This window comes from Geodermatophilus sp. URMC 64, assembly GCF_053502555.1.
Map to the genome: position 1 here is coordinate 1,520,552 of NZ_CP199955.1, position 55,222 is coordinate 1,575,773.

At 74.2% G+C, this 55,222-nt stretch carries 57 protein-coding genes and 1 pseudogene (2 of these 58 cut by a window edge); 41 read left to right on the forward strand and 17 right to left on the reverse strand.

Going from position 1 to position 55,222, the window contains the following annotated elements; genetic code table 11:
* Window positions 1–564, reverse strand: partial view of a branched-chain amino acid ABC transporter permease gene (locus ACWIYF_RS07550; protein WP_448627497.1) — the 5' portion only. Its footprint begins 459 nt before the window's first position; 564 of the gene's 1,023 nt are visible here — the first part of the coding sequence; its start codon is at window positions 562–564; its stop codon lies beyond the left edge, outside the window.
* A gap of 92 nt (window positions 565–656) precedes the next feature.
* Here ACWIYF_RS07550 and ACWIYF_RS07555 point away from each other — a divergent pair, with 92 nt between their 5' ends.
* From ACWIYF_RS07555 to ACWIYF_RS07605, 11 genes and pseudogenes are all read left to right on the forward strand, one after another.
* Window positions 657–1,880, forward strand: a complete 1,224-nt coding sequence (locus ACWIYF_RS07555; protein WP_448627498.1) for a Tm-1-like ATP-binding domain-containing protein — start codon at window positions 657–659, stop codon at window positions 1,878–1,880.
* A complete protein-coding gene (locus ACWIYF_RS07560; protein ID WP_448627499.1) occupies window positions 1,877–2,725 on the forward strand; it encodes a phosphoenolpyruvate hydrolase family protein in 849 nt (282 codons plus the stop codon). The genes ACWIYF_RS07555 and ACWIYF_RS07560 overlap by 4 nt, the downstream gene beginning before the upstream one ends.
* 162 nt (window positions 2,726–2,887) lie before the next feature.
* Window positions 2,888–3,589, forward strand: a complete 702-nt coding sequence (locus ACWIYF_RS07565) for a GntR family transcriptional regulator (RefSeq protein ID WP_448627500.1) — start codon at window positions 2,888–2,890, stop codon at window positions 3,587–3,589.
* Window positions 3,586–4,464: an FAD binding domain-containing protein gene (locus tag ACWIYF_RS07570; protein WP_448627501.1), complete on the forward strand. Its 879-nt coding sequence runs from the start codon at window positions 3,586–3,588 to the stop codon at window positions 4,462–4,464. Before ACWIYF_RS07565 ends, ACWIYF_RS07570 begins: the two co-directional genes overlap by 4 nt.
* A 4-nt stretch (window positions 4,465–4,468) precedes the next feature.
* Window positions 4,469–4,957, forward strand: coding sequence for a (2Fe-2S)-binding protein (locus ACWIYF_RS07575; RefSeq protein WP_448627502.1), 489 nt, complete (start codon window positions 4,469–4,471; stop codon window positions 4,955–4,957).
* Window positions 4,954–7,212 carry a xanthine dehydrogenase family protein molybdopterin-binding subunit gene (locus ACWIYF_RS07580; RefSeq protein ID WP_448627503.1) on the forward strand — a complete coding sequence of 753 codons (2,259 nt, stop codon included), beginning with the start codon at window positions 4,954–4,956 and terminating at the stop codon, window positions 7,210–7,212. Before ACWIYF_RS07575 ends, ACWIYF_RS07580 begins: the two co-directional genes overlap by 4 nt.
* Window positions 7,209–8,699 (forward strand): CoA-acylating methylmalonate-semialdehyde dehydrogenase, encoded by a 1,491-nt coding sequence (locus ACWIYF_RS07585; RefSeq protein ID WP_448627504.1) that lies wholly within the window; start codon window positions 7,209–7,211, stop codon window positions 8,697–8,699. Before ACWIYF_RS07580 ends, ACWIYF_RS07585 begins: the two co-directional genes overlap by 4 nt.
* Window positions 8,700–8,921: 222 nt before the next feature.
* Window positions 8,922–10,298, forward strand: coding sequence for an ABC transporter substrate-binding protein (locus tag ACWIYF_RS07590; protein ID WP_448627505.1), 1,377 nt, complete (start codon window positions 8,922–8,924; stop codon window positions 10,296–10,298).
* Window positions 10,299–10,369: 71 nt separating this feature from the next.
* The gene (locus ACWIYF_RS07595; protein WP_448627506.1) at window positions 10,370–11,470 is read left to right on the forward strand and encodes a transaldolase family protein; all 1,101 of its coding nucleotides are present in this window, start codon (window positions 10,370–10,372) and stop codon (window positions 11,468–11,470) included.
* Window positions 11,467–12,147: a histidine phosphatase family protein gene (locus ACWIYF_RS07600; RefSeq protein WP_448627507.1), complete on the forward strand. Its 681-nt coding sequence runs from the start codon at window positions 11,467–11,469 to the stop codon at window positions 12,145–12,147. Before ACWIYF_RS07595 ends, ACWIYF_RS07600 begins: the two co-directional genes overlap by 4 nt.
* A 42-nt stretch (window positions 12,148–12,189) precedes the next feature.
* Window positions 12,190–12,537: pseudogene (locus ACWIYF_RS07605) on the forward strand (class I SAM-dependent methyltransferase); the annotation flags it as partial.
* On the opposite strand, the gene ACWIYF_RS07610 reads toward ACWIYF_RS07605, so the two are convergent.
* From ACWIYF_RS07610 to ACWIYF_RS07620, 3 genes are read right to left on the reverse strand one after another with little or no spacing between them, the layout of a single operon-like run.
* Complete coding sequence (locus tag ACWIYF_RS07610; RefSeq protein WP_448627508.1) at window positions 12,512–13,636, reverse strand: NAD(P)-dependent alcohol dehydrogenase; 1,125 nt, start codon at window positions 13,634–13,636, stop codon at window positions 12,512–12,514. The pseudogene ACWIYF_RS07605 and the gene ACWIYF_RS07610 overlap by 26 nt on opposite strands.
* Window positions 13,633–14,418 (reverse strand): SDR family NAD(P)-dependent oxidoreductase, encoded by a 786-nt coding sequence (locus ACWIYF_RS07615; RefSeq protein WP_448627509.1) that lies wholly within the window; start codon window positions 14,416–14,418, stop codon window positions 13,633–13,635. Before ACWIYF_RS07615 ends, ACWIYF_RS07610 begins: the two co-directional genes overlap by 4 nt.
* A 21-nt stretch (window positions 14,419–14,439) precedes the next feature.
* Entirely contained in the window at window positions 14,440–15,312 is an 873-nt protein-coding gene (locus tag ACWIYF_RS07620) for an MBL fold metallo-hydrolase (RefSeq protein ID WP_448627510.1), read from the reverse strand.
* A gap of 189 nt (window positions 15,313–15,501) precedes the next feature.
* Between ACWIYF_RS07620 and mgrA the strand changes: the two genes are divergently transcribed.
* Together mgrA and ACWIYF_RS07630 are read left to right on the forward strand one after the other, a co-directional pair.
* Window positions 15,502–16,542: an L-glyceraldehyde 3-phosphate reductase gene (gene mgrA / locus ACWIYF_RS07625; RefSeq protein ID WP_448627511.1), complete on the forward strand. Its 1,041-nt coding sequence runs from the start codon at window positions 15,502–15,504 to the stop codon at window positions 16,540–16,542.
* Between the two features lie 45 nt (window positions 16,543–16,587).
* Entirely contained in the window at window positions 16,588–17,469 is an 882-nt protein-coding gene (locus ACWIYF_RS07630) for a bifunctional helix-turn-helix transcriptional regulator/GNAT family N-acetyltransferase (protein ID WP_448627512.1), read from the forward strand.
* 484 nt (window positions 17,470–17,953) lie between these two features.
* On the opposite strand, the gene ACWIYF_RS07635 is transcribed toward ACWIYF_RS07630, so the two are convergent.
* From ACWIYF_RS07635 to ACWIYF_RS07645, 3 genes are all read right to left on the reverse strand, one after another.
* Window positions 17,954–18,739 (reverse strand): MBL fold metallo-hydrolase, encoded by a 786-nt coding sequence (locus tag ACWIYF_RS07635; protein WP_448627513.1) that lies wholly within the window; start codon window positions 18,737–18,739, stop codon window positions 17,954–17,956.
* 78 nt (window positions 18,740–18,817) lie between these two features.
* Window positions 18,818–19,735, reverse strand: coding sequence for an NADP-dependent oxidoreductase (locus ACWIYF_RS07640; RefSeq protein ID WP_448627514.1), 918 nt, complete (start codon window positions 19,733–19,735; stop codon window positions 18,818–18,820).
* A 193-nt stretch (window positions 19,736–19,928) separates the two neighbouring features.
* Entirely contained in the window at window positions 19,929–21,365 is a 1,437-nt protein-coding gene (locus ACWIYF_RS07645; RefSeq protein WP_448627515.1) for a DUF222 domain-containing protein, read from the reverse strand.
* Between the two features lie 133 nt (window positions 21,366–21,498).
* Here ACWIYF_RS07645 and ACWIYF_RS07650 point away from each other — a divergent pair, with 133 nt between their 5' ends.
* The 3 genes from ACWIYF_RS07650 (at window position 21,499) to ACWIYF_RS07660 (ending at window position 24,025) form a co-directional block, all read left to right on the forward strand.
* The gene (locus ACWIYF_RS07650) at window positions 21,499–23,082 is read left to right on the forward strand and encodes an HD domain-containing phosphohydrolase (protein ID WP_448627516.1); all 1,584 of its coding nucleotides are present in this window, start codon (window positions 21,499–21,501) and stop codon (window positions 23,080–23,082) included.
* A gap of 77 nt (window positions 23,083–23,159) precedes the next feature.
* Window positions 23,160–23,594, forward strand: a complete 435-nt coding sequence (locus ACWIYF_RS07655) for an ester cyclase (RefSeq protein ID WP_448627517.1) — start codon at window positions 23,160–23,162, stop codon at window positions 23,592–23,594.
* A gap of 14 nt (window positions 23,595–23,608) precedes the next feature.
* Window positions 23,609–24,025, forward strand: coding sequence for an ester cyclase (locus ACWIYF_RS07660; protein ID WP_448627518.1), 417 nt, complete (start codon window positions 23,609–23,611; stop codon window positions 24,023–24,025).
* A gap of 3 nt (window positions 24,026–24,028) precedes the next feature.
* Here ACWIYF_RS07660 and ACWIYF_RS07665 read toward each other — a convergent pair whose 3' ends face one another.
* On the reverse strand, window positions 24,029–24,742 hold the full coding sequence (locus ACWIYF_RS07665) for a DUF1275 family protein (RefSeq protein ID WP_448627519.1): 714 nt from the start codon (window positions 24,740–24,742) through the stop codon (window positions 24,029–24,031).
* A 154-nt stretch (window positions 24,743–24,896) separates the two neighbouring features.
* Here ACWIYF_RS07665 and ACWIYF_RS07670 point away from each other — a divergent pair, with 154 nt between their 5' ends.
* The 7 genes from ACWIYF_RS07670 (at window position 24,897) to ACWIYF_RS07700 (ending at window position 31,360) form a co-directional block, all read left to right on the forward strand.
* Window positions 24,897–25,634 (forward strand): TenA family transcriptional regulator, encoded by a 738-nt coding sequence (locus tag ACWIYF_RS07670; RefSeq protein WP_448627520.1) that lies wholly within the window; start codon window positions 24,897–24,899, stop codon window positions 25,632–25,634.
* A 99-nt stretch (window positions 25,635–25,733) separates the two neighbouring features.
* The gene (locus ACWIYF_RS07675; protein ID WP_448627521.1) at window positions 25,734–26,144 is read left to right on the forward strand and encodes a Rieske (2Fe-2S) protein; all 411 of its coding nucleotides are present in this window, start codon (window positions 25,734–25,736) and stop codon (window positions 26,142–26,144) included.
* Window positions 26,141–27,370: an NAD(P)/FAD-dependent oxidoreductase gene (locus ACWIYF_RS07680; RefSeq protein WP_448627522.1), complete on the forward strand. Its 1,230-nt coding sequence runs from the start codon at window positions 26,141–26,143 to the stop codon at window positions 27,368–27,370. The genes ACWIYF_RS07675 and ACWIYF_RS07680 overlap by 4 nt, the downstream gene beginning before the upstream one ends.
* Entirely contained in the window at window positions 27,370–28,833 is a 1,464-nt protein-coding gene (locus ACWIYF_RS07685; protein WP_448627523.1) for an aldehyde dehydrogenase family protein, read from the forward strand. Before ACWIYF_RS07680 ends, ACWIYF_RS07685 begins: the two co-directional genes overlap by 1 nt.
* A complete protein-coding gene (locus tag ACWIYF_RS07690; RefSeq protein WP_448627524.1) occupies window positions 28,830–29,258 on the forward strand; it encodes a Rieske (2Fe-2S) protein in 429 nt (142 codons plus the stop codon). Before ACWIYF_RS07685 ends, ACWIYF_RS07690 begins: the two co-directional genes overlap by 4 nt.
* Complete coding sequence (locus ACWIYF_RS07695) at window positions 29,255–30,856, forward strand: gamma-glutamyltransferase family protein (protein ID WP_448627525.1); 1,602 nt, start codon at window positions 29,255–29,257, stop codon at window positions 30,854–30,856. Before ACWIYF_RS07690 ends, ACWIYF_RS07695 begins: the two co-directional genes overlap by 4 nt.
* Window positions 30,857–30,928: 72 nt before the next feature.
* Window positions 30,929–31,360 (forward strand): RidA family protein, encoded by a 432-nt coding sequence (locus ACWIYF_RS07700; RefSeq protein ID WP_448627526.1) that lies wholly within the window; start codon window positions 30,929–30,931, stop codon window positions 31,358–31,360.
* 49 nt (window positions 31,361–31,409) lie between these two features.
* Here ACWIYF_RS07700 and ACWIYF_RS07705 read toward each other — a convergent pair whose 3' ends face one another.
* On the reverse strand, window positions 31,410–31,865 hold the full coding sequence (locus ACWIYF_RS07705; RefSeq protein ID WP_448627527.1) for a GlcG/HbpS family heme-binding protein: 456 nt from the start codon (window positions 31,863–31,865) through the stop codon (window positions 31,410–31,412).
* Between the two features lie 158 nt (window positions 31,866–32,023).
* Between ACWIYF_RS07705 and ACWIYF_RS07710 the strand changes: the two genes are divergently transcribed.
* A complete protein-coding gene (locus tag ACWIYF_RS07710; RefSeq protein ID WP_448627528.1) occupies window positions 32,024–33,727 on the forward strand; it encodes a PucR family transcriptional regulator in 1,704 nt (567 codons plus the stop codon).
* Here ACWIYF_RS07710 and ACWIYF_RS07715 read toward each other — a convergent pair.
* A complete protein-coding gene (locus ACWIYF_RS07715) occupies window positions 33,724–35,112 on the reverse strand; it encodes an MFS transporter (RefSeq protein WP_448627529.1) in 1,389 nt (462 codons plus the stop codon). The genes ACWIYF_RS07710 and ACWIYF_RS07715 overlap by 4 nt on opposite strands.
* A gap of 173 nt (window positions 35,113–35,285) precedes the next feature.
* Between ACWIYF_RS07715 and ACWIYF_RS07720 the strand changes: the two genes are divergently transcribed.
* Window positions 35,286–36,989 carry a hypothetical protein gene (locus tag ACWIYF_RS07720; protein WP_448627530.1) on the forward strand — a complete coding sequence of 568 codons (1,704 nt, stop codon included), beginning with the start codon at window positions 35,286–35,288 and terminating at the stop codon, window positions 36,987–36,989.
* A 64-nt stretch (window positions 36,990–37,053) separates the two neighbouring features.
* On the opposite strand, the gene ACWIYF_RS07725 is transcribed toward ACWIYF_RS07720, so the two are convergent.
* From ACWIYF_RS07725 to ACWIYF_RS07735, 3 genes are read right to left on the reverse strand one after another with little or no spacing between them, the layout of a single operon-like run.
* Complete coding sequence (locus ACWIYF_RS07725) at window positions 37,054–37,284, reverse strand: hypothetical protein (RefSeq protein ID WP_448627531.1); 231 nt, start codon at window positions 37,282–37,284, stop codon at window positions 37,054–37,056.
* Between the two features lie 52 nt (window positions 37,285–37,336).
* Complete coding sequence (locus ACWIYF_RS07730) at window positions 37,337–38,911, reverse strand: Na+/H+ antiporter (protein WP_448627532.1); 1,575 nt, start codon at window positions 38,909–38,911, stop codon at window positions 37,337–37,339.
* Window positions 38,912–38,923: 12 nt separating this feature from the next.
* Window positions 38,924–39,187, reverse strand: a complete 264-nt coding sequence (locus ACWIYF_RS07735) for a UBP-type zinc finger domain-containing protein (RefSeq protein ID WP_448627533.1) — start codon at window positions 39,185–39,187, stop codon at window positions 38,924–38,926.
* A 116-nt stretch (window positions 39,188–39,303) separates the two neighbouring features.
* Here ACWIYF_RS07735 and ACWIYF_RS07740 point away from each other — a divergent pair, with 116 nt between their 5' ends.
* Together ACWIYF_RS07740 and ACWIYF_RS07745 are read left to right on the forward strand one after the other, a co-directional pair.
* The gene (locus tag ACWIYF_RS07740) at window positions 39,304–40,257 is read left to right on the forward strand and encodes a hypothetical protein (RefSeq protein WP_448627534.1); all 954 of its coding nucleotides are present in this window, start codon (window positions 39,304–39,306) and stop codon (window positions 40,255–40,257) included.
* A gap of 77 nt (window positions 40,258–40,334) precedes the next feature.
* Window positions 40,335–40,667: a hypothetical protein gene (locus ACWIYF_RS07745; protein ID WP_448627535.1), complete on the forward strand. Its 333-nt coding sequence runs from the start codon at window positions 40,335–40,337 to the stop codon at window positions 40,665–40,667.
* Window positions 40,668–40,674: 7 nt separating this feature from the next.
* On the opposite strand, the gene ACWIYF_RS07750 is transcribed toward ACWIYF_RS07745, so the two are convergent.
* Window positions 40,675–41,556, reverse strand: a complete 882-nt coding sequence (locus ACWIYF_RS07750) for a class II glutamine amidotransferase (RefSeq protein WP_448627536.1) — start codon at window positions 41,554–41,556, stop codon at window positions 40,675–40,677.
* Window positions 41,557–41,611: 55 nt separating this feature from the next.
* Window positions 41,612–42,133 (reverse strand): pyridoxamine 5'-phosphate oxidase family protein, encoded by a 522-nt coding sequence (locus ACWIYF_RS07755; protein ID WP_448627537.1) that lies wholly within the window; start codon window positions 42,131–42,133, stop codon window positions 41,612–41,614.
* Between the two features lie 67 nt (window positions 42,134–42,200).
* Here ACWIYF_RS07755 and ACWIYF_RS07760 point away from each other — a divergent pair, with 67 nt between their 5' ends.
* Window positions 42,201–42,779, forward strand: coding sequence for an N-acetyltransferase family protein (locus ACWIYF_RS07760; RefSeq protein ID WP_448627538.1), 579 nt, complete (start codon window positions 42,201–42,203; stop codon window positions 42,777–42,779).
* A gap of 16 nt (window positions 42,780–42,795) precedes the next feature.
* On the opposite strand, the gene ACWIYF_RS07765 is transcribed toward ACWIYF_RS07760, so the two are convergent.
* Window positions 42,796–43,746, reverse strand: coding sequence for a LysR family transcriptional regulator (locus ACWIYF_RS07765; RefSeq protein ID WP_448627539.1), 951 nt, complete (start codon window positions 43,744–43,746; stop codon window positions 42,796–42,798).
* A 112-nt stretch (window positions 43,747–43,858) separates the two neighbouring features.
* Here ACWIYF_RS07765 and ACWIYF_RS07770 point away from each other — a divergent pair, with 112 nt between their 5' ends.
* From ACWIYF_RS07770 to ACWIYF_RS07810, 9 genes are all read left to right on the forward strand, one after another.
* The gene (locus tag ACWIYF_RS07770; protein WP_448627540.1) at window positions 43,859–44,737 is read left to right on the forward strand and encodes an FAD binding domain-containing protein; all 879 of its coding nucleotides are present in this window, start codon (window positions 43,859–43,861) and stop codon (window positions 44,735–44,737) included.
* A 27-nt stretch (window positions 44,738–44,764) separates the two neighbouring features.
* Window positions 44,765–45,256 carry a (2Fe-2S)-binding protein gene (locus ACWIYF_RS07775; RefSeq protein ID WP_448627541.1) on the forward strand — a complete coding sequence of 164 codons (492 nt, stop codon included), beginning with the start codon at window positions 44,765–44,767 and terminating at the stop codon, window positions 45,254–45,256.
* Window positions 45,253–47,667 carry an aerobic carbon-monoxide dehydrogenase large subunit gene (locus ACWIYF_RS07780; protein ID WP_448627542.1) on the forward strand — a complete coding sequence of 805 codons (2,415 nt, stop codon included), beginning with the start codon at window positions 45,253–45,255 and terminating at the stop codon, window positions 47,665–47,667. Before ACWIYF_RS07775 ends, ACWIYF_RS07780 begins: the two co-directional genes overlap by 4 nt.
* A gap of 84 nt (window positions 47,668–47,751) precedes the next feature.
* Complete coding sequence (locus tag ACWIYF_RS07785; protein ID WP_448627543.1) at window positions 47,752–48,639, forward strand: XdhC family protein; 888 nt, start codon at window positions 47,752–47,754, stop codon at window positions 48,637–48,639.
* Between the two features lie 100 nt (window positions 48,640–48,739).
* A complete protein-coding gene (locus tag ACWIYF_RS07790) occupies window positions 48,740–49,609 on the forward strand; it encodes an AAA family ATPase (protein ID WP_448627544.1) in 870 nt (289 codons plus the stop codon).
* Window positions 49,602–50,765: a vWA domain-containing protein gene (locus ACWIYF_RS07795; protein ID WP_448627545.1), complete on the forward strand. Its 1,164-nt coding sequence runs from the start codon at window positions 49,602–49,604 to the stop codon at window positions 50,763–50,765. Before ACWIYF_RS07790 ends, ACWIYF_RS07795 begins: the two co-directional genes overlap by 8 nt.
* Before the next feature lie 128 nt (window positions 50,766–50,893).
* Window positions 50,894–51,091 carry a hypothetical protein gene (locus ACWIYF_RS07800; RefSeq protein WP_448627546.1) on the forward strand — a complete coding sequence of 66 codons (198 nt, stop codon included), beginning with the start codon at window positions 50,894–50,896 and terminating at the stop codon, window positions 51,089–51,091.
* Window positions 51,092–51,168: 77 nt separating this feature from the next.
* Window positions 51,169–51,885, forward strand: a complete 717-nt coding sequence (locus ACWIYF_RS07805; protein ID WP_448627547.1) for a hypothetical protein — start codon at window positions 51,169–51,171, stop codon at window positions 51,883–51,885.
* On the forward strand, window positions 51,882–52,211 hold the full coding sequence (locus ACWIYF_RS07810; protein WP_448627548.1) for a winged helix-turn-helix domain-containing protein: 330 nt from the start codon (window positions 51,882–51,884) through the stop codon (window positions 52,209–52,211). Before ACWIYF_RS07805 ends, ACWIYF_RS07810 begins: the two co-directional genes overlap by 4 nt.
* Before the next feature lie 67 nt (window positions 52,212–52,278).
* Here ACWIYF_RS07810 and ACWIYF_RS07815 read toward each other — a convergent pair whose 3' ends face one another.
* On the reverse strand, window positions 52,279–52,794 hold the full coding sequence (locus tag ACWIYF_RS07815; RefSeq protein ID WP_448627549.1) for a DinB family protein: 516 nt from the start codon (window positions 52,792–52,794) through the stop codon (window positions 52,279–52,281).
* Window positions 52,795–52,884: 90 nt separating this feature from the next.
* On the opposite strand from ACWIYF_RS07815, the gene ACWIYF_RS07820 reads away from it, so the two are divergent.
* The 4 genes from ACWIYF_RS07820 to ACWIYF_RS07835 all read left to right on the forward strand — a co-directional run.
* A complete protein-coding gene (locus ACWIYF_RS07820; protein WP_448627550.1) occupies window positions 52,885–53,862 on the forward strand; it encodes a helix-turn-helix transcriptional regulator in 978 nt (325 codons plus the stop codon).
* Window positions 53,863–53,987: 125 nt separating this feature from the next.
* Window positions 53,988–54,167 carry a hypothetical protein gene (locus ACWIYF_RS07825; protein WP_448627551.1) on the forward strand — a complete coding sequence of 60 codons (180 nt, stop codon included), beginning with the start codon at window positions 53,988–53,990 and terminating at the stop codon, window positions 54,165–54,167.
* Between the two features lie 104 nt (window positions 54,168–54,271).
* Window positions 54,272–54,457 carry a hypothetical protein gene (locus ACWIYF_RS07830; protein WP_448627552.1) on the forward strand — a complete coding sequence of 62 codons (186 nt, stop codon included), beginning with the start codon at window positions 54,272–54,274 and terminating at the stop codon, window positions 54,455–54,457.
* A gap of 43 nt (window positions 54,458–54,500) precedes the next feature.
* Window positions 54,501–55,222, forward strand: the 5' portion of a protein-coding gene (locus ACWIYF_RS07835; RefSeq protein ID WP_448627553.1) for an SDR family oxidoreductase. Its footprint extends 85 nt past the window's final position; 722 of the gene's 807 nt are visible here — the first part of the coding sequence; the start codon lies at window positions 54,501–54,503; the stop codon falls past the right edge of the window.

Consider the following 55,222-nt stretch of genomic DNA (forward strand, 5'->3'; position numbering starts at 1 on the left):
CGGGTAGGCGAGGTCGTAGACGCCCAGCGGCAACGGCTGGGCCAGCCACTCCGGCGGGAGGATCGCCGTCGGCGTCGCCCCGAAGTACCCGAGCATCTGGTCGGCGAGGATCAGGGAGAACGCGATGGTGATCAGCGCCTGCCGGAGGTCCTGGCCCTGGTTCCAGCGCAGGAACAGCTGGTGCATCACCACGCCGACCACGCCGCTGCCGAGCATGGCCAGCAGCGCGGCGAGGGCCCAGGACACGCCGTTCTGCACGAGGGTCAGCGCGAGGTAGCCGCCCAGCAGGAACAGCGCGCCGTGCGCCAGGTTCGTGACCCGCAGCAGGCCGAAGATGAGTGTCAGCCCGCTGGCGCTGATGAAGTAGAGGCCGGCCAGGGTCAGGCCGTTGAGCGTGATGAGGATGAACGTCGGCACGTTCCCCTCGCTGCCGAACCCGGCCTCGAACGCCTGCCAGAGCACCCCGAGCAGGCCGAGCGCCCCCACGAGGACGGCGATCGCCGGGGCGACCGGCACCCGGAAACGGGGAGCGGAGCGGCGGGCCGCTGCAGTCTGTGTGGCCATCCAACGCACCGAGCCCTTCGCACCCTTGCGGGGCAACCGATAATCGATTAGGGATACGACCATATGACCTGGGACACGTCAAGGAGCCGCCGGTGAGGAAGCCGACCGTCGTCCTCGTCGGCACCCTCGACACCAAGGGCGACGAGTACGCCTTCCTGCGGGACCGGCTCCGCGCCTCCGGGGTCGACACCGTCCTCGTCGACGTCGGCACCCAGGGTCCGCCGCGCACCCCGCCGGACATCGGGCGGGCGGAGGTGGCCGCGGCCGGCGGGCTCGACCTCGCCGCGCTCACCGACCGCGGCGCCGCCGTCCGGGCCATGTGCGCCGCCGCGCCGGTCGTCGTCCGCCGGCTGTTCGACGAGGGCCGCTGCCAGGGGGTGCTGGCCGCCGGGGGCTCGGGCGGCACGGCGATCGCCACGGCCGCGATGCGGGCGCTGCCGGTGGGCCTGCCGAAGGTGGTCGTGTCGACCATGGCCTCGGGGGACACCAGCCCCTACGTCGATGTCAGCGACGTGGTCCTCGTGCCGGCCGTCACCGACGTGGCCGGCCTGAACTCGGTGTCCGCCCGGATCCTCGCCAATGCTGCCGCCGCGGTCGCCGGCATGGTGACCGCGCCACCGGTCGACCCGGGGGAGCGGCGGCCGGTGGTGGCCGCCACGATGTTCGGTGTCACGACGCCTGCGGTGACCGCGGCCCGCGGGGAGCTGGAGCGGCGCGGCTACGAGGTGCTCGTGTTCCACGCGACCGGCACCGGCGGGCGGGCCATGGAGGCCCTCGTGGAGGCCGGCTTCGTCGCGGGCGTGCTCGACCTGACGACGACGGAACTGGCCGACGACCTGGTCGGCGGCGTGCTGTCGGCGGGTCCGCACCGGCTGGAGGTGGCAGGCCGGCTGGGCGTACCGCAGGTCGTCTCGCTCGGCGCCCTCGACATGGTGAACTTCGGCCCGCGGGAGACGGTCCCGGAGCGGTTCGCCGGCCGGACCTTCTACGTGCACAACCCCAGCGTCACGCTGATGCGGACCACGTCCGAGGAGTGCGCCGAGCTCGGCCGCCGGATCGGCGCGAAGCTCTCCGCGGCGCGCGGCCCGGTCGCGCTGTTCGTGCCGCTGCGGGGCGTCTCCGCGATCTCCGGGGCGGGCGGCCCGTTCGCCGACCCCGACGCCGACGCCGCGCTGCTGGCCGGGCTGCGGGCGACGCTGGCGCCGTCGGTCGAGGTGCACGAGGTGGACGCGCACATCAACGACGAGGCCTTCGCCGTCGCCATGGCGGCACGGCTCGACGAGTTCCTGATCGGTCAGCGAGAGGACGACGCGTGAACGGCGATCGGGCGCGGCAGCGGCTGCGCGAGACCCTGGCGGGCGGCGGCACGATCGTCGGCGCCGGAGCCGGCACCGGCCTGTCCGCGAAATGCGCGGAGGCCGGCGGCGCGGACCTGATCATCGTCTACAACTCCGGCCGCTACCGGATGGCCGGGCGCGGCTCGCTGGCCGGGCTGATGCCGTACGGCGACGCCAACGCGATCGTCCTGGAGATGGCCGGCGAGGTGCTGCCGGTCGTGCGGGAGACGCCGGTGCTCGCGGGCGTGTGCGGCACCGACCCCTTCCGGCTGATGGACCGCTTCCTCGGGCAGGTTGCGGACGCCGGCTTCGCGGGGGTGCAGAACTTCCCGACGGTCGGGCTCATCGACGGGGTCTTCCGCGCCAACCTCGAGGAGACCGGGATGAGCTACGCGCAGGAGGTGGAGATGATCGGGCTCGCCGCCGAGCGGGGCCTGCTCACCGCCCCCTACGTGTTCGACGTCGCCTCCGCCGAGGCGATGACGCGCGCCGGCGCGGACCTGCTCGTGCCGCACATGGGGCTGACCACCAAGGGCAGCATCGGCGCCCGCACCGCACGGACCCTCGACGACTGCGTCGCGCTGATCCAGGAGATGCGCGACGCGGCGGTCGCGATCAATCCCGACGTGATCGTCCTCTGCCACGGCGGGCCGATCGCCGAGCCCGACGACGCGCAGTACGTGCTGTCGCGGACGACGGGCGTGGTCGGCTTCTTCGGTGCCTCGAGCATGGAGCGGCTCCCGACCGAGGCCGCCCTCACCGAGAACATGGCGCGCTTCAAGGCCCTCACCGCCGGTCGGGACGCCGGGCGGCCCGCTCCTTGACGGTCCCCGGCGGCCCACGTAGCGTCATCATCGATTATCGAGGGCAGCATCCGAGGGGCCTCCATCGTGGGGTCCCCGGGTTCGCTGGGATTGTCGAGATCATGGGGCGCAGCGGAGCCGGCGCGATCGCGCTCCCCCTCGACGGAGAACTTGGAGGTGGCCATGTCTGGCCCCGACGCCCTCACGCGCAGCGTCCTCGCCGACCAGGTGAAGGAGCGGCTGCTCGAGTCCATCCTGGACGGCTCCTACCCGCCCGACTCCCGGATCGTCGAGACGGCGGTCGCCAAGGAGCTCGGCACCAGCCAGGCGCCGGTGCGGGAGGCGCTGCGCGGGCTGGAGGCGCTCGGCATCGTCGAGATCACCCCGTTCCGCGGGGCCCGCGTGCGCCGGCTCGACACCGCGGAGCTGCTCGAGGCCTACGTCGTCCGCTCGACCATCGAGGTGCTCGGCGCCCGGCTGGCGATGGCCCGGCTGACCGACGAGGACGTCGCCGGGCTGCTGGCGATCGGCGAGGAGATGCAGCGCGCCGCGGACGCCGGCGACGGCCGGGCGCTGGCCATCGTGGACGCCAGCCTGCACGAGCGGATCATGCAGCTGTCCGGCAACGGCACCCTGCTGCGCGTGTGGCGCTCGCTGGAGCCGATGTCGCGCACCTACATCACCCTCGTGGGCCCCGGCTCGGACCCGCAGTGGAGCGCGGCGCTGCACGACCCGATCCTCGACGCGATCCGCGCCCGCGACACCGACGGCGTCGTCCGCGCGATCGAGAGCCACTTCGACGAGGTCCGGGACCGGCTCGCCGGCCACCTGGCCGAGGTGGCCGAGCAGCAGGCCGCCGCGCCGTCGGCCGCCCGGACGTCATGAGACCGTTCGCCTACGCGCGGCCGGGCTCGCTCGCCGAGGCCTACGACGTCCTGGAGTCCGCGGCCCCCGAGGACGTCCGCATGATCGTCGGCGGCACCGATCTCATCGTCGGGCTGCAGAGCGGCCGGATCACGCCCCGCGTCGTCCTCGACCTCAAGCACCTGGCCGACCTGCCGGCGCGGATCGACGAGGCCGACGGGCGGATCTCGGTCTCCGCGGTCACCACGCTCTCGGAGCTGATCGCGGACGAGCGGATCCGCCGCTGGTTCCCCGCGCTGGTCGAGGCGGCGCAGACGGTCGGCTCGGTGCAGATCCGCAACCGCGCGTCGCTCACCGGCAACATCTGCAACGCCTCGCCGGCGTACGACACCGGCCCGGCGCTGCTGGCGTACGACGCCGTCGTCGTCCTCTCGGGCCGGGACGGCGAGCGACGGGTGCCGGTCGCGGACTTCGTGCTCGGCCCGCGCCGCACCGATCTGCGGCCCGGGGAGATCGCCACCGCCGTCGAGCTGCCGGTCCCCGAGCCGCCGCTGGGCGCGTCCTTCGCCCGGCTCACCCGCCGGCGCGGGGTGGACCTGGCCACGCTGAGCCTCTGCTGCGCCGTCAGTGCCCGGCGCACGCGATTCGCCTTCGGCGCGGTGGCCCCGCGGTCGTTCGTCGTCGACGACGACAGCGGCGTGCTCGCCGACCGCAGCTCGGCCGAGGCCGGCCGCGAGGAGGCGCTGCGGGCGATGACCGCGCACGCCTCGCCGATCACCGACGTCCGCGGCGGCGCCGACTACCGGCAGGCGATGCTGCTCGTCCTCGGCCGGCGGGCGCTGGCCGCCGCCCTCGACCGGCGCGACGCCCTCCCCGACAACCGCAAGGAAGCGTGACGCGATGGCCGCCGACAGCTATCCGGTCGACCTCACGGTCAACGGCGTCCCCCGGTCGGTCGCCGTCTCGAGCACCGAGACGCTGCTCGACGCGCTGCGCTGGGACCTCGACCTGACCGGCAGCAAGGAGTGCTGCGCCGAGGGCGAGTGCGGTGCCTGCACCGTGCTGATCGACGGGCGCGCCGTGAACTCCTGCCTCGTGCTGGCGGTGGAGGCCGGGGGCATGGACGTCACGACCATCGAGGGCCTCGAGGACGGCGGGCGGCTGAGTCCGCTGCAGGACGCCTTCCTGGCCACGGGCGCCGTCCAGTGCGGCTTCTGCATCCCGGGCATGGTCATGGCCGCGCAGGCGCTGCTCGACGAGAACCCGCGGCCGAGTGTCCCGGAGATCCGGGAGGGCCTGGCCGGCAACCTGTGCCGGTGCGCCGGCTACCAGCGCATCGTCGCGGCGGTCCAGCGCGTGGCGGGCACGGACGAGGAGCCGGCGGCGTGACCGGACCGCGCATCGGCGTCTCCGCGCGCCGCGTCGGCGGGTACGAGCGGGTCACCGGCCGTCAGCGGTTCGTCGGCGACGTCAAGCCCGACGACCTGCTGCACGTCAAGCTGGTCACGCTCGACTGCGCCCGCGCGCGCATCGTCGGCATCGACACCGCGGCCGCCGAGGCGGTGCCCGGCGTCCGGGCGGTGCTCACCGCGGCGGATCTCCCCGACCCGATGCCGCGGTTCGGTCCCGTCCACGCCGACCGGCCGGTGCTCGCGGTCGGGGAGACGAAGTTCCACGGCGAGGCGGTGGCGGCCGTCGCCGCGGAGACGGAGCAGGCCGCCGAGGAGGCGGCCGCGCTGGTGCGCGTGCAGGCCGAGGAGCTGCCCGCGGTGCTCACCGTCGAGGACGCCCTCGCCGAGGACGCGCCGCTGGTGCAGGACCCCGCGCTCCGCGACGGCCCGCTCGCCTCCACCAACACGGTGCGCGAGTGGCGGTTCGGGTGGGGGGACGTCGACGCCGCGGGCGCGCCCTGCGTCGTCGAGAACACCTACACCTTCCCGATGGTCACGCACTTCGCGATCGAGCCGCACGTGTTCCTCGCGGCGCCCGACGGCGACGGGCTCACCGTCTGGAGCGCCATCCAGCACCCCTACCTGCTGCAGTCGGGCATCGCGGCGATGCTCGGCCTGCCGATCGCCAAGGTCCGGGTGGTCGCCCCCGACCCCGGCGGCGCGTTCGGCGGCAAGCAGCACGCCAAGTTCGAGCCGCTGCTGGCCTTCCTCGCCCGGCGCACCGGGCGGCCGGTCCGGCTGGCGCTCACCCTGGCGCAGACGTTCCAGGCCGTGCGCCGCACCGCCTACCGGGTGCGCATGCGCACCGGCTTCGACACGGACGGCACCCTGCTGTTCCAGGACGCCGAGATCGACGGGCTGCTCGGCGCCTACGCCGACATCGCCGTCCGGGTGGTCTCGAAGTCCACCTATCTCTTCTGCGGTCCCTACCGGGTGCCCGACGCCCGCGCGCGCGTGCGGGCGCTGCTGTCGCACACGCCGCCGGCGACGGCGTTCCGCGGGTTCGGCACGCCGCAGGTGGCGTGGGCGGTGGAGTCGCAGATGGACGAGGCCGCCCGCCGCCTCGGCCTCGACCGGCTGGAGATCCGGATGCGCAACCTCGCCCGCCGCGGCGAGGAGGTGGTGGCCGGGGACAAGCCCGCCGACGGCGACTGGCCGCAGAGCCTGCGCACCGCCGCCGAGGCCATCGGCTGGGGCGCGCCGCTGGCGCCGAACCGCGGTCGCGGCATCGGCGTCGCGATCAAATCCTCGGCCACGACCGGCGCCTCGTACTCCATCGTGCGGCTGCACATGGACGGCAGCGCCACCGTGCTCGCCGGCACCTCCGACATGGGCCAGGGCGCCCGGACGGTGCTCGCCCAGATCGCCGCCGAGGAGCTCGGGGTCGACGTCGACGCCGTCTCGGTGGTCATGGGCGACACCGGCATGGCGCCGTTCGACCTGCAGACGTCGGCCAGCCGCTCCACCGTCTTCATGGGCACCGCGGTGGCCGAGGCCTGCCGCGACGTCAAGCGGCAGGTCGGCGAGCTGGCGGCCGGTGCGTTCGGCACCGAGGACGTCGAGGTCCTGAACGGAACCGTCGTCGTCGACGGCCGCAAGCTCGCCTTCCCCGAGGTGCTCGTCGCCGGCTTCGCGGGCGTGCGCGGCGAGGTGATCGGCGTGGGGTCCCGCCGCGGCGAGGCGGTGCCGACGCACCCGCTGGGCGGGTCGCCGTCCTTCTACGAGTTCAACGCGACCGCCGTCGAGGTCGAGGTCGACCGGGAGACCGGCGAGCTGCTGATCGTCAAGCACGTCTCCGTCGCCGACGTCGGGCGGGCGCTGAACCCGGCGCACGTCGAGGCGCAGGACGAGGGCGCGGCCATCATGGGCCTGGGCCACACGCTCATGGAGCACCTGATCTTCGACGAGCACGGCCGGATCGTGAACCTCGGCGCGCTCGACTACCGCATCCCGACCACCAAGGACGTGCCGCTCGAGCTGCACTCCCACCTGGTCGAGAACGAGGACGGCCCCGGTCCGTACGGCGCGAAGGGCGCGGGGGAGGGCGGCCTGTTCGCCGTCTCCCCGGCGGTCGCGGCCGCGGTCACCGAGGCGACCGGCGTGGTGGTGCGCGACCTGCCGCTCACCGCCGAGCGCGTGTGGCGCGCCCTTCAGGCAAGCACAGCCTTCGACGACGAGGGAGACCGACCGTGAGGACCATCCAGCACTGGATCGACGGCGCCGAGAACTCCGGTTCCGGCGGTCGCCGGGCGCCGGTGTTCAACCCGGCCACGGGCGAGCAGCAGGCCGAGGTCCTGCTCGCCGAGGCCGCCGACGTCGACCGGGCGGTCGCGGCCGCCGCGGCGGCCTTCGAGGAGTGGTCGGAGTCGTCGCTGTCGCGGCGCACGGGCATCCTCTTCGCGTTCCGCGAGATCGTCTCCCGCCGCAAGGCCGAGCTCGCCGCGGCCATCACCGACGAGCACGGCAAGGTGCTCTCCGACGCCGCGGGTGAGGTGCAGCGCGGGCTGGAGGTGGTCGAGTTCGCCTGCGGGATCCCCCAGCTGCTCAAGGGGGAGTACTCCGACCAGGTCTCCACCGGCGTCGACAGCTACAGCTTCCGCCAGCCGCTGGGCGTGGTCGCCGGCATCACGCCGTTCAACTTCCCGGCGATGGTGCCCATGTGGATGTTCCCGGTCGCGATCGCGTGCGGGAACACCTTCGTGCTCAAGCCCAGCGAGCGCGACCCGTCCGCGTCGCTCCTGCTCGCCGAGATGTGGGCCGAGGCCGGCCTGCCGCCGGGCGTCTTCAACGTCGTGCACGGCGACAAGGTCGCCGTCGACGCGCTGCTCGACCACCCGGCCGTCGCCGCGGTCTCCTTCGTCGGCTCCACGCCGATCGCGCAGTACGTGCACGACCGCGGCACGCGCAACGGCAAGCGGGTGCAGGCGCTCGGCGGCGCCAAGAACCACGCGATCGTGCTGCCCGACGCCGACCTCGACTTCGCCTCCGACCACCTCGCCGCCGCCGCCTACGGCTCGGCGGGGGAGCGGTGCATGGCGATCTCGGCGACCATCGCGGTCGGCTCGGTCGGCGACGAGCTCATCGACGTCCTCGACCGGCGCAGCCGCGCGGTGCGCGTCGGGCCGGGTCGCGAGCCGGGCAGCGAGATGGGGCCGATCGTCACCCAGGCATCGAAGGAGCGGATCGTCTCGCTGATCACCTCGGGGGAGGAGAGTGGCGCCAAGGTCGTGGTCGACGGCCGCGACCTCGTCGTCCCCGGGCACGAGAACGGCTTCTTCGTGGGCCCGACGCTGGTCGACCAGGTGCGGCCGGACATGGAGATCTACCGCGAGGAGATCTTCGGGCCGGTGCTGTCGGTGCTGCGCGCCGGCACGGTCGACGAGGCGATCGACCTGATCAACGCCAACCCCTACGGCAACGGGACGGCGATCTTCACCTCGCACGGCGGCGCCGCGCGGAAGTTCGTCCGCGGCGTGAAGGTCGGGATGATCGGCGTCAACGTGCCGGTCCCCGTGCCGATGGCCTACCACTCCTTCGGCGGCTGGAAGAACTCCCTCTTCGGCGAGCACCACGTGCACGGCCCCGACGGCGTCCGGTTCTACACCCGCGCCAAGGTGGTCACCCAGCGCTGGCCGGAACTGGAGCGGGACGCGTCGTTCGACATGCCCACGGCGCGTTGACGCGGCGGCGCTGAGCAGGGCGGCGGGCCGACCGGCCCGCCGCCCTCGTCGTCCTGCCGGGACGGCCGTCCGGCCTGCGGAGACGATTCGGGCACGGGCGTGCGGACGCCCTTGACGTGCGGAAAATGTGATCCCTATCATCCCCGGTGATCGTCAATCGATTATCGGTTGAGCGGATGGGAGCGGCTCCGGCCGCCCCTCAGCCAGGGAGCAGGAGAGTCAATGAGGAACTCCACGAGCCGGCTGCGCGCCCGGGGCGCGATCGCCGTGGTGGCCGGCGCCGCGCTGGCGCTGACCGCGTGCGGTGGCAACGACAACTCGTCGTCCGGGTCGGCGTCGGAGACGGCGGCCGCGCCGGCGGAGGCTCCCGAGGGAGCCATCCAGATCGGCGTGCTGACCACCTGCGGTGGTCCGTTCGCCACGTTCGAGGCGGAGTCGCTGTCCGGCGCCAAGTACGCGCTCATCAAGGACGCGGGCGGCAAGGCCGACGGCCAGGAGCCGCAGGACCAGGTGACCGGCGCGACGGTGGCCGACAAGCCGCTGGCGATCAGCTACGGCTGCTCCGACGCCACCCCGGACAAGGCTGTCGCCGAGGCCCGCCGCCTGGTGGAGAACGTCGGCGTGCAGATCCTGCTCGGCCCGCTCTCGGGCGACGAGGGTGTCGCGGTGGCCAACTACGCCAAGAGCCACCCCGAGGTCACCTTCGTCAACGGCACCTCCGGCGCGCAGTCCACGACCCTGCAGGTGAAGGCGCCCAACTTCTTCCGCTTCGGTGGGGACGGCGCGCAGTGGATGGCGGGCCTGGGCTCCTACGCCTACAACGAGAAGGGCTGGCGGAAGGTCGCCATCCTGGGCGAGGACTACTCCTACCCGTACACCCAGGCCGCGGGCTTCGTCAGCGAGTTCACCTCGCTGGGCGGCGAGGTCACCGCGCGCAGCTGGGTGCCGCTGACCCAGACCGACTGGTCGTCGCCGGTGGCGCAGCTGCCGCGTGACGTCGACGGCGTCCTGCTGCTCACCGGTGGCACCAACACCGTCGCGGCCGAGAAGGCGTTCATCCAGATCGGCAAGGACCCGGGCGACTTCCTGCTCGGTGGCTCGTCGGTGATGGACCCGACGTCCTTCACCGTCGGCGACCAGCTCGAGGGCCTGGTCGGCGGCTCCCCGGTCCCGCTCGGCGGCACCGAGGGCGACTGGACCGACTACGTCGACGGGTTCACCGGGGAGTTCCCCGACGTCCCCGGTGACAGCCTCTTCACCGTCCTGTACTACGACGGCATGCAGGCGATCCTCCAGGGTCTCGAGCAGGTGGACGGCGACCTGAGCGACGACTCCAAGGCCTTCCAGGAGGCGCTGGCCGGGCTGCAGCCCACCTTCCCGAACGGGCAGGTGACGCTGGACGAGAACCGCAACTCGATCCAGCCGGCCTACGTCGTGCAGATCGTCAAGGACGGCGACGAGCTTGGCTTCAAGGTGGTCAAGACGATCGACGAGGTCGACCAGACCTTCGGCGGTCTGTTCGGGCCCGACTCGCCGGACCCGAGCCGCGACGAGCCGGCGAAGGCGACCGGCAACCCGCCGCCGTGGGCCAACGACTGACCCGCTGAACACCGCCGTCGGCGCGGTGCGCGCACCGCGCACCGCGCCGACGCACTTGTGTGAGGAGTGAGATGACCGACCTGGCGACCACCGCCGTCCCGACGGCGCCGCCCCTCCTGCGCATGGCGCGGGAGACCCCGACCGTGCTCTGGAACGACTCGGCCACCCCGGCCGAGCTCTCGGCGGCCATCGGCTGGGGGGCGGTGGGCGCCACCTGCAACCCGGTCATCGCGCTGGCCGCGCTGCGCAGCGACCTGCCGCGGTGGCAGCGGCGGATCCGCGAGTACGCCGAGGCGCACCCGACGGCCACGGAGTCGCAGATCGGCTGGGCGATGGTCGAGGAGCTGTCGGTCGAGGCGGCGGCGCTGCTCACCGACGCCTTCGCCGAGCACGCCGGCCGCAACGGCCGGCTGTCGGTGCAGACCGACCCGCGGCTCTACCGCGACACCGACGCGCTCGTCGCGCAGGCGGTGGCCTTCGACGCGCTGGCGCCCAACATCATCGTGAAGATCCCGGCCACGCAGGCCGGCATCCGGGCGATGGAGGAGGCCACCTACCGCGGGGTCAGCATCAACGCCACGGTGTCGTTCACGGTGCCGCAGGCGGTCGCGGTCGCCGAGGCCATCGAGCGCGGGCTGGAGCGGCGGGAGGCCGAGGGGCTCGACGTCGCCTCGATGGGCCCGGTCTGCACGATCATGGTGGGCCGCCTCGACGACTGGCTGAAGGCGGTCGCCGCCCGCGACGTCGTCACCGTCGACCCGGGGATCCTCGAGTGGGCCGGCGTCGCGGTGTTCAAGCAGGCCTACCGGATCTTCCGCGAGCGGGGCTTCCGCACCCGGCTGCTGTCGGCGGCGTTCCGCAACCACATGCACTGGAGCCAGCTGGTCGGCGGCGACGTCGTGATCTCCCCGCCGTTCGAGTGGCAGGTCCGGCTCAACGCCAGCGGCATCGAGCCGCTGCCGCGGATCGACGACCCGGTGGACGACGCCGTCGTCTCGACCCTGTGCGAGAAGTTCCCGGAGTTCCGGCGGGCCTACGATCAGGACGGGATGACGATCGGCGAGTTCGAGGGCTACGGGGCCACGCGGCGCACGCTGCGCCAGTTCCTCGCCGCCTGCGCCGATCTGGAGGGCGTGGTGCGCGACGTGCTGCTGCCCGACCCGGCGAAGTGAGCCCGACCCGGCGGGGGCGCCGGCTGATCCTGCTGCGCCACGGCGAGGTGGTCTCGCACCGGGGCGACCAGCCGCTGACCGACACCGGCCGGGCTCAGGCCGAGGAGGCAGGCAAGCGGCTGGCCGGGCACGGCCTGGGCTCGGTGCGCCTCCTGTCGGGCGCCACCCGCCGGACCAAGGAGTCCGCGCAGGGGGTGCTCGAGGGTCTGACGGCGGCCGACCCGTCGGCCCGCGTCACCCCGCCCGTGGTGGCCTTCGCCCTGCGCAACCCCGACATCTACCTCGCCGGCGAGCGCGTCGACATGGTCAGCACGGCCGAGGCCTTCGCCGCCCAGGTGCCGGGCATGACGCCCGACGGCGTCCTCGCCGTCCCCTTCTTCCGTGGGTTCCTCACGGCGCCGGACCGCATCGAGCACTGGGTGCACTGCGCGGACCCGCCCGGGGACGACGCCGCCGGCGTGGCGGCGCGCATCGCGGCGTTCGCGGCCAGCCTGGGTGATCTGGGGCCGGCCGCCCCCGACACGGTCATCGGGGTGACGCACTCGCCGGTGCTGCGGGCGGTGGCCGTCCGGTTCACCGGGACCGACCCCGGCGAGCCGCCGTACCTCAACGGCTACGCCGTCGACGTGGCCGGGGACGGCACCGTGCGGGCGGCGGCGTTCGACCCCTTCGCCTGATCGGGGGCCGGGCAGACGACGCGCGACCGCCTCGGCGACCGCGCCGAGCTGCGCCGGCACGACCTCGAGCAGCGGCTCGGCTTCGCCGCCGACGCCTCCTTCGACGGTGTGCTGGCCGAGCTCGTGCTGCACCACGTCGACGCCCGCGCCCAGTTGCTCGCCGAGATCGCCCGCGTGCTGCGCCCGGGCGGCTGGCTGGTCGTCGCCACCCATCACCCGACGTCGGACCAGCGCCGGCTCGGCGGCTCCCACTTCGCGCGCGAGGGGGCGCCCCTGCCGCTGGCGGGCGGGCGCCGGCCGCTGTCCGAGCTGGCCGCGACCGACCCGGTGGGCTACGCGCGGCTGTGCACGGAGCCGGCGTTCCTCACGCTGCGGCTGCGCCGTCCATGAGCAGCACCGGCTTGACGACGTCGCCGGTCTCGGTGTCGGCGGCGGCCCGGTTGATCTCGTCGAGCCGGTAGTGGGTGAGCAGCCGGTCGAACGGCAGCAGCCCCCGCCGGTGCAGGTCGAGCAGCCGGGGGATCGTCCGGGCCGGCGTGCTGTCGCCCTGCAGGACCCCGCGCACGGTGAGGCCCTTCGTCATGGCCTCCAGCATCGGGATGCCGCCGGTCACGCCGGGCGGCGCGGTGCCGACGTAGGCGCAGGTGCCGAGCGAGTCCAGCGAGCGCACGGCCTGGGTGAGCACCTCGGGGACGCCGGTGGTCTCGAAGGCGAACTCCACCCCCCGGCCACCGGTCGCGTCCCGGATCGCCTCGACCGGGTCGGCGTCCTCGGGGGACACCACGTGGGTGGCGCCGAACTCGGCCGCCAGCGTGAGCCGGGACCGCCGGCGGTTGACGGCGACGATGGTCGTCGCGCCGCACAGCCGGGCCGCCATGATCCCGCACAGGCCCACCGAGCCGGCGCCGAAGACCGCCACCGACGAGCCGGGGGTCACCCGGAGCACGTCGAGCACCGTCCCCGCGCCGGTCTGCACCCCGCAGGCCAGCGGCCCGGCGATGCGCAGGTCGACGTCGTCCGGGACCTTCACGACGCTGCGCGCGTTCGCGACGGCGAGCGTGCCGAACGACGACTGGCCGAAGAAGTGGTCCCCGACCGGCCGGCCGGCGGCGTCGGTCGTGGCGACGGACCCGTCGGGGCGGCGGCAGCCGAACTTCAGCGCGGCGATCGTGTCGCAGTACGCCGAGCGGCCGGTGCGGCAGCGGCGGCACTCCCCGCACGACGGGAAGCTGAGGACCACCTTGTCGCCGGGGGCGACGCCGCGGACCGCGCTGCCGGTCTCCCGCACGATCCCGGCGCCCTCGTGGCCGAGGACCGCCGGCAGGGAGTCCGGGCGGGAGTCGCGCACCAGCAGGTCGGTGTGGCACATGCCGGAGGCGACGACGTCCACGAGGACCTCGTCCGGCCGCGGTCCCTCGAGCACGACCTCCTCGAGGAGGAAGCGGCCGCCCGGCTCGCGGACGACCGCACAGGTCGCCGGGGAGCTCACTGGGTGGCCGTGAGGCCGCCGTCGAGCGTGAGGACCTGGCCGGTGACGAACGCCGAGGCGTCGGAGCAGAAGAACAGCAGGGCGCCGACCAGGTCGTCGGTCTCGGCGATCCGGCGCAGCGGGATGCGGGCGACCAGGTTGTCGTAGAACCCGGGCTGGGCCAGCAGGGAGGCCGCCTGCTCGGTGCGCACGAACGTCGGCGAGATCGCGTTGACCCGGATGCCGTGCTTGGCCCACTCGGTGGCGTGCTGGCGGGTGAGGGCATCCATGGCGCCCTTGGCCGCGACGTAGGCGGAGTAGCCGGCGTCGATGCCGAGCTGGCCGCGGACGGAGCTGATGTTGAGGATCGAGCCGCCCCGGCCGCCGGCGATCATCGCGCGGGCGGCGGCCTGCGAGACCAGCAGCGCCGTCGTCAGGTTGAGGTCGAGGATCCGGTCCCACTCCGCCTGCGGGTACTCCTCGGCCGGGTACAGCGCGGTGCCGGCGCCGCCGCCGATGCCGTTGACCAGGACGTCGACCCGGCCGAAGGCGTCGAGGGTCTGCGCGATCGCGTCGTCCGCGGCCTCCTTGCCGGCCATGTCGCCGGCGACGACCAGTGCCTCACCGCCGGCCTGCTCGACCGCCTGGCGCGCCTCCTCCAGCCGCTCCTTCGAGCGCCCGATGATCGCGACCTTCGCGCCGACGCCGGCCAGCGCGCCGCACGTCCGGACGCCGACGCCCCCGGAGCCCCCGGCCACGACGGCGACGCGGTCGGTCAGGGTGAAGCGCTGCAGTTCATCCATGGTGTTCCGGTTCCTCCGAGCTCAGCGGACGGGAGCGCGCTTGGCGGTGAACTTGTCCCACAACGAGGCCGCGTTGAGCGTCTGGATGTGGTCCATCATGTAGCCCTGGCCGACGTCGACCGGGCCGAACTTGTCGCGGAAGTCGACGCGGGCGATCGTCTCCTCGCGCGACCAGCCCTTCGCGACCGCCTCGGCGACGGCGCTGGTCCACTCCAGCAGCACGGCGCGCTGGGTGGCCAGGTACGCCGGGGTGGTCACCGGCCCGTGCCCGGGGACGACGGTGTCGACGTCGAGGCTGCGGATCACGTCGAGGGCGCCGACCCACTGGTCGATGTCGGAGGTCATCAGCCAGGTCTGGCACTCGGAGAACACGGTGTCCCCGGTGAAGACGACCCGCTCGTCGGGGACGTAGACCGCGACCTGCCCGGGGGTGTGGCCGGGCGTGTGGATCAGGTGGAAGGTCTTCTCGCCGACCTTCATCTCCAGGTCGCCGGTGAAGACCAGGTCGCCGCGGTTGGGGTCCTCGTAGTAGGTGTCCCGGTCCGGCACGATCGGCGCGGCGTCCGGGTCGTCGGTGGGGATGGCCTCGAGGGCGTAGGCGAACGGGTCGAGGTCCGGCGTCGGGACCATGAAGTTGTCCGCGACGCCCTGGTGGTGGACGACCTCGCCGGCGCCCTTGAAGAAGTAGTTCCCGAAGATGTGGTCGACGTGGTGCTCGGTGTTGATCACGAACCGGATCGGGCCCTCCGCCTCGGCCTGCTTGCGCATCTCGAGGGCCTTGGTGGGCAGCTGCGGCGTGTCGATGACCACGACGCCCGCGTTGGTGACGACGTAGCTGGGGTTGCAGCCACGGATCTCGGTGGACGTGAAGACGGTGGGCGTCACGCGCTGCACGAGGGAACCTCCCTGGGGACTCGAGCCCGGGCGGTCCCCGGAGCCACGCGACCGGTGCGGCTGCTGCTCGCCCGGCCCGTGGTCACATAATCGATTCTCGATCCAACGGTGTCAACAGCGCCGGGCGGCCGGGCACGAGCCGCTCGGGGCCTCGTCGCGGCCGGCCGCGGTGGCCAGCAGGATGGCCGCATGGCCTACACCGCTGCCGAGGACCGATACGACTCGATGATCTACCGGCGCTGCGGCCGCAGCGGCCTCGATCTACCGGCGATCAGTCTCGGGCTCTGGCACAACTTCGGCGACGACGTCCCCCTGGACCGGCAGCGGTCGATCCTGCGGGGGGCCTTCGACCTCGGCATCACGCACTTCGACCTCGCGAACAACTACGGGCCGCCCTACGGGTCCGCCGAGACCAACTTCGGCCGGCACCTGCGCGAGGACTTCGCCGCCTACCGCGACGAGCTGGTCATCTCCACGAAGGCCGGCTGGGACATGTGGCCGGGGCCGTACGGGCAGGGCGGCGGCTCGCGCAAGTACGTGCTCGCCAGCCTCGACCAGTCGCTGACGCGGCTCGGCCTGGAGTACGTCGACATCTTCTACTCGCACCGGCCGGACCCGACGACGCCGCTCGAGGAGACGATGGGCGCCCTCGACACCGCCGTCCGCTCGGGCAAGGCGCTCTACGCCGGGATCTCCTCGTACTCGCCGGAGGACACCGCCCGGGCGGTGGAGATCCTCGCCGGCCTCGGCACGCCGCTGCTGATCCACCAGCCGTCCTACTCGATGCTCAACCGCTGGATCGAGACCGAGGGCCTGCTCGACGTGCTCGCGGACAAGGGCGTCGGCTGCATCGCCTTCTCGCCGCTGGCCCAGGGCATGCTCACCGACCGCTACCTGCACGGCATCCCCGAGGGCTCGCGCGCCAGCCAGGACAAGTCGCTGTCCACCGAGCTGCTCAGCGAGGAGGCGCTCGGCCGGGTGCGGGCGCTGAACGGGATCGCGGGGGACCGGGGCCAGTCACTGGCGCAGATGGCGCTGGCCTGGGCGCTGCGCGACCCGCGGGTGACGACGGTGCTGATCGGGGCCAGCAGCGTGACCCAGCTCGAGAACAACGTCGGCGCGCTGGCGCGCCTGGACTTCTCGGCCGACGAGCTGGCCGCGATCGACCGGCACGCCACGGACGCCGGCATCGACCTGTGGCAGGGCGCCCGCACCGGGAGCCTCCAGTGACCATGGGCCCTGGAAGGCGGTCATTTCTCTGACTACGGTCAGGGAATGGACGCGACCGCTGTCGCCCGGGTCCGCCGCTTCAACCGCACCGTCACCCAGCGGCTGGGGGTGCTGGGTGAGACCTACCTGTCCCGCGGCCGGCCGATCGGCCAGGCGCGGCTGCTGTGGGAGATCGGTCCGGACGGCGCAGAGGTCCGGTCACTGCGCGCCCGGCTCGACCTGGACTCGGGCTACCTGAGCCGGTTGCTGCGGGCGCTGGAGACCGACGGGCTGGTCGCGGTCGAGGCCGATCCGGCGGACCGGCGGGTGCGACGGGTGCGGCTGACTCCTGCCGGGCGGGCCGAGCGCGCCGAGCTGGACCGGCGGTCCGACGAGCTGGCCACCGGCATCCTCACGCCGCTCGACGACCGGCAGCGCGACCGGCTGGCCGCGGCTATGGCCGACGTCGAGCGGCTGCTCACCGCGTCGATGGTCCGGATCGCGGTCACCGACCCGCGTCGGCCGGAGGCGCGGGCCTGCCTGGCCGCGTACGCCGCCGAGCTGGACGAGCGCTTCGACGCCGGGTTCGACCCGGGCCGCAGCATCCCCGCGGAGGCGGCCGATCTGACGCCGCCGGCCGGGCTGCTGCTGGTGGCCACGCTGCACGGGGAGCCGGTCGGCTGCGGAGCGCTGAAGTTCCACTCCGGCGCGCCGGCCGAGGTGAAGCGGATGTGGGTGTCCCGGGCCGCGCGCGGCCTCGGCCTCGGCCGGCGGCTGCTCACCGAGCTGGAGGCCCAGGCACGCGGGCACGGCGTCCGGGTGCTGCACCTGGAGACCAACGGGTCGCTGGTCGAGGCGATCGCCCTGTACCGCTCGGCCGGCTACCGCGAGGTCCCCGCGTTCAACGACGAGCCCTACGCCCACCACTGGTTCGAGAAGACGCTCTGAATCACCGCGGGTACGCGCCAGCCGGGGGCGCGTCAGACCGTCCTCGCCCTTCGGCCTGCCGCGCCTCTGCGACGAACGCCGTTCTCTCCCGGTCGGGGACCCAGTCGATCGTTGGGCCGCGCCACCGCCCAAGCAGCGCGTCGCTGCGCTTCACCCAGCTCCGGGCTTCTCGGTAGGTCATCCGACGGCCGTGCGTCGTCTGCTCCCCCCGCCTGGTGCGCGGGGAGTGAGCTCGTCGCCGTCGAGACGTTCGGCCATGCACGGAAGCTGGCGCCGACGAGGGCGAGACGACGTACTTCACCGCGGGTACCGAGCACCCGAAGAGCCGTGGCACTCCGTGCTCGCGCTGCCGTTCTGGAGCTCGCGCTGGTGCCGTTCATCGTGATTGCGGTGACCTTGCTGTTCCACGAGGCGATCGTCTAGGGACGACGCCGCCGCTGACGGTGTCCTCGAGCGGCTCGCTCAGGGCCAGCTGCGTGAGGCCTCAGACGGTGCGGGGTCGCCATGGCTCGTGCGCGTGCGCGAGCCACACCAGCTCGGGGTCGAGCGCACGCACCAGCAACTGACCTTCGGTGCTCGGCTCGTCGAGCTCCCCGAACCAGACCGCCACGTCGCCGGCGACGACGACCGGACGCCCGCCGTTCTCGACGACGACCACCTGCGTTCCGCGTGTGTGGCCCGGTGCCGGGACGAGTCGGAGCCCGGGAAGCAGCTCGAGTTCACCGTCGACCGGCACGTAGCGCACGCCGGGCGCGTCGACCCACTCGCGGATGGTGTAGTCGTCCTGGCTGCGCGCGTCCTCGAGCTCCCGACGCTGGACATAGGTCGGCCTGCCGGCGAAGAGGTGGTTGCCGCCGCAGTGGTCGAAGTGCAGATGGGTGTTGACCACGATGTCGATGCCGGCCAGATCGAAGTCCTGCTCGCTCAGCGGCCGAAGCCGGGGATCCATGTCGGCCACCAGCGGGTGGAGCTCCGTCAGGCCGGTGTCGACCAACACCCGCCCCTCGGGATGGTCGATGACGTGCACGTAGACCGGCATCCGCTCGCCCTCGGCGAGCAGGTCGGCAACGCGGACCGGCGTGATGGTGGTGGCGGGGGCGTTCATCGTGCAGCGACCGCTGCGGTAGGGGTCGAGATGTGAGTCATGACGAGCTCCTTCACCGTTTCCTGGCTGGCGCGCGGCCTGCTCGACAGGTCGGTCGTCGACCAGCAGATGGCTGCTGGATGAGGTCACGCTCCTGCGTAGACGGTGCGAGCTGTCATGACTCATCGGTGCGCCCGATGAGGACTCTCGCGAAGTGTGGATCAGTTCCCGGGCCCGGCCGGGCCGGTCGCTGTTCCCGAGTCCTCACGGACGAACGCTGATGATCGTCTTCCCCGTGCGTCGCTCGGTCGGGTTGAGGGCGGCCACGGCATCGTCGAGGGTCGCGACGGTGCCGATGTTCGTCCGCAGTCGTCCATCCCGTACCCGCTGCACGACCTCACCCAGTTGGGCACGATCGGCCTCGACGACGAAATCGACGGCCAGGCCGTCGGCGGGCCGCGCCTCGGTCGGTCCGACGACGGACACCAGCGTTCCTCCAGCTCGAACGAGACCCGCGGACCGCTGCTGGATGTCGCCGCCGATGACATCGAAAACCAGGTCGACTCCGTGGACGTCTCCCAGCGCGTCGTTGTCGAGGTCGACGAACTCCTGCGCGCCGAAATCGAGCGCCTTCTGACGGTCCGCGGCGCGTCCGGTGCCGATGACGTACGCACCGAACTCACGCGCGAGTTGCGTCACCATCGTCCCGACTGCGCCGGCCGCGCCGTGCACGAGCACGCTCTGCCCCGCCTGAAGGCGGCCGTGCTCGAACAGTCCCTGCCACGCGGTCAGCCCCGAGATCGGCAGGCTCGCGCCCACCGTGAAGTCGACGTCTCCCGGCAGCGGCGCGAGGTTGCGTGCCTCGACGGCCGCATACTCCGCCAGGGTGCCGTCGCGATGCCAGTCCGTGAGGCCGAACACCCGCTGTCCCACCGACAGCCCCGTCGTGCCATAGCCGAGGGCGGTGACCACTCCGGCCAGCTCGTGCCCAGGGATCGACGGTGCGCGGTCGCGGTCGCGGCGATCGGTCCAGGTCGAGGGCCACGCCAACTCAGTCGGGACGAATCCCGACGCATGAACCTCGACGACGACGTCGTTGATCGCTGCCGACGGCTCGGGCCGCTCCACCAGCGTCATCCCGGCCGTTCCCGCAGCCTGGTCCGTCACGACGATCGCCTTCATCAGGGCACCTTCCTGCGTCGAGTCCTCGCCGCTGCACCATGTGGCCTGCCCGGCCTCCGCGAGCGTCGTCCGCGTGGCGAGGCGTGCATCAATACCCTGCCGCTTGGTTTCGTGCGGTCAATCGCTGTAACGAGACAACTGCTTGCCGGGCTCGCCGACTTGGCGACGAGCCGAGATGTTGACACGGCGGAGATCAGAAAGGCGGTGGATCGTCGGCCGGGTCGGGCGGTGGCGGCGGTGGTGGGGGTCGCCGGCGCATCGCCCACGGTCGGGTGGTGCGAGTGATGCCGGACGGGGTGGTGACGTGCAGGGTGCCGTCGGGCTCCATGGCGAACCGCCAGCCGCGGAACAGGGTTTTCAGCCGGTGATGCGTGCGGCACAGGCAGCACAGGTTGGTGCAGTCGGTCGGCCCGCCGCGGGAGTGGGCGACGCCGTGGTCGTGGTCGGCCCAGCCGGCCCGCTGCCCGCAGAACGGGTGCCGGCAGGTGCGGTCGCGGGTGCCGATGAACTCCCGCTGCGCGCCGGTCGGGGTGTAGCTCTCGGTGGCCGCCGGCGGGGTGAGCCCGTCGCCGCGGCGGACCAGCCTCTCCAACTCCTCCCGGCTCACCGTGGCGAGCAGCCGGCCGGTCTCATCGGTGATCGCGAAGGTCAGCGACCCGCCCTCGGGGGTGTGCAGGCCGAGCGCGCCGACCCGGCGCAGCAGCCCGGCCAGGTGCGCCGGCGTGATGGCGAAGCCGTTGACAGCGGCCGGCCGGCTGCTCGCTCCCTCCAGCGCCTCCAGCGCGGCGGTGATCGTCAGGCTGGCCCGCGCCCCGTCCGCGCCGATCGCGGCGCCGCGCACCAGCAGGGAGAACAGCTCGGCGCGGAGCTGCCCGATCGGCCGCTCATCGCCGTCGGCCTTGGCCTGCTGGGCCAGGGCATTGAGGAAGTCGACGCCCTCCGCGGCCTCCTCCGCCGGCAGCTCCGCGCCCAGCGTGGCCCGCCCGGCCGGGCCGGGCTCGACGAACACGTCCGCGTTGCGCTCCGCCAGCGCGCGGCTCTCGTCGGCCGCGGCGGACTCGAGGTCGAGCAGCACCTCGAGGATGCGCCGCTTGAGCGCGGCGAAATTCAGCCCGGCCGCCTCGGGCAGCACCACCGCCTCCACCCGCGCGGCCGGCGCCGGGCGGATGTGCTCCAGGGTGTCGGCGAGGATCTGCGCCCGCCGCTCATCCAGCGCACCGCGCGCCAGGGCGGCGCCGGTGGCCGGCAGGCGGTGCCGCCAGCTCCAGGCCCGGCGCAGCCTGTGCGCCGCGGTACCCCGCCCGACGCCGAGCACCAAGCCCAGCTCGTCGGGACAGGACTCGCTGATCCCGGGGAACTCCGGCTCGGTCTGCCGCCAGTCCCGGCTGCGCGCCCCCGGGTGGTCGTCGGCCGGGTCGTCCTCCTCCGGGCGGTCGGCGGCGAACACCAGCATCAGATCCGCCTCCCGGGCGGCCAGCCGCGCCCGCTCGCCCTGCAGGCGCTGCAGCTCGGCGGCCTTCTCCTCGGGGGTCAGCCACGAGACCGGCAGCCGCGGCTCGGGCGCCGGCCGGGTCCGCACCCAGTCGACCAGAAAGCCCTCCACCCTGGAGGTGCCCGCCGTCCGCTGCATGACCCCGACCTAGGGACGGGGTCCGACAGTTTCCGGCGCCCTGAACAGCGGTTTCGGCATCTCGCGTGCATCGGAGTTCCGAGATGGCGCAGGCCCGCGCCAGGGACTGTCGACGGCCTTAGCCTGTTCCGCCATGGCGGCCGGTGCCTCCCCGACGCGCGACGCCGTGCGGCTGTCGGAGCTGCTGGCCGCGTGGTCGGTGGCGATCGACGTCGCGATGGTCATGCCGATGGAGTCCGGACTGCGGATCTGCTCGCGGGCGGTGCGCCTTGCCGAGCGCATGGACCTCGACGTGCCGGCCCGGCGCCGCGTCCACTACCTCGCGCTGCTGCGGCACATCGGCTGCACCGCGGAGAACGCATCGCTGGCCGCCCTCCTCGGTGACGAGCGGGCCTTCCGCGCCGGCATCGGCACGCTCGACGTCTCGAACGGCCGGGCGCTGATGCCGTACCTCCTGCAGTTCACCGTCGGCTCGCGCCCGCTCGCCCAGCGGCCGGCGGCGCTGCTGCACCTGGTGACCGGCGCCCGCGTGATGAAGGACGCCGGCGTCGCCGTGTGCGAGGTCGCGCAGATGCTGATCGACCGGCTCGGCCTCGACGGCGACCTCCGCGCGCACCTCCGCGACGACGTCACCAAGGTCTTCGAGCGCCCCGACCGGAGGGGGTTTCCGAGAGGGCTCGGCACGAGCGAGCTCTCGCTGCCCGCCCAGGTCGTCCAGCTCGCCGAGGCGGTCACCGTCCACCTGCGGCTGGTGGGGGAGGAGGCCGCCGTCGCCATGCTGCGCGAGCGGCGGGGCCGCGCCTTCCTGCCCGAGATCGTGGACGCGTTCCTCGCCGACGCGCCCGAGCTGCTCACCGACCCGGACGACGCCTGGGCCGACGTGCTCGCCACCGAGCCCGGCGGCGCCCCCGTCTCGGGCCCGGAGCAGATCGACGACGTGCTGTGCGCCCTCGCCGACTTCACCGACCTGAAGTCGCCGTACACCGCAGGGCACTCGCGCGCGGTCGCCGACCTCGCCGGCGCCGCCGCGCGGCACTGCGGCCTCCCTGCCGCCGATGCCACCGCACTGCGGCGGGCGGGGTGGCTGCACGACGTCGGGCGGCTGACCGTCTCGGTCCCGGTGTGGGACAAGCCCGGGCCGCTGGACCGTGACGAGCAGGAGCAGGTGCGGCTGCACCCCTACGTCACCGAGCGGGTCTTCGCCCGGTCACCGTTCCTGCGGCCGCTCGCCGCGCTGGCCGGGCAGCACCACGAGCGGGTCGACGGCAGCGGCTACCACCGCAACCAGCGCGGCGCCGACCTGAGCGTGCCGGCCCGCGTCCTCGCCGCCGCCGACGTCTACGCCGCCCTGGTCGCCGACCGCGCGCACCGTCCCGCGCTCGGCGCCGCCGAGGCCGCCGCGGCGCTGCGGTCCGCGGGCCGCGGAGGCCGGCTGGACGCCGACGCGGTCGACGCGGTCCTGGCCGCGGCCGGCCACCCCGCCCGCCGCCGTCCGGCCGCGATCGCGGGGCTCACCGCCCGCGAGGTCGAGGTGCTGCGCCTGCTGGCGCGGGGCCGGTCGAACGCCGCCATCGCCGAGGCGCTCGTCGTCTCCCGCAAGACCGTCGAACACCACGTCGAGGCGGTCTACGCCAAGCTCGGCGTCCACTCCCGCTCGGCCGCGACGCTCGTGGCCGTCCAGCACGGCCTCGTGCCACCCGACGGCGGCGAAACATAGGGAGAAAACCCCATCCGTCGTCCTCGCGAACGCCGGAGGCTCCTCGCCGTCGGACCCGTGACCCGAGGAGGACCCAGATGACCACCGACGCGCGCACCCTCGCCGAGCGGCTCTTCGCCGTCATCGACGGCCAGCGCTGGGACGAGTACGAGACCGTCATGCACCCGGACGCCCGGATGAGCTCACCGTTCTCCGCGCTGCAGAGCGCGGCCGAGTGGGTGGAGTTCAGCCGCGGCTTCGCCGCCGCCATGCCCGACGGCCGGCACTCCGTCACGAACGTCGTCCAGGACGGCGACCGGTTCGCGATCGAGGGCACCTGGACCGGCACCCACACCGGGCCGCTCGCCACGCCGCAGGGCGAGGTGCCGCCGACCGGCCGCACGGTCACGATGCCCTTCTGCGCCGTGGCCACCCAGCGCGACGACCGCCTCGCGCAGGTGACCGTCTACCTCGACCAGCTGGGGATGCTCGCCCAGCTCGGGCTCGTCCCCGAACCGGCGTCCGCCGCGTAACCCGGAGCATCCCGATGACCCTCGAGCAGCTCGTCGACCGGCACTACGCCGAGATCAACGGCAACGACTTCTCCGACGCCGCGGACCTCTTCGCCGCCGACGTCGTGACGCAGGCTCCCGGTAGCGAGCCGATGTCCGGGATCGAGTCGTTCGTCGCCTACGGGCAGGCCTTCCTCCAGGCCTTCCCGGACGGCCGGATCACCCGGCACCGCTCGGTCGAGGACGGCGACCGGATCGTCGTGGAAGGCCGCTTCACCGGGACGCACACCGGCCCGCTGCAGACGCCCGCCGGGGAGTTCCCGCCCACCGGCCGGCCGATGGACCTGCCCTTCGCCGACGTCTTCCGCGTCGTCGACGGCAAGGTCACCGAGCACCGGATCTACTACGACCCCGCCGGCCTGCTGGCGCAGCTCGGGCTGCTGCCCGCCTGAGAACTAACGGCGCCCGGCGACCGTCGCCCCGATGAGGACGACGGCGCCGAGCGCGGCCAGCTGCAGCACCGGCGCCGCCAGCGGGACGAGCAGCAGCAGGCCCGCGCCCGCGGCCGCGCCGGCGATCAGCCCGAGCAGGATCTCGACGCTGTGCCACACCTCGCGCACGCCGCGCCCGGTGGCCAGGCGGATCACCACCGTGGTGAGCGTGCCGGTGAGGTACGTGGTGGACATGCCGCTGACGCCGAACCGCTGCACCGTGCTGCTCTGGATGCCGAGGCCGAGGGCGGTGCAGAGCAGCAGCACGACGGCGACCCCGGGCCCGGGCTCCCCGCCGGTGAGCCACCAGCCGACGGCGTAGGCGGCGAAGAACACCAGCTCGACGGCGAGCCCCACGGTGACCGGCCGCGGCCAGACGCGGTCGCCCGGTCCGGGGGAACCGGCCACCCGCGCGCCGAGCGCGGCGCCGGCGCAGAACGCCAGGATCGCCAGCCCCGAGGCGGCGGCCAGCGTGCCGTCGGCCGAGCTCGCGGCGACGCCGAGCAGGACCATGTTGCCGGTCATGACGCTGGTGAAGGCCCCGCCGAGGGCGAGCAGGCCGATGGCGTCCGTGGCGCCGCTGACCACGGCCAGCGTGACGACCAGCGTCTGCCGCAGCCGCACCGGCCCGGGGACGCGGACGGCGGGAGCGGGGGAGCGGGTCGCGGCAGTGGGCACCGTTGCAGGATCCGGATCCGCGCGTCCGCCTGCCTTGGTCCATGTGCACATCGATTCGGCGCAGCCATGTGCAGCATGACCGTCAAAGAGGAGGGGTGCGCGCCCCTAGCTTTTGGGTCACACAGCGACCGCTCGACCCCGAGAAGGCGATCCCATGACCCAGATGCTCGACCGCACCGAGCTGCTCAGCCCCGAGGACTTCCGCGCCGCCCTGCAGGAGGCGATCAAGGGCCGCGAGGCCAAGAACGCCTCCTTCAGCAAGGCGTGGGCCGACGGCCAGCTGGAGCGCCACCACTTCGCCCGCTGGGCCGAGAACCACTACCAGTACGTCGGCCCGTTCGCCGACTACCTCGGCTACATCTACGCGCAGACCCCGGACACCCTCACCGACGCCAAGGACTTCCTCCTCCAGAACATGTACGAGGAGGAGCTGGCCGACATCCGCCACACCGACCTGCTGATCCGCTTCGGCGAGGCCTGCGGCACCACGCGCGAGCGGATCGAGGACCCGAACAACGCCAACGCGGTGACGCGGGGTCTGCAGGCCTGGTGCTACGCGACCGCGATGCGCGAGCACTTCGTGGTCTCCACCGCCGCGCTGATCGTCGGCCTCGAGTCGCAGGTGCCCAGCATCTACAAGAAGCAGATCGTCCCGCTGCGCGAGGTCTACGGCTTCACCGAGGACGAGATCGAGTTCTTCGACCTGCACATCACCTCCGACGAGGTGCACGGCGAGCGCGGCTACCAGATCGTCCTGGAGAACGCCAACACTCCGGAGCTGCAGCAGCGCTGCCTGCAGTTCGTCCGCTGGGGCGCGGAGATGCGCTACTCCTACACCCGCGCGCTCTACGACACCTACGTCGCCCCGGACCTGCAGAAGACCGAGGCCTGACCGCACCCCCGACCGAGCGGAGTGCCAGAGCGCGGAAAGCGGCGTCCCTGGCACTCCGCTCGTGCCATCACCACCCGCACAACCCCCGGGAGCCCACCCGTGAGCCAGCCCGCCCCCGCCCCCTCCTCCACCCCGGCCGCCGGCGGCTCCTGGGTGCACGTCGCCGAGCTCAAGGACGTCGCCCGCCGCAAGCGCAAGCAGGTCCAGGTCGGCGGCTGCCCGATCGCGCTGTTCCTCGTGGACGACGAGGTCTTCGCCGTCGACGACACCTGCATCCACCAGGAGAAGTCCCTCACGAAGGGCACCCTGCTCAACGGGCAGGTGATCTGCCCCGGCCACCAGTGGCGGTTCGACCCGCGCACCGGTGAACCCCAGGACCAGGACGGCAAGCTGGCCACCTACGCCGTCCAGGTGACCGACGAGGGCGCGGTCCTCGTCGACCCGAACCCGGCCACCCCGCGCGTGCCCACCACGGCGGAGTCCGCGATCACCAGCGGGGGCGCGTCGTGACCGAGCCGACCCTGGTCGTCGTCGGCGCCGGCCACGTCGCCGCCTCCGCCGCCCGCACCCTGCGCCGCCGCGGCTTCGCCGGCCCCGTCGTCCTCGTCGGCGACGAGCCGGTGGGCCCCTACGACCGCCCGCACCTGTCCAAGGAGCGGCTCGCCTCCGGCGGGGACGCCGGCCTCTGGCTGCTCGACCCCGACTGGTGCGCGGCCAACGACGTCACCCTGCGCACCGGCAGCCCCGTCGACCGCATCGACGCCGGGACCGGCGAGGTCCTGCTCGAGGACGGCGGAGCGATCCGCGCCGACCTCGTCGTCCTGGCCACCGGCGGCCGCCCGCGCCGGCTGCCCGGCGTCGACGGCGACCGCGTGCACACCGTCCGCACGCTCGCCGACAGCGACCGGCTGCGCGAGCGGCTCGCCCCCGGACGGCGGATCGGCGTCCTCGGCGGCGGCTTCCTCGGCACCGAGATCGCCGCCGCGGCGATCACCCGCGGCGCCGAGGCCGTCGTCTTCGACCTCGACCCGGTGCTGCTGGCCCGCGTGCTCGGCGCCGGCATCGGGGCCGCGGTCACCGAGCTGCACCGCCGCCGCGGGGTCGACCTGCGGCTCGGCCGTCCGGTCAGCGCCGTCCGGCCGGGAGCCGGTGGCGTCGACGTGCACACCGACCACGGCATCGAGACCGTCGACGACCTCGTCGTCTGCATCGGCATCGAGCCGAACATCGACGTCGCCCTGCGCTCCGGGCTGGCCGTCGGCAACGGCGTCGAGGTCGACGCGCACGGCCGCACCTCGGTGCCCACCGTGTTCGCGGCCGGCGACGTCGCGGCGCACGACCACCCCCGCTACGGGCGGATCCGCGTCGAGCACGTCGACGTCGCCCAGCAGCAGGCGCAGGCGATCGCGTCGACCCTCGCCGGACGGGCCAGGACCTTCGCCGACCCGCACTGGTTCTGGACCGACCAGTACGACGTGAACGTCCAGGGTCTGGGCCTGGGCGGCATCCGGCCGGACGACGTCGCGGTGACCCGCGGCGACCTCGCCGAGCTGGACGGCTCGGTCTTCTGGCTGCGCGACGCCGTCGTCGTCGGCGCCGCGACCATCGAGCGCGGCGAAGACATCTCCGTCGCCCGCGAGCTGATCGACCTGGAGATCGGCGTCCGCCCGGAGCAGCTGGCCGACGAGTCCGTCGAGCTGGAGGAGCTCCTCGAGCAGGAGGAGGTGGGCGTCTGATGGCCGCCACCGTGCGCAACCTCGTCGACGGGGCCTGGGTCGAGTCGGTCACCGGCCGCACCCGCGAGCGGCGCAACCCGGCCGACGTCCGGGAGGTGGTCAGCACCTTCCCCGAGTCCGACGCCAAGGACGCCGACGCCGCGGTCTCCGCCGTGGCCGCAGGCTGGCAGCAGTGGGCCGACACCGCGCCCGAGCAGCGCGGCAAGGTGCTCGAGGCCGCCGCGGACGTGCTCGAGGGGCAGCGCGACACGCTCATCGAGGAGCTCGTCCGCGAGGAGGGCAAGACCCGCGCCGAGGCCACCATGGAGGTCTCGCGCACGCCGATGAACCTGCGCTTCTACGCGGGCGAGGCGCTGCGCACCGCCGGGGTCACGCTGCCCACCGGCGACGGCAGCCTGGTGTTCACGATGCGCGGTCCGGTCGGTGTGGTCGCCGCGATCACCCCGTGGAACTTCCCGCTCAACATCCCTTCCCGCAAGCTCGGCCCGGCGCTCGCCGCCGGCAACGGCGTCGTCTTCAAGCCCAGCGACGTCACCCCGCTGCTCGGCCAGCGGCTGGTCGACGCGCTGCTCGAGGGCGGGCTGCCGGCCGGCGCCATCGCGGTGCTGCACGGCGGCGCGGAGGTCGCGCAGGCGCTGGTCGCCGACGAGCGGGTCGACGCGGTCACGTTCACCGGGTCGACGGCGGTGGGGGAGGCGATCCACCGCGCGGTGCCCGCGAGCCGGCGCACCCAGCTGGAGATGGGGGGCAAGAACCCGGTCGTCGTCCTGGAGGACGCCGACCTGGACCGCGCCGCGGCGCTCATCGCCAAGGGCGCGTTCGGGCTCTCGGGTCAGGCGTGCACCGGCACCAGCCGGGTCATCGTGCACGACGCCGTCCACGACGCCCTGGTCGACCGGCTCGCCGCGAAGGCGCGGGCGCTGCGGGTCGGCCCCGGGCTGGCGCCCGGTGTCGACCTCGGCCCGCAGGCGACCGAGCGGCAGAAGGAGACGGTGCTCGGCTACGTCTCGCGCGCGCTCGACGACGGCGCCACCCTGGTGGCCGGCGGGCCGGACGACGACGTGCAGGACCTCGCCGCGAGCGAGCTGGCCCACGGCCACTTCGTGCGGCCGGCGGTGTTCACCGACGTCGACCCGGCCTCCGAGCTGGCCACCGAGGAGGTCTTCGGCCCGGTGCTGGCGGTGCTGCGGGCCGGCGACCTCGACGACGCGCTCCGGCTGGCCGACGCCACCCGCTTCGGCCTCTCGGCGGGCATCGTCACCGCCGACGTCGGCCGCGCGCTCACCTTCGCCCGCCGGGTCACCGCCGGCCTGGTGAAGGTCAACCAGCCGACCACCGGACAGGCCATGAACGCGCCGTTCGGCGGCCTGAAGCACAGCAGCACCCAGACCTCGAAGGAACAGGCAGGGGAATCGATGATGGCCTTCTACACGGTCGACAAGACCGTCTACCTGAGCGCATGACCGCCCCCGAGACGCCGGTCAGCGACGCCGAGCTCGCCGCCGCCGGCACCGAGTGCGAGTTCATCCGCATCTGCCGCAAGGGGCAGGTGCCCGAGGGGTACGTCCGGCGGTTCTACGCCGAGACGTCGCACGGCCAGGTGGAGCTGGCGGTGGCCCGGCTCGACGGCCGCGCGTACGCCACCTCCAACTACTGCACGCACCTGGACTGCCTGCTCTCCTCGGGCAAGCTCCAGGACGACGGCATCCGCTGCTCGTGCCACAACAGCGTGTTCGACCTGGAGACCGGCGCGCCCATCCAGCCGCCCGCGACCGAGCCGATCCGCACCTACCCGGTGCGCGAGGAGGACGGCCAGGTGCTGGTCGGTCTCTCCCAGCGCGACGTGCTCGAGGGCGGCCCGCGCCGCCGCAAGCCTCCGTCGGCATGAGCTGGCCGGCCTCCTGGGGTCCGGTCCGCACACCGACGCTGGCCACGGGGGGCATGGTCAGCAGCAGCTCCCCGGCGGTCAGCGCCGTCGGTGCGCGGGTGCTCGCCGACGGCGGGACCGCCGTGGACGCCGTCCTCGCGATGACCGCGCTGTCCTGGCTGGCGTTGCCCGGCCAGTGCGGGATCGGCGGGGACGCGTTCGCCGTCGTCCGCGAGCCGGACGGCCGCGTGTGGACGGTCAACGGCAGCGGCTTCGGCCCGGACGGCGCCTCCGCGGAGAGCTACCTCGACCGCGGCCTGACCGCGCTGCCGACGACGGGGCCGCTGGCCGTGGCCACGCCCGGGGCGATCGGCGCGCTCGCGACGCTGCACGCGGCCGGCGGCACCCGGTCGCTGGCCGAGCTGTGGGCACCGGCGGCGGCCGCGGCGCGCACCGGGCTGCCGTGCACCGCGAAGAACCGGCGCGACATCGACGAGCACGCCGGCGCGCTGGCCGCCGACGACGGGCTGGCGCGGTGGCTGCTGCCCGGCGGGCGGGTGCCGTCGGTCGGCGACCGGCTGCCCGCGCCGGAGCTCGCCGACAGCATCGAGCGGCTCGCCCGGCGCCCCCGGTCGCTGTACCGCGGCGGGTTCGCCGAGCGGGCGGTGGCCGTGCTGCGGGACGGCGGCGCGGGGTTCTCCGGCGACGAGTGGGCGTGCGGCGGCGACGTCCCGGTCGAGGACGCGATCAGCGCCCCCTACGGCGACGTCGTCGTCCACCAGACCCCGCCGCCGACCCCGGGCTGGATGGTGCTGCAGCAGGCCGGCCTCCTCGACGGCCGGCTGGCCGGGCGCCCTGCCGCCGAGCAGGTCCACCTCCTGGCGCTGGCCGCCCGCCGGGCGTTCCGGGACCGGTACGAGCGGTGCGCCGCCGACACCGACGCCTGGCGCCTCCTGCTCGCCGAGGAGACGCTGCGGCAGGCCCGCGCGGAGCTGGCCGGGGAGCCGGCGGTCGTCGGCGGCCTCGGCGTGGCGGGCGACACCACCAGCTGCGTCGCCGTGGACGGCGACGGCCGCGCGGTCAGCGCGATCTCGTCGCTGGCGTTCACCTTCGGCGCCCGCATCTCGATCCCCGGCACCGGGATCGCGCTGAACAACCGGCTGGGCCGCGGCACGTACCTGCTGCCGGGCCACCCGAACGCGCTCGCGCCGCGGCGCAAGCCGCTGCACACCCTCAACGCCTGGCTGGCCACCGACGCGCGGGGGTTGCGGCACGTCGGCAACACCCCCGGCGGCGACGGGCAGGTGCAGTGGAACATGCAGCTGCTCGCGCACCTGGTCGACGGCGGGCTGGACCCGGCCGAGGCGGTCGCCGCCCCGCGGACCACCGTGCACCCCGGCAGCGACGCCGACGCGCTCGGCAGCCCCGAGACGCTGCAGTGCGAGACCCGGCTCGGCGCCGACGTGCTCGCCGGGCTGGCCGCGCGCGGGCACGACGTGCGTGAGGTGGGGGAGTGGGGCGCCGGCGGCAGCGCGCTGGTGATCTCGGTCGACCTCGACCGCGGCGTGCTCGCCGGGGCGGCCGACCCGCGCCAGGACGGGGTGGCGCTGGGTGTCTGAGGTGCGATGTGTCTGAGGTGCGATGTGTCCGAGGTGCGTTGTGTCTGAGGTGCGTTGTGTCTGAGGTGCGTTGTGTCTGAGCTGACCGCCGTCCCGCCGCAGGGCGCCTACGTGCCGGCCGTGGTGCACGGCGGGCTGGCGTTCACCGCGGGCATGACCCCCCGCCGGCACGGCGAGCTCGTGGTGAGCGGCGTGGTCGGCCGCGACCTCGACGTCGCCGCGGCGCGGGAGGCGGCCGGCCTGGCGGCGGGCAACGCGGTGACCGCGCTGGTCGAGGCGGTCGGGCTGGCCGGCATCACCCGCGCGCTGAAGATGACCGTCTTCATCGCCGCGGTCGACGGGTTCACCGCGCACTCGGCGGTCGCCGACGGCGCCTCGGTGGTGCTGCAGGAGCGGCTGGGCGAGCGCGGCGCGGTGGCGCGCAGCGCGGTCGGCGTCCGGACCCTGCCGTCGGGCGCGCCGGTCGAGGTGGAGCTCGTCGCCGCCGTCGTCGCGCCGTCCTGACCGTGCGCCGTCGCGACCGGACCCCGATCGCGACAGCGCACGGGACGCGTCAGGCGGAGGTGCCGACCGCCGCGACGTGCTGGGCGAAGGCCTCCAGCGCGGCGGCGCCCACGGCCTTGTCCTGCTCGCCGTTGCCGCCGCTGACGCCGACGGCGCCGACGATCTGGCCCTCGTGGACGATCGGGAAGCCGCCGACGAAGATGGCGAACTTGCCCGGCAGCATGTGGGAGATGCCGAAGGCCTCGTTGCCCGGCAGGGCCGGCCCGTTCGGCGGCTCGTTGAACAGGTGCGTGGCGCGCTCGTGGCCGGCCGCGGTGAACGCCTTGGCCATCGAGATCTCCACGCCGGTCAGCCGGGCGCCGGGCAGCCGGTGCAGCGCGAGCACGTTGCCGCCGTCGTCGCAGATGCAGATCGTCTGCTTGACGCCGATCTCCTCGGCCTTGGCCCGCGCTGCCTGCAGCATCGGCAGGGCGTCGTCGAGATCGATCCGGTAGATCTGGCGCACGGCGTACTCCTCCTCCGGCCGGGGCCGGGTCGACTGCCACCCGCGAGGGATGACACGAAAGCGTGGGACCACCATCGGGGCTGGACGACCGGCGCGGCAATGGTGAGACTGCCGTCTCGCAGCCGCTGGTGGTTGTGCACTGTGACCCAGGGAGTGCCATGCCGCACAGCTACTCGGACGACGCGCTGACCCTCGCGCGACTGCTCCAGGAGCCCGTCCTGCGGCGGGCCCGGATCCACGCCGGGCGGGCCGGCGCGGTGACCCGGCTCGAGTGGGTCGCCCCCTGGTCCGTCGCGGCGAAGCAGGACGACCCCCTCTCCGGCGTGCTCGTCCACGCCCACTCCGCCGAGCTGGCCGACGACGGCGTCTCGCTCGCCGCCGCAGCGAAGACACTGACCGCGCGCGGTGCCGCGGCGCTGCTCGTCGACGGGCACGCGCCCGGCCCGGAGGACGCCGAGGCCGCGTGCCTGCTGCCGCTGGTCACCACGGCCGACACCGTGCCGTTCGCCGCGATCAACCGGCTGGTCGCCGACCTCACCCTCGCGCGCGAGACGCACGTCCTGCGTTACGGGCTGACCGTGCACCGCGCGCTGGCGGAGCTGCTCTACCGGGGCGCGGAGCTCACCGCCCTGTGCAGCCAGATGTCCCGGATGAGCCAGCGGCCGGTCGCCGTCTTCGACAGCCACGGCACGCTGGCGGCGCTGGAGCAGCGGCAGCCGCGCTCGGTGGAGCCCGCCGACCTCGCCCGCGCGTTCGCGGAGCAGACCGCGGCGCTCGGCACCCAGGGACCGCCCGAGGAGCTGCACCCGCGGGTCGAGGAGCTCCGCCTCGGCGAGCGGGAGCTGGCCTGCGTGCTCACCCCCATCGTGCTCGGCGGCCGCCACGACGGCTGGATCCTGCTGCTCGAGGACAGCGACGACCCGCATCCGCACGACCTCGCGGAGCACCGGGTGCTCGTCGAGCAGGCCGCGCCGATCATCGGCACCGAGATGCTGCGGCTGCGCAGCGTGCAGCGGGCCAAGGAGCAGGCCCGCGGCGACTTCGTGCACGGCCTGCTGCACGGCCGCTTCGCGACCGTCGAGGACATCGCCGCCCGCGCGGCGCACTACGAGTTCCCGGTCCGGTCGTGGTTCGGCGTCCTCGTCGCCTCCGGGATCACGCTGCCCGGGGACGCCGACTCACCGGCCCGGCTGCAGAACGTGGCGATCCAGGCCGCCCGGCTGCTGCCGGAGCAGGAGCGGCACACCCAGGCGGCGATGGTGGGTGACGTGCTGGTCGTCGTCCGGGAGGTCGCCCGCCGCGGGACGATGGGGACGCCGGACGCCGCGACCGCCGGCGTGGCGGAGTACGCCGCCGCGCTGCACAAGTACCTGTCCCGCCGCAAGGACCAGGCCGGCCGGCCGGTGCGCGTCACCTACGGGCGCCCGGTCGTCGGCGCGCTGGCGATCCCCGACAGCTACCGCGAGGCACGGATGGCCCACGGCCTGCAGCAGCGGCTCGGCCTGCCGCCGGTCGCCGGCTACCAGGAGCTGCGCGTGCACGCCGTGCTGGAGGACGTCGCGTCGAGCCGGACCGGGCAGAGCTTCGCCGCCGACATCCTGGCCCCGCTGCGCGACCCGGGTGCCGGCGACCTGGAGTCCGCCGTGCTCGCCTACGTGGCCAGCGGCGGCAACGTCAACGCCGCCTCCCGGGACCTGCACATCCACCGCAACACGATGCTCTACAAGCTCGACCGCGCCTCCCGGCTCCTCGGCATGGACCTGCGCCAGGCCGAGAACCAGTTCGCCGTCTGGCTGGCGCACACCCTCGACCTGCTGGCGAGCACCACGGCCGAGGTCGACCGCGTGGTCAGCCCGGTCTAGGCAGCGTCGGGCATCTCGCGGCCGAGGAAGCTGAGCACCAGGCCGGCGGCGGCCACCGCGGCGGCGCCGCCGAACAGCCAGGCCAGCCCGTCCGGCCAGGCGGCCGCGACCCCGGCCGTGCCGATCGCGGCCCCGACGAACCGCATCATGTTGAACAGCCCCAGCCCGGTGCCGCGCTGCCCGGCGGGCGATCGGGTGGCTCCGGTCAGCGCCGGCGTCTGCACCAGCGCGATCCCCACGCCCGCGGCGACGAGCAGGGCCACCACCGGCAGCAGCCGCGTCGTCCCCGCCCCGAGGACCACGGCCAGCCCGGCATCGACCAGCACCAGGAGCGCCAGCCCGGTGCGCAGCACCGGCCGGGGGCCCACCCGGTCGGCCAGCACACCGACGACCGGCGCCAGGACGGCCCAGACCAGCGGCAGCGCGAACACGAGCAGCCCCGTCACGGTCGCGGACAGCCCGGTCACGCCGGTCAGGTACAGCGGCACCGCCACCAGGACGGCGGCGAGACTGCTCTGCTGCACGAACACCCCGGCGGCGCTGCGCAGCCAGCGCAGTTCCACCAGGAGCCGCGGGTCGATGAACGGCGCCGCGCTGCGCAGCCCGGTCCGCACGAACACGACCAGCGCGAGCAGCCCGGCGACGGCACCGGCCACGGGCAGCCACGGCGGCACACCCGGCTGCGGCGCCGCGGTCACCGCGGTCATCAGCAGCGCGACGCCGACGGTGAGCGACCCGGCGCCGAGGCCGTCGATCGGCGCCCGCTGCCCGCTGTCGCGGGGCAGCACCCGCCAGGCCAGCGCGAGCACGGCCAGCGTCACCGGGACGAGCGCACCGAAGATCGCCCGCCAGCCGAACGCGTCGGCGACCAGGCCGCCGATCGGCGGGCCGATCGCCTGGCCGATCCCGTTGGCCGCGCCCCACGCCCCCATCACCCGGCTGCGCTGGTGCGCCGGCCAGCGGCGGGCCAGCGTCCCCATCACCGCCGTCGGGACGGCGGCGCAGCCCAGCCCCTGCAGCGCGCGGCTGGCCACCATGAGGCCCAGCGTCGGGGCCAGCGCGGCGCCGACGGTGCCGACCAGCAGCACGGTGAGCGCGAGCAGCAGCGTGCGCCGGCGGCCGAGCCGGTCGCTGATCCAGCCGGTCAGCGGCATGGCGACGGCGAGCACGAGGACCGAGGCCGAGGCGACGAGGACGCCCTGCGTGACCGGTGCGGCGAAGTCGGCCGTGATCTGCCGCAGCGGTACGTTCACGATGTTGTTGCTGATCGTGCCGAGCACCGTCGCGCCCAGCAGCGCGGTGAGCAGCAGCCCCCGGTGGATCGCGGGCGGGGCTGTGGGGACCGCCGTCGTCCGCTCGACCTGCTGGGTCGTCGTCTCCGGCACCGCCGTCCTCCGTCCTCCGAACGGTGGCCAGCGTTACAAACCGTCTCGGAACGCGCCTACGGCAGGCTGCACATCAGGAGCCCTGCGGAGTGTGCACATCGCTCATGGTGCAGCGGCTGCGCATCGACGACCTTGATGCACCATCACATTGGCTCTCCCGTATTGGGGCAACCATGCAACTGACAGCAGCGCACTGGGTCTTCCTGGCCGGGGTGGTCGTCATCCTGGCCACGATGATCCTGCGCAAGAACATCGTGGTGCCCGCCGTGGTCGCCACGTTCCTCACCGCGCTGGTGTACACGGGAAGTCTGGCTACCGGGCTCTCCTCGGTGTTCAACGCGAGCCTCGTCGCGGCGACGAGCCTGTTCAGCATCTTCCTGATCATCGCCATGGTCACCGCGATGCTGCGGTCGCTCGAGGGGCTCGGCGCCGACCGGCGGATGGTTGCGCCGTTCCGCAAGGTCATGCGCAACGGGCACCTGGCGTTCTGGACGCTGGTGATCGTCACGTACTTCATCTCGCTGTTCTTCTGGCCGACCCCGGCGGTGCCGCTGATCGGCGCGGTGCTCGTGCCGGTGGCGATCCGCGCCGGCCTGCGGCCGCTGGCCGTCGGCTTCACCGTCGCGGTCGCCGGCCAGGGCATGGCGCTCTCGTCGGACTACGTCATCCGCGTCGCCCCCGGCCTGTCCGCGACCGCGGCCAGCACCGATGCCACCGTGGTCGCCGACCGCGCCTTCGTGCTCTCGCTGATCGTCGGCGGCGTCGCCCTGGCCATCGGCTACGCGATGGAGTTCCGCAAGATGCGCCGGCCGTCGGACGAGTGGCTGGAGGACTGGGAGACCGCGGCCGACCGCGGCACGCCGGTCGCCGACGCCGAGGAGATCATCGACGAGGACCCGCTCGCGGGCGGCACGGGTGTCGCGGCGAGCTCCGGCGGGGGCGCCGGCGGATCGGGGACCGGTCCGGTCACCGGCCCGGCGGGCGGTGGCGGCGGCACGGTCGCGACCGAGGAACGCGAGCTGGTCGGCGTCGGTTCCGCGGCGCGCATCTCCGCCCCGGTGGAGCCGGCCGAGCAGCACATCGTCGGTCACGGCGTCGCGCTGCGCGGCACCCCGGCCGGTGAGCCGGTGCCCGCGGAGCAGCACAGCATCACCCCGGCCGACAAGCCTGCGGCGTCGAAGTTCTTCGCGCTGTTCGTGCCGGTGGCCTACCTGGCGCTGATCGTCTACCTGATCGTCGCCAGCGTGTCCGACTCGGTGCCGGACCTTCAGGGTGGCGACGCGGCGGCGCTGGTCGGCGGCATCGCGCTGATCACGATGTTCGGCGCCGCGTTCGCCCGGAACCGCTCGACGTTCCTGGAGTCGTCGGCCGAGCACATCGTCGACGGCCTGGTGTTCGCCTTCAAGGCCATGGGCGTCGTCCTGCCGATCGCCGGGTTCTTCTTCCTCGGCAACGGTGACTTCTCCGCTCAGATCATGAGCCTCGGCGAGGACGCGACCGGCCCGGCGTTCCTGTACGACCTGGTCGTCGCCGGCCAGAACCAGCTGCCGGCCAACGGGCTGATCACCGCCTTCGGCATCCTGATCGTCGGCATGATCGCCGGCCTCGAGGGTTCCGGTTTCTCGGGTCTGCCCCTGACCGGCTCGCTGGCCGGCTCGCTGGCCGACGGCGCCGGCGTCAGCAGCCCGACGCTGGCCGCGATCGGCCAGATGGGCAACATCTGGTCCGGCGGCGGCACGCTGGTCGCCTGGTCCTCGCTGCTCGCGGTCGCGGGCTTCGTCCGGGTCCCGGCGGTCGAACTGGCCCGTCGCTGCTTCCTCCCCGTGGTCGCCGGGCTGGTGATCTGCACCGTCTTCGCGGTGGTGGTCTTCGGCTAGCCCCGGCACGCAGCAGCCCCGGACCGCGGAGGCGGTCCGGGGCTGCTGCGCGTCTGCCCGGCGGTCAGCCGGCCGGGGTCAGGTGCCGCGGATCGGTGCTGAACGCGGTTTGCCAGACCAGGACGGCGGCGCGCCCGGCCAGCGCCGCCGCGACGACCGGGCCGAGCACCTGCCAGATCAGCGGGGCGTCCCAGGCGACGGGAAGCACGCCGAGGACGACGACCACGAGCGCCGTCCGGAGGAGGAAGGACCGCATCGAGCCGGGCACCGATGCGGAACGAGCGGGTTCGTGCATGCCTCCAGTGTGGCCGCGTGATTGAGCGCACAACGACCCGGGTCCGGGGTGCTCACTCGCGCTCGAGCATGACCTCCTCCAGGTCCAGCTCGCGCTGGATCCGGCGGAACACCTCGTCGTCGATGCGGCGCGCGTCGCGGTAGCTGAGGAAGACCTCGCGCTCGGCCAGGAGCAGCTCCCGGCGCAGCCGCCGGTAGACCTCGCTCGGGGTCGCGCCGGAGTCGGGGCCGCCGAGCCGCTCCCACGCCGCGTTGGTCCGCGCCTCGAGGCTGGCCCGCAGCTTGGCGACCGCGCGCTCGGCCAGCGGGTCGCCGTCGTCCAGCTCGTCGAGCCGGGCGGAGGCGGCCCGGGCGGCGTCGTGCTGCGCCTGCGCCTCGGCCAGCGCGTCGGTGTAGTCCTCCCGGCCGCGCACCGCGAGCCGGCGGATCACGGCCGGCAGCGTCATCCCCTGCAGCAGCAGGGTGCCGACCGTGACGAGGAACGCCAGGTAGACGATCTCGTCGCGGCCGGGGAAGGGGGCGCCCGCGTCGGTGGCGAGCGGGATGGCGGCGGCCGCGGCCAGCGACACGACGCCGCGCATCCCGGCCCAGGAGATGACCGCCGGCACCTGCCACGCCGGCGACGGGTCGCGCGCCCGCAACCGGGCGGAGAGCCGGCGCGGCAGATAGGTGGTCGGGAAGACCCAGACGATCCGCACCACCACCGCCACCAGCAGCAGCACCAGCCCGACGAGCGTCAGCCGGCCCAGCCCGCTGTCGATCGCCGCGGTCACCTCCCGCAGCTGCAGCCCGATGAGGGCGAAGACGAACGACTCGAGCAGGGTGTCGACCGCGCGCCAGACCGCCTGGTCCTGCAGCCGGGCCACCGGGTCGGCCTGGTGCCCGCGGTGGCCGAGGTAGAGGCCGGCCATCACCACGGCGAGCACGCCCGAGGCGTGCGCCTCCTCGGCGACCCAGTAGCCGATGAACGGCACGAGCAGCCCGAGCGCGCTCTCCAGGACGCCGTCGCCCAGCAGCAGCCGCACCCGGTGCACCAGCCAGCCCAGCGCCCAGCCGATCAGCGCCCCGCCGCCGGCCGCGAGCGCGAAGACGCCGAGGCCCTGCAGGATCGAGTAGCTCGCGCCCATGACCAGCGCCACCGCGACCTTGTACGCGGTCAGCGCGGTGGCGTCGTTGACCAGGCTCTCCCCGCCGAGGATGGTCATGATCCGCCGCGGCAGCCCCAGCCGGCGGCCGACCGCGGTGGCGGCCACCGCGTCCGGCGGCGCCACCACCGCGCCCAGCACAAGGGCCGAGGTCAGCGGCAGGCCCGGCACCAGCCACCAGGCGGCCAGCCCCACGACCGCGGTCGTGACCAGGACCAGGCCCACGGCGAGCAGGCCGATCGTGCGCACGTTGTCGCGGATGCGGAGGTAGGAGCTGTCCAGCGCCGCCGAGTAGAGCAGCGGCGGCAGCACCAGCAGCAGGATCAGGTCGGGGTCGATCGCGTAGTCCGGTATGCCGGGGACGAAGGACGCCGCGAGGCCGACGACGACGAGCAGCAACGGCGCCGAGACGTTCACCCGCCGCGCCACGGCGGTGACGGCGAACGCCCCGACCAGCAGGCCGATGAGCGGCAGCCCCTCCATCGCGGGCCTCCTTCAGACGATCGCTTCGTCGACGTAGCACCAGCGCCAGTCCTCGCCCGGCTGGAACGAGCGGATGACCGGGTGCGCGCTGTCCCGGAAGTGCGCCGTCGCGTGCCGGCGCGGCGAGGAGTCGCAGCAGGCCACGTGGCCGCAGGTGAGGCACTCCCGCAGGTGCACCCAGTTGCGCTCGCCGATCGCCAGGCAGTCGGTGCAGCCCTCCGTCGTGCTGGGGGTGACGTCGGGGCGGATCGCGTCGAGGTGGCCGCAGGGCCTCACGTGTACTCCTCTCGGGGGATGCCGGAAGCAAACCCTCGCGCGGGCCAACGCTGCAACGTCCGAGGATCTGCCCGGGCATGACAGGGTCGGCGGCAGCGCCGGACGGGAGGGACGCCGTGGACTTCGACGAGGTGGCCGACGAGCTCTACGGCGTCCCGCCGGAGGAGTTCACCGCCACCCGCCGCACGCGGGAGGAGGAGGCGCGCGCCGAGGGCGACCGCGTGCTGGCCAAGTCGATCTCCACGCTGCCCAAGCCGTCCCTGGCCGCGTGGGCGGTCAACGTGCTCGTCCGCGCCCACCGGGACGAGATCGAGGGGCTGGTCGAGCTCGGCGGGTTGCTCCGCGAGGCGCAGGAGAACCTGGCCGGCGACCAGCTGCGCGCGCTGTCCGTGCAGCGCAACCAGCTGCTGGCCGCGCTCAGCCGGCAGGTCGTGGCGCTGACCCGCCAGCGCGGGCACCCGGTGAGCAGCGGGGTCACCGGGCAGGTCGAGGAGACGCTGCGCGCGGCGATGGCCGACCCCGACGCGGGGGAGGCGGTGCTCTCCGGCCGGCTCACCGCGCCGCTGTCCTACAGCGGGCTGGGCACGGGGCAGCGACCGGACCTCCGGGTGGTCCGCCCGCCCGAGCGGGGGACGGCGGCACCCGCGCCCGAGGCGCCGACGCCGAAGCAGCGGACGACGGCGGAGGACCGCCGGCGCGCCGCGGAGGAGAGGCGCCGGCGCGAGGAGGAGGCCGCCCGCCGGGAGGCCGAGGAGCGCCGCCGGCGGGAGCTCGCGGAGGCGCAGGAGGCCGCCGACGACGCGGCCGAGGTGGCGGAGGAGGCCGCGGCCGCCCTCGAGCGGGAGCAGGCGCGGGTCGACGAGCTCGACGCCCGGCACAAGGAGCTGCAGAACCGGATCGAGGAGCTGATGGACGAGCTCGCCCGCACCCGGCAGGAGACCACGTCGGTGGAGGGCCAGCTCTCGCGCGCCCAGCGGCGGCGGCAGTCGGCCGGACGGCGGGCCGCGGAGGCGGCCGGCGCCCGCGACCGGGCGCTGGCCCGGCTCGAGGAGCTGCGGGGGGAGGGCTGACCGCCGTCGCCTTGCCCCGGGAAAGGCGCAGGTCCAGACTCTGGCGCACCCCGGCCCATCGACGCGCGGAGGACCGCATGAGCACTCCTCGGGACGACGACCCCGTCGCCGACACGAACCCGGACGACTCGCGCAGCGGCGCCGACATCGCCGAGGCCATCGAGGTGGCCGAGGAGGGCAGCCGGGTCGAGGCGGTGCACGACCGCGGGCAGTACGACACGACCGGCGAGGCGCCGGTGGAGCAGGTGCGCGACGACCCGGAGATGACCCAGGGCCAGGTGGTCTACGGCTCCGGGTCCGAGGGCGGGACCACCGGGACCGGCGCCGAGGGCGTCAGCTCCGGTGCCGCCCAGTCGGTCCGCGGCGCCCGGCCGGTCGACCAGGCGTCCGCGGACTCATCCGACCGCTGACCCGGAGTCAGGGGCGGCGCGCGGCCGCGACGGCTCCGGTGTCGGCCGTCTGCGAGGCGGCGGCGCGCGCGTCCAGGTCGTGCAGCGTGAGCGGGTGCGCGGGCGCCCGGTCGATGACGGTGCTCGACGTGCAGCACAGGTCCATCGGTACGTGCAGCAGCTCGCCCGGCTCGAGCAGCCGCCAGCCGGGGTCGCCGTCCATCGGCTCCGTCGCCAGGACGACCGACCGGGAGTCGGTCAGCTGGGGTGCCCGGACGTGGATGGTGCCGCCAGCGCTCTGGCCGTCCCCGCCGCCGGCCTCGCGCTCGCAGACGAACAGGTTGTGCGTCTCGGGATACCGCAGCGCCCACAGGTCGGTGGGCGTGGCCAGGACGAAGTTCAGCGCGAAGACGGGCAGGTGGTCGGCCACCCACCCGATCGCCGCGCGGATGCCGGCCTCGACGTCCCCGCCGCGCAGCTCCGTCTCCCGCGTGATCAGCGCGAACAGGCGCTCGGAGTCGGTGTCGCCGCGCACCAGGGAGCGGTGCTCGCCCAGCCGTTCCTCCAGTTCGGGAAGCCCCCACAGGACGCCGTTGTGGGCGAACAGCCGGCCGTGCTGCTCGAAGGGATGGGTGTTCTCCAGCGCCGGCACCCCCGTCGAGGCGAACCGGAGGTGCGCCACGAAGGTGCGCGACCGCTCCTGCCGCGCCTCGCACGCGAACAACTCGTCCTCGACGGCGCGGACCGGCCCCTTGTCGACGTCGGGGCTGCCGTCCTCCTCGAAGGTCCCGATGCCGTACCCGTCGGGCTGGGTGGAGCTCTGCGCCGCGAGGCTGAACGGCGCGTCGAGCAGCCAGAAGGTGGCGCTGACCATGCGCTGCCCGCCGTGCATCCCGAACAACCGGCACATCGCCGTCCTCCTGCCTCGGCAGCACCGCCGGCCCACCCCTCGCCGGCGCCCGTGCTCAAGCGTCGCCCGGGGTCCGCCGGAAGCGGTAGCGGGTCTGCGCGAACCGGCCCTTGGCGAACGCGAGCACCTTGGTCGCAGCGACCTCGTACACGGCCGCGGACCCGCCGTCCCCGTGGTGGAACATCCCGTCCTCGACGGCGAAGTCCCAGTCGCCGTGGTACTTGCTGCGCCAGAGGTCGGCGAGGCGGTGCAGCCGTTCGTCGTCCGTGACCTGCACCGCGGTGCCCTCGACCACGAGGTCGAGCCCCTCCTTCCACCGGTTGGTGCCGGTGGTGAGCGCGACGTGCGGGTTGCGGGCGAGGTTCACCGCCTTCTGCTCCTCCGGACCCGTGCAGAAGTGCAGCCGGTCCTCGGACCAGACGGCCGGCAGCGGTGTGACGTGCGGCCGGCCGTCGCTGCGCACGGTCGAGATCCAGAAGAGCTCGGCGGTCTCGAGGGCGTCCCGGACCTCCGCCCAGGGCGTGGGCGGCGAATCCGGATCCCCGAAGCGGAGGTCCTGCTCGGGAACGGGTTCCATGCCCTGTGTGACGCCGGACGTCGTCCGGACTCATCGTCGCAACCGAACCCGCCGTTAGCGTGGATGGGTGAGCATCACGATCGAGCCGGCGACGAGCGCGCGGTTCGACGACGTCGCGACGATGCTCGGGCCGAAGAACCCTGCCTCGAACGTCTGCTGGTGTCTCAGCCACCGGCTCGACTCGAAGACCAACCGGGAGCTCGTCGGGCCGGCCCGCCGCGAGTACGTCCGCGAGCTGACCGGCCGCCCGGTCGCGCCGGGCGTGCTCGCGTACGACGACGGCGAGGTGGTCGGCTGGGCCGCGGTCGCGCCGCGGTCCGAGCTGCCCTTCGCGCGCTCGACGAAGATCCCGCACGTCGACGACCTGCCCGTGTGGTCCCTGTGGTGCATCCGCGTGCGTCCGGGGCATCGCGGTAGGGGCATCGCGCACGCGCTCGTGCGTGGGGCGGTGGACTACGCCGCGTCCCAGGGCGCCCCGGCCGTCGAGGGCTACCCGGTCGACAACCAGGGCCGGAAGGTCGACCTGACCATGGCCTTCGTCGGCACGCGGAGCCTGTTCGAGCAGGCCGGCTTCACCAAGGCTGCGGACACCGATGCCGTCGCGGGCGGGTTCCCCCGGGTCCTGATGCGCCGCGTTCTCGCGTAGGTCGGAGCCGGTCGGATCAGCTCCACAGCTCGACGCGCACCGTGGGACGGGTGCGGCCGGCCCGCCGCGGCCGGGCCAGCAGCGCGCTCGTCGCGTCGGGCGTGGTGAGGAAGCGCTGCAGCGCCCGGGCCGGGCCGCCGGCCCGCCCCGAGCCGGGCACGGTCGACCACCACAGCCCCTCGACCGGGGTGCCCTCGACCGGCAGGAGCACCAGGCTGCCCCGCCGCAGGTCGGCGGCGACCATGTGCACCAGCGCGAGGACGACGCCCTGGCCGGAGCGGGCCGCGTCCAGCGCCTCCGCCTCGCTGCCCAGGCGGTCGGGCACCGGCTCCTCGCCGAGCCCGCGCGCCCACCGCGCCTCCGCGCCGCCCGGGTCGAAGCCGCCGGGGCCGGCCAGCCAGCGGTGCCGGAGCAGGTCGGCGGGCGCGACCGGCCCGCCCGCGGCGAGCGGGTGGCCGGGTGCGGCCACCACGACCCGGCGGTAGCGGAGGAACGGCACCGACTCCAGGGACTGGCCCGGCAGCGGCTGCGGCCACGGGCCGAGCGCGATGTCGTACAGGTCCTCGGCCAGCCCCGCCGCGACGTCGTCGCCGCCGACGCGGACCTCGACCGCGCAGTCGGGCACGCGGTCGGTGAACGCGGCCAGCAGCTGCTCCAGGTGCTCGGCGCACGCCCCCGAGGCCAGGATCCGCAGCGCTCCCGTGGTGGAGCCGGCGCGGGCCACGTCGCGGCGGGTGCGGTCGGCGAGCCGGACCAGCTCCCGTGCCCGGCCGGCCAGGGCGCGCCCGCCGGCGGTCAGGGAGATGCCGCCGCCCGAGCGCACGAACAGCGGGTCGCCCAGGTCGCTGCGCAGTGCGGCGAGCGCGGCGGAGACGGCCGGCTCGCTCACCCCGAGGGCGGCGGCGGCCGCCCGGAGGGAGCCGAGCTCGGCCACGAGTGCAAACGTTCTGAGCTGGCTGAACGTCACTGTCCCACCGTCATAAGGGATCGCTTATCGGGATGTTGACACGCCCGACAACGGGGGACAAGGTCCCGCCACCAGGGCTCCGGCGTCGGGGCCCGACGGTCAGGAGGTGCCCGTGCAGACTCCGGCTCCGTTCGACTACGTCCGTGCCGGCAGCGTCGGCGAGGCGCTCGACCTGCTCGAGCGCCACGGCCCGGAGGCGCGGGTCATCGCGGGCGGGCACAGCCTGCTGCCGATGATGAAGCTGCGGCTGGCCCGACCCGAGTGGCTCATCGACATCAACGGCGTGGCCGAGCTCGACCACATCACTGAGACCCCCGACCACCTGCTGGTCGGCGCGCTCACCCGGCACGCGACCCTGCTCGCGTCGCCGCTGGTCGGGCGGCTGTTCCCGATCGTGCACGACGCCGAACGGGTGATCGCCGACCCCGTCGTCCGCAACCGCGGCACGATCGGCGGCTCGCTGGGCCAGGCCGACCCCGCGGAGGACCTCACCACGGTCTGCGACGTGCTCGACGCCGAGATCGTCATCGCGAGCCACGGGGGCCAGCGGGTGCTCAGCATCGAGGAGCTGCACCGCGGCCCGTACGAGACGGCCTGCGAGCAGTCGGAGCTGATCACCGAGATCCGCTTCCCGATCCGGCACGGGCAGGGCAGCGCCTACGAGAAGGTCGAGCGCCGCGTCGGCGACTGGGCGGTCGCCGCGGCCGGTGCCTCCGTCGTCCTCGAGGACGACGGCCGGATCTGCGACGTGACCGTCGGGCTGACCGCCCTCGGGGTCGAGGGCTGCGTGCCGGGGATGCTCGAGGCGCTGTGCGAACAGCAGCCCTCCGAGGAGCTGTTCGCCGAGGCCGGCCGGATCGCCGCCGAGGCCAGCGCGCCGGTCGAGGACCAGCGCGGGCCGGTCGACTACAAGCGGCACCTCGCCGACGAGCTCACCCGCCGCGTGCTGCGCCGCTCCGTGGCCCGCGCCCGCTCCTTCGCCGCGGCCTGAGAACACCGCCTAGCAGAGAGGCATCCCATGCAGATCACCACCACGGTGAACGGCACCGAGGTCACCAGGGACGTCGAGCCGCGGCTGCTGCTCGTGCACTTCCTGCGCGACACCCTCGGCCTCACCGGCACCCACTGGGGGTGCGACACCAGCAACTGCGGCACCTGCGTCGTCCTGATGGACGGCGAGCCGGTGAAGTCCTGCACCGTGCTCGCGGCGATGACCGAGGGGCACGAGATCCGCACCGTCGAGGGGCTGGCCCAGAACGGCACCCTCGACCCCGTCCAGCAGGGCTTCATGGAGGAGCACGGCCTGCAGTGCGGGTTCTGCACCCCCGGGATGATGCTCACCGCCCGGGCCCTGCTCGACTCCAACCCGGATCCCGACGAGGGCGAGATCCGCGAGGCCATCTCCGGGCAGATCTGCCGCTGCACCGGCTACGCGACGATCGTGCGCTCGATCCGCTGGGCCGCCGAGCACCCCGCCGCCGCGACCACCGACCAGGAGGTGTCGGCATGACCACCGTGCAGGAGCGGTCGGCGATGCCGCAGGAGCGCGAGCCCAACCCCGCGCTCTCGTCCCCCGAGCGGCCCATCGGCTTCGGCCGGGTGCAGCGCAAGGAGGACCCGCGGTTCATCCGCGGCAAGGGCCGCTACCTCGACGACGTCGTCCTGCCCGGCATGCTGCACGGCGCCGTCCTGCGCTCGCCGCTGGCGCACGCCCGGATCGTCTCGATCGACACCACCGAGGCCCTCGCCCACCCGAAGGTGCACGCCGTCATCACCGGCAAGGACCTCGAGGGGCTCAACCTCGCCTGGGCGCCGACGCTGTCGGCCGACGTCATGGCGATCCTGGCCACCGACAAGGTCCGCTTCCAGGGCCAGGAGGTCGCCTTCGTCGTCGCGGAGGACCGCTACTCCGCCCGCGACGCCCTCGAGCTCATCGACGTCGAGTACGAGGACCTGCCGCCGGTCGTCGACGCCCGCCGGGCGCTGGACCCGGGTGCGCCGGTGATCCGGGACGACCTCGAGGGCCGCACCGACAACCACATCTTCGACTGGGAGGCCGGCGACGCCGCCGCGACCGCCGCCGTCTTCGCGCGCGCGGACGTCGTCGTCAGCCAGGAGGTCGTCTACCCGCGGGTGCACCCGGCGCCGATGGAGACCTGCGGCGCGATCGCCGACTACGACCCGATCGACGGCAAGCTGACCCTCTACGAGACCACCCAGGCGCCGCACGCCCACCGCACCCTCTACGCGATGGTGGCCGGCATCCCCGAGCACAAGATCCGCATCATCGCCGGGGACATCGGCGGCGGGTTCGGCAACAAGGTCGGCATCTACCCCGGCTACGTCTGCGCCGTCGTCGGCTCGATCGTCACGGGCAAGCCGGTGAAGTGGGTGGAGGACCGCTCCGAGAACCTGATGAGCACCTCGTTCGCCCGCGACTACATCATGCAGGGCGAGGTGGCGGCGACCCGCGAGGGCAAGATCCTCGCCGTCCGGACGAAGGTGCTCGCCGACCACGGGGCCTTCAACGCGACCGCGCAGCCGACCAAGTACCCGGCCGGCTTCTTCTCCATCTTCACCGGCAGCTACGACCTCGAGGCCGCGCACTGCTCGGTCACCGGCGTCTACACCAACAAGGCGCCCGGCGGCGTCGCCTACGCCTGCTCGTTCCGCGTGACCGAGGCGGTGTACCTGGTCGAGCGGATGGTCGACGTCCTGGCCCAGGAACTGAAGATGGACCCGGCCGAGCTGCGGCTGAAGAACTTCATCCGCCCCGAGCAGTTCCCGTACAAGAACAAGACCGGCTGGGAGTACGACTCCGGCGACTACGAGCCGGCGCTGCGCATGTGCATGGAGCAGATCGGCTACGACGAGCTGCGCCGCGAGCAGGCCGAGAAGCGCGCCCGCGGCGAGCTGATGGGCATCGGGGTCTCGTTCTTCACCGAGACCGTCGGCGCCGGCCCGCGCAAGCACATGGACATCGTCGGGCTCGGCATGGCCGACGGCGCCGAGGTGCGGGTGCACCCCACCGGCAAGGCCGTCGTCCGCCTGTCGGTGCAGACCCAGGGGCAGGGCCACGAGACGACGTTCGCGCAGATCGTCGCGGAGGAGCTCGGCATCCCGCCCGAGGACATCGAGGTCGTGCACGGCGACACCGACCAGACGCCGTTCGGCCTGGGCACCTACGGCAGCCGCTCGACCCCGGTCAGCGGCGGCGCGGTGGCGCTGGCCGCGCGCAAGGTGCGGGACAAGGCGAAGGCGATCGCCGCGGCGATGCTGGAGACCCGGCCGGAGGACCTCGAGTGGGAGAAGGGCCGCTTCCACGTCGCGGGCGACCCGTCGGCGGCCAAGACGATCCAGGAGATCGCGCTGGGCGCGCACGGCACGGTGGCGCTGCCCGACGGGATCGACGGCAACCTCGACGCCGAGGTCACCTACGACCCGCCGAACCTCACGTTCCCGTTCGGTGCCTACATCTGCGTCGTGGACGTCGACCCGGGCACCGGCAAGGTGCACGTGCGGCGGTTCGTGGCCGTCGACGACTGCGGCACGCGGATCAACCCGATGATCGTGGAGGGGCAGATCCACGGCGGGCTGGCCGACGGCGTGGGCATGGCGCTCATGGAGTTCATCGGCTTCGACGAGCAGGGCAACTGCCTCGGCGGGTCGTTCATGGACTACCTGATCCCGACCGCCATGGAGGTGCCGGACTGGGAGACCGGCTACACGGTCACCCCGTCGCCGCACCACCCGATCGGCGCGAAGGGCATCGGGGAGTCGGCCACGGTCGGGTCGCCACCCGCGGTGGTCAACGCGGTCGTCGACGCGCTCGCCCCGTTCGGCGTCACCCACGTCGACATGCCGTGCACCCCGGCCCGCGTGTGGGCGGCCATGCAGGGCCGGCCGACCCCGCCGATCTGATGAAGGACCCCACTGCCCCCCACCACTCGCAAGCTCGTGGCGGGCCCCTGCAGCGGGGCCGGCGCTGAACCGGAAAGGATCCGCATGTCCGTGCTCGACACCGCGGAGGCCCTGACCCGGGCCCGCGTGCCGTTCGTGCAGGCGACGGTGGTGCGGGCCCAGCGGCCGACCAGCGCGCACGCCGGCGACACCGCGCTGGTCCGGGCCGACGGCGTCATCGACGGCTTCGTCGGCGGCCAGTGCGCCGAGGCCTCCGTGCGCGAGTACGGGCTGAGGGTGCTCTCGGCCGGCGAGCCGCTGCTGCTGCGGATCGTGCCGGACGGCGTCGGGGTCTCCGCCGACGAGGAGGGCGCGGTCACCGTCGCCAACCCCTGCCTGTCCGGCGGCTCGGTGGAGATCTTCCTCGAGCCGCGGGTGCCCGCGCCGCTGGTCGTGGTGGTGGGGGACTCGCCGATCGCCGAGGCGCTCGGCGAGCTGGGCCGCCCGCTCGGGTTCGCCGTCCGGCGGGGCTCCGTGGACGACGTGGCGCTGGACGGCGCGGAGGCCCTCGTCGTGGCCTCGCACGGGCGCGGGGAGGAGCCGGCGCTGACCGCCGCGCTGCGGCAGGGCGTGCCCTACGTCGGGCTGATCGCCAGCCGGAGGCGCGGGGCCGCGGTGCTCGCCTCGCTGGACCTGCCGGCGGAGCTCACCGGGCGGGTGCACACCCCGGCCGGGCTGGACATCGGCGCCCGCACGGCCGCGGAGATCGCGCTGTCGGTGCTGGCCGAGATCGTCGCCGAGCGGCGGTCGCGGACGGCTCCTGAGGTGCCCGTCGCGCAGCCGGTGACCGCGGTCGACCCGGTGTGCGGCATGACCGTCGCCGCGGTCGACTCCTCGCTGCACGCCGACGTCGACGACGTCCGGACCTGGTTCTGCGGCGAGGGCTGCCGCCGTGCCTTCCTCGCCGACCCGGCCGCCTATGCCTCCGCCTGAGGGGCTTTCTGTACCGAAAGCCCCCGGGACCCCCGGGGCGTTCGGTACAGAAAGCTCACGCGCCGCCCGGGCGGGGGCGGAGGCGGAGGTCCGCGACCGGGTGCCGGACGTCGCCACCCTGGCCGCCGCCCTCGACGGCGTGGACTACCTGGCCGACCCCGGCCTGGCGACGGCGCTGTTCCTCGCGGTGCGGCTGCCGCAGCCGCTGCTGCTGGAGGGCGAGCCCGGGGTCGGCAAGACGGAGGCGGCCAAGGCGCTGGCCCGGGTGCTGGACACCCCGCTGTTCCGGCTGCAGTGCTACGAGGGCATCGACGCGGCCGAGGCGCTCTACGAGTGGAACCACCCGCGCCAGCTGCTCGGCATCCGGCTGGCCGAGGCGCGGGGCGCGCCGCTGGCAGAGGAGGACCTCTTCGGCGCCGACTACCTGCTGCGCCGGCCGCTGCTGCAGGCGATCGAGCACCCGGGACCTCGCCCCGCGGTGCTGCTGCTCGACGAGATCGACCGCGCCGACGCCGAGTTCGAGGCGTTCACCTTCGAGGTGCTGGCCGAGGCCGCGGTCACCGTGCCCGAGCTCGGCACCGTGCGGGCGACGCACCCGCCGGTCGTCGTCCTCACCTCCAACCGCACCCGCGACCTGCACGACGCGCTGACCCGCCGCTGCCTCTACCACTGGATCGACTACCCGGCGCCCGAGCGGGTCGCCGAGATCGTGCGCCGGCGGGTGCCCGGCAGCGCCGAGCCGCTCGCCCTCGACGCCGCCGGCGCGGTGACCCGGCTGCGCGGTCTGGACATGGTCAAGCCGCCGGGCATCGCCGAGGCCATCGACTGGGTGGCGGCGCTGAGCGTGCTCGGCGTCGACCGGCTGGACCCCGCGTCGGTCGCGGCGACCTGGGGGTCGGTGCTGAAGAACCGCGACGACCTGGAGCTGGCGCAGGCCCGGGGCGCCGGGTGGCTGGTCGGGAGTGGCTGAGCGGGTCGCTCCCGGTCCGCTCGCCGTCGGCCTGACGACGGCGCTGCACCGGGCCGGCCTGCCCGCGCCGCCGGAGCGCTCGGTGGGGCTGGCGCGGGCGCTGCAGCTGGTTCCGCCGACCGACCGCGAGGCCCTCTACTGGACCTGCCGGGTCGCGCTGGTGACCGACCGCGCGCAGCTGCCGGTCTTCGACGCGGTCTTCTCCGCGGTCTTCGACGGACTGCTCGACCCGGCCGACTCCCGGGGCGATCCGAACGCGCCGCCGGCGATCGGGTCGGAGCCGCGGCCCGGTCCGCCGGACTCCCGTCCGGGTGGCGCCCCGGGGGAGGGCGGGCTGTCCCTGCCGGGGTCCGGTGAGGGTGCGGAGTCCGAGCGCGAGGTGGTGCTCGCCGCCGTCTCGACCGAGGAGCGGCTGCGGCACACCTCGTTCGCCGAGCTGAGCCCCGAGGAGCTGCTCGGCCTGCGCCGGGTGGTGCGCACGCTCGTGCTGGCGACGCCGCACCGGCGCAGCCGTCGCGTGCGCCCGACCCGCCGCGGCGGCGAGCGGCTGGACCTGCGGCGCACGGTCCGGTCGGCGCAGCGCACCGGTGGTGACCCCGCCCGGCTGGTCGCGGGCCGCCGCCGGACGACGCCGCGGCGGCTGGTGCTGCTCTGCGACGTCTCCGGCTCGATGGAGCCCTACACGCGGGTCTACCTGTCGCTGCTGCAGGGCGCGGTGGCCGGCGCGCGGGCCGAGGCGTTCGTCTTCTCCACCGGCCTGACCCGGCTGACCCGGCAGCTGTCGCTGCGCGATCCCGACACCGCGCTGGCACGAGCGGGCGCGGCGTCGTCCGAGTGGGCCGGCGGCACCCGGCTGGCCGCGGGCATCGGCCGGTTCGTCGCCGACCACGGCCGCCGGGGGCTGGCCCGCGGCGCCGTCGTCGTCGTCCTCTCCGACGGGTGGGCGCTGGACGAGCCGGCCGACGTCGCCGCCGCCATGGCCCGGCTGCGGCGGCTGGCGCACCGGATCGTGTGGGTGAACCCGCGCAAGGCGGCCGAGGGCTACACGCCGCTGGTCGGCGGGATGGCCGCGGCGCTGCCCTACGTCGACGCGTTCGTCAGCGGGCACAGCCTCGCCGCGCTGGAGCAGGTGGTCGCCGCGGTCGCCGAGGACTGAGCACGACGAAAAGGGTGTCGCGGGTGACGGCTGGGAGATGAAGCAGTCCAACGGTGACTTCGGCGTCGCAGATCCGTCATAACCAGTGCCTAGCGTGCATCGCACCGACGGAGGACCAGGAGGTCGCCATGAGCGCCATCGTCACGAGCACCGACGAGCTCGACCTCGAGATCTCCGTCGCGTTCATCGCTCTCGGCAGTGCCCGCGGCCGGTTCGACCGGTGCCCGAGCGGCGAGAACCAGCGGCGCGTCGACGAGGCCACCGCCGAGATGGACCGCCTGCTCGACCAGCGGCTGGTCCTGCGGCAGCTGGCCGAGGCGGCCTGAGCTCGCACCTCTTGCGCAAACTGCTTTACGATGCAAACCTGACGCTCTCGTCGTCGTGACCCCGAGAGGCGTCCGCCATGACCGCTCCGGAGCCGGACCGCACCCCCCGCGAGATCGTCGCCGACCTCGACCGGCTGCGCGCCCGCGCCCGGGAGCACAGCCGGCTGTGGTGGTTCCCGCTGGCCCTCTTCGGCGCCCTGGTGCTGCTGGCACTGCCGTTCCACGTGGACTGGTCGCCCGGGTCCGCCGGCGACACGTCGCCGTCGTCCTGGGCGAGCGTGGTGCTGCTGACCTGGGGCGGCATCGACAGCCCGGCGCCGGTGCTCACCGGCCTGTACTGGTTCGCCGCCCTGGTCGCCGGCTACGTCGGCACCGGCCTCTACTACCGGCGGCACGCGCTGGCCACCGGCCTGCGCCGTCCGGTCCGCTGGTTCGTGACGCTGGGCCTGCTGCTGACCGTGTTCTTCCTGCCGGTGCGGGTGCTGCTCCTGCTTCCGCTCTGGCGGACGACCTCGGCCGTCACGGTCATCCTGGCGACCGTCGTCGTGCTGGCGGTCCGGGAGCGGGACCGTCGGCTGTGGACGGTGACCGCGGTCCTCGCGGTGGTCACCGTGCTGGTCAACGCCTACAACACCGAGAACCTGCTGTTCCGGCTCGGCGTGCCGCCGCCCGAGACGTGGACCGTGCTGCCGAACGTCGCCCTGCCCGGCCTCGTCCTGCTGGCCGGCGGCCTGCTCGCCCGCCCGCGCGGGTCCCGGTCCCGCGCGGTGCCGCCGGCGGTCGTGGCGGCGTGACCCACCCGACGCGGGCGCTGTCCGAGGTGGTGCACCAGCGGCACCGGCTCGGCGTGCTCACCATCGCCCTGGAGGTCGACCAGGTCGAGTTCGGCTACCTGCGCGAGGCGCTCGACCTCACCGCCGGCAACCTGTCCCGCCACCTCACCGTGCTCGCGGAGGCCGGCCTGATCGAGATCGAGAAGGGCTACGCCGGCCGGCGGCCGCGCACCTGGGTACGCATCACGCCGGAGGGCCGGACCGCGGTGGCCGCCGAGCTGCGGGCGCTGCGGTCGCTCATCGCGCTGGAGGCGGCGGCCCAGGCGGGCGGTGACCCGCCCCCGTAAGCCCATCCCCCAAGGCCCCGTCCAGAGGCTCGCCCCGAGCTTGCGAGGCGTGAGGAGGACGGGGTCCTTATCCCATCGTCTTCTGGCCGTCGAGGGACTCCCGCAGGATGTCGGCGTGCCCGGCGTGCTGGGCCGTCTCGGCGATGAGGTGCAGCATCGTGCGGCGCACCGACCACGACGCGCCCGGCTCGAACCACGGCGCCTGCGGCAGCGCGTAGGACGTGTCCAGGTCCAGCGTCGCGACGAGCTCGTCGGTGCGGCGGGCGATCTCCTCGTACTCGGCCAGCACGCTCGCCAGCGTCTCGCCCGGCTGCAGGCTCCACTCGGCCTTCCAGGCCTCCACGCTCCAGTTGCCGAAGTCGAACGCCTCGGCGCCGCGCTGCGCGAAGTTCGCCCAGCTCCGCTCGGTGTGCGCCACGTGCTTGATCAGGCCGGCGAGGGTGAGCTCGCTGGCGGTGGTCCGCTGGGTGGCCTGCTCGTCGGTGAGCCCGCGGACCGTGAAGCGCAGGAAGCCGCGGTGCCGGTCGAGGGTCTGCACCAGGTCGGCCCGCTCGCCGGTGAGGGTGTTCTGGCTCGTCGTCATGGCTGCCGCCTCTCGTCGTCCCTGCTGGTGAGAACCACGTTAGGGGCCGCAGGTGCCACTTCCTGTCCTCAATTCCGAGATACTGGGAACATGGCCGCCACCAGTTCGCGCACCCTCCGGCTGCTGTCGCTGCTGCAGTCGCGGCGGCACTGGGCCGGGGCCGATCTCGCCGACCGGCTCGGCGTGTCGGTGCGAACGCTGCGCCGCGACGTCGACCGCCTCCGCGAGCTCGGCTACCCGGTGGAGGCCCAGCGCGGGGTGGACGGCGGCTACGCGCTCGCGCCCGGCGCCGCGCTGCCGCCGCTGGTCCTCGACGACGACGAGGCGGTCGCGCTGGCCGTGGGGCTGCAGGCCGCGGCCGCGGTGGAGGTCGCCGGCATGGCCGAGACGTCGGTGCGGGCGCTGGCCAAGGTGGTCCAGGTGATGCCCGCCCGGCTGCGGCGGCGGGTGGACGCGCTGAGGGCGATGACCGTGCCCGGCGCATGGGGGAATCCCGCCAGCGGCGGTGCGGTCGACCCCGCCGTCCTCACGACCGTGGCGCTGGCCTGCCGGGACGCCGAGCGGATCGCCTTCGCCTACACGGCCGCGCGAGGCGAGCGCACCGACCGCTCGGTCGAGCCCTTCCGGCTGGTCTCCCTGGGCCGGCGCTGGTACCTGGTCGGCTACGACCTCGACCGGGGCGACTGGCGCAGCTTCCGGCTGGACCGTCTCTCCGCCCCGCGCGGCACCGGGATCCGGTTCGGCCCCCGGCGGTTCCCGGCCGCTGACGCCGCGGCGTTCGTGCGCGACCGGATCGTGGACCTGCCCGGCCGCTATCCGGTGGAGGCGGTGGTCGAGGCGCCGGCGGCGCAGGTCCGGCGGCGGATCGGCCGGTGGGCGACGGTCGAGGACGACGGCGACCGCTGCCGGGTCCGCATCGACGCCGACGACCTGGACTGGGCGGCGACCGCGCTGGGCGTGGCCGGTGCGGACTTCACCGTGGTCGCCCCGCCCGCGCTGCGCGACCACCTCCGCGCCCTCGCCCGGCGCTTCACCGAGGCGGCCGAAACCGTCGTACCCCCGGCCTAACGTCCTGGTCGTCCCCACAACTGGGGAGCGGGCTCCGACCACTTCGCGGCTGCTGAGCCGGCCGGCGGAAGCGGAGTCTGGGACCGCTCCGCCAGCGCGCCGGGCTCGTCGTACGGGAGGTCGTCATGAGCCCCACGATCACCACCATCGACCAGCTGGACTACGACATCTCGCTGGCCTACATCGCGCTCGGCGTCGCCCGTACCGCCTGGGACCACTGCCCGTCGGCGGAGAACACCCGCCGGGTCGCCGAGGCCGAGCAGGACGTGGACGCGCTCCTCGACGAGCGCCTGTCCCGCCGCTAGACCGCCCCGCCGTGCATCGGGCGGGGTCGACCCGGCCGGCCGTCGTGGCACGGCGACCCGTCGGTGTTCCCGACTCGACCGCAGGGCCCAGCGAGGAGGCAGCCATGGGGACCGCGAGCGCCGACCTCGGGCTCATCGACGCAGAACTGAAGATCGCCGCGTTGCTCCTCGACGGGGCGCGCACGAGGTACCGCGAGGACCCGTGTCAGGAGACCCGGGCGAAGGTCGAACGCGCGCAGGACGACGTCGACCGGCTGCTCGACCGCCGGCTGGCCGTCTCGGGCGGCTGACCGCGACCTGCGGGTGCGGCCGGCGACACCTAGCGTCGTCGGCATGGCCGGGACTGCCCCGCGGGTCGCGATCGTCACCGGCTCGGAGTCGGGCATCGGGCGGGCGACCGCCGTGGCGCTCGCCGAGCAGGGCTGCGACGTCGGCATCACCTGGTACCGCGAGCGCGAGGCGGCGGAGGCGACCGCCGCCGAGGTGCGCGCCCTCAGCCGGCGCGCGGAGGTGCGCCCCCTCGACCTCACCCGGCTGCCGGATTCCGCCGGCGTCGTCGACGAGCTCGCCGACGCGCTCGGCGGGGTCGACGTCCTGGTCAACGACGCCGGCACCGGGCACATGACCCCCGTGCTCGACCTGGACTACGCCACCTGGCGCGAGGTCCTGGCCACCGATCTCGACGGCGCCTTCCTGTGCCTGCAGCGCGCCGCCCGGCGGATGATCGCGGCCGGCCGCGGCGGGCGGATCGTCAACATCACCAGCGTCCACGAGCACCAGCCGCGGGTGGGCGCCGCCGCCTACTGCGCGGCCAAGGGCGGGCTCGGCCTGCTCACCCGCGTCGCCGCCATCGAGCTCGCCGGGCACGGCATCACGGTCAACGCCGTCGCCCCCGGCGAGATCGCCACCCCGATGACCGGGCAGGACGACGAGGACCCCACCGCCCCGGGGCACGAGCGGCCCGGTGTGCCGCTGCGCCGTCCCGGCGACGCGCGGGAGGTGGCGGCGGTGGTGGCGTTCCTCGCCTCGCCGGCGGCCGGCTACGTCACCGGCGC

Coding starts and splice junctions, on each gene's coding strand:
- ACWIYF_RS07565 (WP_448627500.1), top strand. CDS start 2,888: ATGTCTGGCCCCGACGCCCTCACGCGCAGCGTCCTCGCCGACCAGGTG.
- ACWIYF_RS07570 (WP_448627501.1), top strand. CDS start 3,586: ATGAGACCGTTCGCCTACGCGCGGCCGGGCTCGCTCGCCGAGGCCTAC.
- ACWIYF_RS07575 (WP_448627502.1), top strand. CDS start 4,469: ATGGCCGCCGACAGCTATCCGGTCGACCTCACGGTCAACGGCGTCCCC.
- ACWIYF_RS07590 (WP_448627505.1), top strand. CDS start 8,922: ATGAGGAACTCCACGAGCCGGCTGCGCGCCCGGGGCGCGATCGCCGTG.
- ACWIYF_RS07595 (WP_448627506.1), top strand. CDS start 10,370: ATGACCGACCTGGCGACCACCGCCGTCCCGACGGCGCCGCCCCTCCTG.
- ACWIYF_RS07615 (WP_448627509.1), bottom strand. CDS start 14,418: ATGGATGAACTGCAGCGCTTCACCCTGACCGACCGCGTCGCCGTCGTG.
- mgrA (WP_448627511.1), top strand. CDS start 15,502: ATGGCCTACACCGCTGCCGAGGACCGATACGACTCGATGATCTACCGG.
- ACWIYF_RS07630 (WP_448627512.1), top strand. CDS start 16,588: ATGGACGCGACCGCTGTCGCCCGGGTCCGCCGCTTCAACCGCACCGTC.
- ACWIYF_RS07635 (WP_448627513.1), bottom strand. CDS start 18,739: ATGAGTCATGACAGCTCGCACCGTCTACGCAGGAGCGTGACCTCATCC.
- ACWIYF_RS07640 (WP_448627514.1), bottom strand. CDS start 19,735: ATGAAGGCGATCGTCGTGACGGACCAGGCTGCGGGAACGGCCGGGATG.
- ACWIYF_RS07645 (WP_448627515.1), bottom strand. CDS start 21,365: ATGCAGCGGACGGCGGGCACCTCCAGGGTGGAGGGCTTTCTGGTCGAC.
- ACWIYF_RS07650 (WP_448627516.1), top strand. CDS start 21,499: ATGGCGGCCGGTGCCTCCCCGACGCGCGACGCCGTGCGGCTGTCGGAG.
- ACWIYF_RS07655 (WP_448627517.1), top strand. CDS start 23,160: ATGACCACCGACGCGCGCACCCTCGCCGAGCGGCTCTTCGCCGTCATC.
- ACWIYF_RS07660 (WP_448627518.1), top strand. CDS start 23,609: ATGACCCTCGAGCAGCTCGTCGACCGGCACTACGCCGAGATCAACGGC.
- ACWIYF_RS07670 (WP_448627520.1), top strand. CDS start 24,897: ATGACCCAGATGCTCGACCGCACCGAGCTGCTCAGCCCCGAGGACTTC.
- ACWIYF_RS07685 (WP_448627523.1), top strand. CDS start 27,370: ATGGCCGCCACCGTGCGCAACCTCGTCGACGGGGCCTGGGTCGAGTCG.
- ACWIYF_RS07690 (WP_448627524.1), top strand. CDS start 28,830: ATGACCGCCCCCGAGACGCCGGTCAGCGACGCCGAGCTCGCCGCCGCC.
- ACWIYF_RS07695 (WP_448627525.1), top strand. CDS start 29,255: ATGAGCTGGCCGGCCTCCTGGGGTCCGGTCCGCACACCGACGCTGGCC.
- ACWIYF_RS07710 (WP_448627528.1), top strand. CDS start 32,024: ATGCCGCACAGCTACTCGGACGACGCGCTGACCCTCGCGCGACTGCTC.
- ACWIYF_RS07720 (WP_448627530.1), top strand. CDS start 35,286: ATGCAACTGACAGCAGCGCACTGGGTCTTCCTGGCCGGGGTGGTCGTC.
- ACWIYF_RS07725 (WP_448627531.1), bottom strand. CDS start 37,284: ATGCACGAACCCGCTCGTTCCGCATCGGTGCCCGGCTCGATGCGGTCC.
- ACWIYF_RS07730 (WP_448627532.1), bottom strand. CDS start 38,911: ATGGAGGGGCTGCCGCTCATCGGCCTGCTGGTCGGGGCGTTCGCCGTC.
- ACWIYF_RS07745 (WP_448627535.1), top strand. CDS start 40,335: ATGAGCACTCCTCGGGACGACGACCCCGTCGCCGACACGAACCCGGAC.
- ACWIYF_RS07750 (WP_448627536.1), bottom strand. CDS start 41,556: ATGTGCCGGTTGTTCGGGATGCACGGCGGGCAGCGCATGGTCAGCGCC.
- ACWIYF_RS07755 (WP_448627537.1), bottom strand. CDS start 42,133: ATGGAACCCGTTCCCGAGCAGGACCTCCGCTTCGGGGATCCGGATTCG.
- ACWIYF_RS07775 (WP_448627541.1), top strand. CDS start 44,765: ATGCAGATCACCACCACGGTGAACGGCACCGAGGTCACCAGGGACGTC.
- ACWIYF_RS07780 (WP_448627542.1), top strand. CDS start 45,253: ATGACCACCGTGCAGGAGCGGTCGGCGATGCCGCAGGAGCGCGAGCCC.
- ACWIYF_RS07785 (WP_448627543.1), top strand. CDS start 47,752: ATGTCCGTGCTCGACACCGCGGAGGCCCTGACCCGGGCCCGCGTGCCG.
- ACWIYF_RS07800 (WP_448627546.1), top strand. CDS start 50,894: ATGAGCGCCATCGTCACGAGCACCGACGAGCTCGACCTCGAGATCTCC.
- ACWIYF_RS07805 (WP_448627547.1), top strand. CDS start 51,169: ATGACCGCTCCGGAGCCGGACCGCACCCCCCGCGAGATCGTCGCCGAC.
- ACWIYF_RS07815 (WP_448627549.1), bottom strand. CDS start 52,794: ATGACGACGAGCCAGAACACCCTCACCGGCGAGCGGGCCGACCTGGTG.
- ACWIYF_RS07820 (WP_448627550.1), top strand. CDS start 52,885: ATGGCCGCCACCAGTTCGCGCACCCTCCGGCTGCTGTCGCTGCTGCAG.
- ACWIYF_RS07825 (WP_448627551.1), top strand. CDS start 53,988: ATGAGCCCCACGATCACCACCATCGACCAGCTGGACTACGACATCTCG.
- ACWIYF_RS07830 (WP_448627552.1), top strand. CDS start 54,272: ATGGGGACCGCGAGCGCCGACCTCGGGCTCATCGACGCAGAACTGAAG.